Origin of the sequence: Enterobacillus tribolii (assembly GCF_003363015.1) — a bacterium.
GTDB lineage: Bacteria > Pseudomonadota > Gammaproteobacteria > Enterobacterales > Enterobacteriaceae > Enterobacillus > Enterobacillus tribolii.
Genome location: NZ_QRAP01000003.1, coordinates 286,988 through 343,549, shown reverse-complemented (window position 1 = coordinate 343,549; position 56,562 = coordinate 286,988). Strand labels below are relative to the sequence as shown.

At 57.3% G+C, this 56,562-nt stretch carries 53 protein-coding genes (1 of these 53 running past the window's edge); 23 read left to right on the top strand and 30 right to left on the bottom strand.

Annotated elements, in window-relative coordinates; all coding sequences use genetic code 11:
- Positions 1-75: 75 nt before the first annotated feature.
- On the bottom strand, positions 76-1,803 hold the full coding sequence (locus C8D90_RS08965) for an AsmA family protein (RefSeq protein WP_196238493.1): 1,728 nt from the start codon (positions 1,801-1,803) through the stop codon (positions 76-78).
- A 162-nt stretch (positions 1,804-1,965) separates the two neighbouring features.
- On the bottom strand, positions 1,966-3,366 hold the full coding sequence (locus C8D90_RS08960; protein WP_115458094.1) for a nucleobase:cation symporter-2 family protein: 1,401 nt from the start codon (positions 3,364-3,366) through the stop codon (positions 1,966-1,968).
- A gap of 254 nt (positions 3,367-3,620) precedes the next feature.
- Between C8D90_RS08960 and gltS the strand changes: the two genes are divergently transcribed.
- Positions 3,621-4,826, top strand: a complete 1,206-nt coding sequence (gene gltS / locus C8D90_RS08955; RefSeq protein ID WP_115458093.1) for a sodium/glutamate symporter — start codon at positions 3,621-3,623, stop codon at positions 4,824-4,826.
- Here the strand turns inward: gltS and recG are convergent, their stop codons facing one another.
- The 6 genes from recG to C8D90_RS08925 form a co-directional block, all read right to left on the bottom strand.
- Positions 4,827-6,908, bottom strand: coding sequence for an ATP-dependent DNA helicase RecG (recG, locus tag C8D90_RS08950; protein WP_115458092.1), 2,082 nt, complete (start codon positions 6,906-6,908; stop codon positions 4,827-4,829).
- Positions 6,908-7,603: a tRNA (guanosine(18)-2'-O)-methyltransferase TrmH gene (gene trmH / locus C8D90_RS08945; protein WP_115458091.1), complete on the bottom strand. Its 696-nt coding sequence runs from the start codon at positions 7,601-7,603 to the stop codon at positions 6,908-6,910. The genes recG and trmH overlap by 1 nt, the downstream gene beginning before the upstream one ends.
- A gap of 9 nt (positions 7,604-7,612) precedes the next feature.
- The gene (gene spoT / locus C8D90_RS08940; protein ID WP_115458090.1) at positions 7,613-9,712 is read right to left on the bottom strand and encodes a bifunctional GTP diphosphokinase/guanosine-3',5'-bis pyrophosphate 3'-pyrophosphohydrolase; all 2,100 of its coding nucleotides are present in this window, start codon (positions 9,710-9,712) and stop codon (positions 7,613-7,615) included.
- A gap of 18 nt (positions 9,713-9,730) precedes the next feature.
- Positions 9,731-10,006, bottom strand: coding sequence for a DNA-directed RNA polymerase subunit omega (rpoZ, locus tag C8D90_RS08935; protein WP_115458089.1), 276 nt, complete (start codon positions 10,004-10,006; stop codon positions 9,731-9,733).
- Positions 10,007-10,060: 54 nt separating this feature from the next.
- On the bottom strand, positions 10,061-10,684 hold the full coding sequence (gmk, locus tag C8D90_RS08930) for a guanylate kinase (RefSeq protein WP_115458088.1): 624 nt from the start codon (positions 10,682-10,684) through the stop codon (positions 10,061-10,063).
- A 170-nt stretch (positions 10,685-10,854) separates the two neighbouring features.
- A complete protein-coding gene (locus C8D90_RS08925) occupies positions 10,855-11,781 on the bottom strand; it encodes an HNH endonuclease (RefSeq protein WP_115458087.1) in 927 nt (308 codons plus the stop codon).
- A gap of 214 nt (positions 11,782-11,995) precedes the next feature.
- Here C8D90_RS08925 and C8D90_RS08920 point away from each other — a divergent pair, with 214 nt between their 5' ends.
- The 5 genes from C8D90_RS08920 to C8D90_RS08900 all read left to right on the top strand — a co-directional run bounded on the left by C8D90_RS08920 (position 11,996) and on the right by C8D90_RS08900 (position 17,739).
- A complete protein-coding gene (locus tag C8D90_RS08920) occupies positions 11,996-12,499 on the top strand; it encodes a MarR family winged helix-turn-helix transcriptional regulator (RefSeq protein WP_115458086.1) in 504 nt (167 codons plus the stop codon).
- Entirely contained in the window at positions 12,496-13,869 is a 1,374-nt protein-coding gene (locus tag C8D90_RS08915) for a c-type cytochrome (RefSeq protein ID WP_230472988.1), read from the top strand. Before C8D90_RS08920 ends, C8D90_RS08915 begins: the two co-directional genes overlap by 4 nt.
- Positions 13,870-13,873: 4 nt before the next feature.
- Positions 13,874-14,344 carry a (2Fe-2S)-binding protein gene (locus tag C8D90_RS08910; RefSeq protein WP_196238492.1) on the top strand — a complete coding sequence of 157 codons (471 nt, stop codon included), beginning with the start codon at positions 13,874-13,876 and terminating at the stop codon, positions 14,342-14,344.
- 2 nt (positions 14,345-14,346) lie between these two features.
- Entirely contained in the window at positions 14,347-16,596 is a 2,250-nt protein-coding gene (locus C8D90_RS08905) for a xanthine dehydrogenase family protein molybdopterin-binding subunit (RefSeq protein WP_115458085.1), read from the top strand.
- A gap of 105 nt (positions 16,597-16,701) precedes the next feature.
- Entirely contained in the window at positions 16,702-17,739 is a 1,038-nt protein-coding gene (locus C8D90_RS08900; RefSeq protein ID WP_115458084.1) for an XdhC family protein, read from the top strand.
- Positions 17,740-17,771: 32 nt separating this feature from the next.
- On the opposite strand, the gene C8D90_RS08895 is transcribed toward C8D90_RS08900, so the two are convergent.
- Positions 17,772-18,608 (bottom strand): aldo/keto reductase, encoded by an 837-nt coding sequence (locus C8D90_RS08895; protein WP_115458194.1) that lies wholly within the window; start codon positions 18,606-18,608, stop codon positions 17,772-17,774.
- A gap of 113 nt (positions 18,609-18,721) precedes the next feature.
- On the bottom strand, positions 18,722-19,582 hold the full coding sequence (locus C8D90_RS08890; protein ID WP_115458083.1) for a helix-turn-helix transcriptional regulator: 861 nt from the start codon (positions 19,580-19,582) through the stop codon (positions 18,722-18,724).
- 179 nt (positions 19,583-19,761) lie between these two features.
- Here C8D90_RS08890 and C8D90_RS08885 point away from each other — a divergent pair, with 179 nt between their 5' ends.
- The 8 genes from C8D90_RS08885 (at position 19,762) to C8D90_RS08850 (ending at position 28,929) form a co-directional block, all read left to right on the top strand.
- Entirely contained in the window at positions 19,762-21,474 is a 1,713-nt protein-coding gene (locus C8D90_RS08885; protein ID WP_115458082.1) for a solute:sodium symporter family transporter, read from the top strand.
- Complete coding sequence (locus C8D90_RS08880) at positions 21,474-22,973, top strand: sulfatase-like hydrolase/transferase (protein WP_115458081.1); 1,500 nt, start codon at positions 21,474-21,476, stop codon at positions 22,971-22,973. Before C8D90_RS08885 ends, C8D90_RS08880 begins: the two co-directional genes overlap by 1 nt.
- 16 nt (positions 22,974-22,989) lie before the next feature.
- Positions 22,990-23,337 carry a YidH family protein gene (locus C8D90_RS08875; protein WP_115458080.1) on the top strand — a complete coding sequence of 116 codons (348 nt, stop codon included), beginning with the start codon at positions 22,990-22,992 and terminating at the stop codon, positions 23,335-23,337.
- Entirely contained in the window at positions 23,327-23,689 is a 363-nt protein-coding gene (locus C8D90_RS08870) for a DUF202 domain-containing protein (protein ID WP_115458079.1), read from the top strand. Before C8D90_RS08875 ends, C8D90_RS08870 begins: the two co-directional genes overlap by 11 nt.
- A complete protein-coding gene (locus C8D90_RS08865; RefSeq protein WP_162844382.1) occupies positions 23,686-24,798 on the top strand; it encodes an anaerobic sulfatase maturase in 1,113 nt (370 codons plus the stop codon). The genes C8D90_RS08870 and C8D90_RS08865 overlap by 4 nt, the downstream gene beginning before the upstream one ends.
- A gap of 345 nt (positions 24,799-25,143) precedes the next feature.
- The gene (locus C8D90_RS08860) at positions 25,144-25,413 is read left to right on the top strand and encodes a hypothetical protein (RefSeq protein ID WP_115458078.1); all 270 of its coding nucleotides are present in this window, start codon (positions 25,144-25,146) and stop codon (positions 25,411-25,413) included.
- Between the two features lie 101 nt (positions 25,414-25,514).
- Positions 25,515-26,807, top strand: coding sequence for an HlyD family secretion protein (locus tag C8D90_RS08855; RefSeq protein WP_115458077.1), 1,293 nt, complete (start codon positions 25,515-25,517; stop codon positions 26,805-26,807).
- Positions 26,800-28,929, top strand: coding sequence for a peptidase domain-containing ABC transporter (locus tag C8D90_RS08850; RefSeq protein WP_115458076.1), 2,130 nt, complete (start codon positions 26,800-26,802; stop codon positions 28,927-28,929). Before C8D90_RS08855 ends, C8D90_RS08850 begins: the two co-directional genes overlap by 8 nt.
- A gap of 59 nt (positions 28,930-28,988) precedes the next feature.
- On the opposite strand, the gene C8D90_RS08845 is transcribed toward C8D90_RS08850, so the two are convergent.
- Positions 28,989-29,648: a hypothetical protein gene (locus tag C8D90_RS08845; RefSeq protein ID WP_115458075.1), complete on the bottom strand. Its 660-nt coding sequence runs from the start codon at positions 29,646-29,648 to the stop codon at positions 28,989-28,991.
- A 203-nt stretch (positions 29,649-29,851) separates the two neighbouring features.
- Complete coding sequence (locus C8D90_RS08840; protein ID WP_115458074.1) at positions 29,852-30,715, bottom strand: YicC/YloC family endoribonuclease; 864 nt, start codon at positions 30,713-30,715, stop codon at positions 29,852-29,854.
- 133 nt (positions 30,716-30,848) lie between these two features.
- Here C8D90_RS08840 and rph point away from each other — a divergent pair, with 133 nt between their 5' ends.
- Both rph and pyrE read left to right on the top strand, forming a co-directional pair.
- Positions 30,849-31,565 carry a ribonuclease PH gene (gene rph, locus C8D90_RS08835; RefSeq protein WP_115458073.1) on the top strand — a complete coding sequence of 239 codons (717 nt, stop codon included), beginning with the start codon at positions 30,849-30,851 and terminating at the stop codon, positions 31,563-31,565.
- 72 nt (positions 31,566-31,637) lie between these two features.
- A complete protein-coding gene (gene pyrE / locus C8D90_RS08830; RefSeq protein WP_115458072.1) occupies positions 31,638-32,279 on the top strand; it encodes an orotate phosphoribosyltransferase in 642 nt (213 codons plus the stop codon).
- Positions 32,280-32,318: 39 nt separating this feature from the next.
- On the opposite strand, the gene slmA is transcribed toward pyrE, so the two are convergent.
- The 3 genes from slmA to coaBC all read right to left on the bottom strand — a co-directional run bounded on the left by slmA (position 32,319) and on the right by coaBC (position 34,659).
- A complete protein-coding gene (slmA, locus tag C8D90_RS08825) occupies positions 32,319-32,915 on the bottom strand; it encodes a nucleoid occlusion factor SlmA (protein WP_115458071.1) in 597 nt (198 codons plus the stop codon).
- A 93-nt stretch (positions 32,916-33,008) separates the two neighbouring features.
- Positions 33,009-33,467 (bottom strand): dUTP diphosphatase, encoded by a 459-nt coding sequence (dut, locus tag C8D90_RS08820; RefSeq protein ID WP_115458070.1) that lies wholly within the window; start codon positions 33,465-33,467, stop codon positions 33,009-33,011.
- The gene (gene coaBC / locus C8D90_RS08815) at positions 33,445-34,659 is read right to left on the bottom strand and encodes a bifunctional phosphopantothenoylcysteine decarboxylase/phosphopantothenate--cysteine ligase CoaBC (protein ID WP_115458069.1); all 1,215 of its coding nucleotides are present in this window, start codon (positions 34,657-34,659) and stop codon (positions 33,445-33,447) included. The genes dut and coaBC overlap by 23 nt, the downstream gene beginning before the upstream one ends.
- 177 nt (positions 34,660-34,836) lie before the next feature.
- Here coaBC and radC point away from each other — a divergent pair, with 177 nt between their 5' ends.
- The 4 genes from radC (at position 34,837) to mutM (ending at position 37,143) form a co-directional block, all read left to right on the top strand.
- Positions 34,837-35,517: a RadC family protein gene (radC, locus tag C8D90_RS08810; RefSeq protein WP_115458191.1), complete on the top strand. Its 681-nt coding sequence runs from the start codon at positions 34,837-34,839 to the stop codon at positions 35,515-35,517.
- Positions 35,518-35,757: 240 nt separating this feature from the next.
- A complete protein-coding gene (gene rpmB / locus C8D90_RS08800) occupies positions 35,758-35,994 on the top strand; it encodes a 50S ribosomal protein L28 (protein ID WP_115458068.1) in 237 nt (78 codons plus the stop codon).
- 11 nt (positions 35,995-36,005) lie between these two features.
- Entirely contained in the window at positions 36,006-36,173 is a 168-nt protein-coding gene (gene rpmG / locus C8D90_RS08795; RefSeq protein ID WP_001051798.1) for a 50S ribosomal protein L33, read from the top strand.
- Positions 36,174-36,333: 160 nt separating this feature from the next.
- On the top strand, positions 36,334-37,143 hold the full coding sequence (gene mutM / locus C8D90_RS08790; protein ID WP_115458067.1) for a bifunctional DNA-formamidopyrimidine glycosylase/DNA-(apurinic or apyrimidinic site) lyase: 810 nt from the start codon (positions 36,334-36,336) through the stop codon (positions 37,141-37,143).
- 8 nt (positions 37,144-37,151) lie between these two features.
- Here mutM and coaD read toward each other — a convergent pair whose 3' ends face one another.
- From coaD to rfaQ, 7 genes are all read right to left on the bottom strand, one after another.
- Positions 37,152-37,631: a pantetheine-phosphate adenylyltransferase gene (coaD, locus tag C8D90_RS08785; protein WP_115458066.1), complete on the bottom strand. Its 480-nt coding sequence runs from the start codon at positions 37,629-37,631 to the stop codon at positions 37,152-37,154.
- On the bottom strand, positions 37,597-38,403 hold the full coding sequence (locus C8D90_RS08780) for a glycosyltransferase family 2 protein (protein ID WP_115458065.1): 807 nt from the start codon (positions 38,401-38,403) through the stop codon (positions 37,597-37,599). The genes coaD and C8D90_RS08780 overlap by 35 nt, the downstream gene beginning before the upstream one ends.
- 2 nt (positions 38,404-38,405) lie before the next feature.
- Positions 38,406-39,683, bottom strand: coding sequence for a lipid IV(A) 3-deoxy-D-manno-octulosonic acid transferase (gene waaA / locus C8D90_RS08775; RefSeq protein ID WP_115458064.1), 1,278 nt, complete (start codon positions 39,681-39,683; stop codon positions 38,406-38,408).
- A gap of 73 nt (positions 39,684-39,756) precedes the next feature.
- Positions 39,757-40,743 (bottom strand): glycosyltransferase, encoded by a 987-nt coding sequence (locus tag C8D90_RS08770; protein ID WP_115458063.1) that lies wholly within the window; start codon positions 40,741-40,743, stop codon positions 39,757-39,759.
- A gap of 60 nt (positions 40,744-40,803) precedes the next feature.
- Positions 40,804-41,889: a glycosyltransferase gene (locus tag C8D90_RS08765; RefSeq protein ID WP_115458062.1), complete on the bottom strand. Its 1,086-nt coding sequence runs from the start codon at positions 41,887-41,889 to the stop codon at positions 40,804-40,806.
- Between the two features lie 3 nt (positions 41,890-41,892).
- Positions 41,893-43,020, bottom strand: coding sequence for a glycosyltransferase family 4 protein (locus C8D90_RS08760; RefSeq protein ID WP_115458061.1), 1,128 nt, complete (start codon positions 43,018-43,020; stop codon positions 41,893-41,895).
- Positions 43,017-44,099, bottom strand: coding sequence for a putative lipopolysaccharide heptosyltransferase III (rfaQ, locus tag C8D90_RS08755; protein ID WP_115458060.1), 1,083 nt, complete (start codon positions 44,097-44,099; stop codon positions 43,017-43,019). Before rfaQ ends, C8D90_RS08760 begins: the two co-directional genes overlap by 4 nt.
- A gap of 124 nt (positions 44,100-44,223) precedes the next feature.
- Between rfaQ and C8D90_RS08750 the strand changes: the two genes are divergently transcribed.
- Positions 44,224-45,180 (top strand): polysaccharide deacetylase family protein, encoded by a 957-nt coding sequence (locus tag C8D90_RS08750; RefSeq protein ID WP_115458059.1) that lies wholly within the window; start codon positions 44,224-44,226, stop codon positions 45,178-45,180.
- On the opposite strand, the gene C8D90_RS08745 is transcribed toward C8D90_RS08750, so the two are convergent.
- The 6 genes from C8D90_RS08745 to rfaD all read right to left on the bottom strand — a co-directional run bounded on the left by C8D90_RS08745 (position 45,181) and on the right by rfaD (position 51,790).
- Complete coding sequence (locus C8D90_RS08745) at positions 45,181-46,161, bottom strand: glycosyltransferase family 2 protein (RefSeq protein WP_115458058.1); 981 nt, start codon at positions 46,159-46,161, stop codon at positions 45,181-45,183.
- Positions 46,162-46,427: 266 nt separating this feature from the next.
- A complete protein-coding gene (locus C8D90_RS08740; RefSeq protein ID WP_162844381.1) occupies positions 46,428-47,645 on the bottom strand; it encodes an O-antigen ligase family protein in 1,218 nt (405 codons plus the stop codon).
- 25 nt (positions 47,646-47,670) lie between these two features.
- Positions 47,671-48,834: a glycosyltransferase gene (locus C8D90_RS08735; RefSeq protein ID WP_115458056.1), complete on the bottom strand. Its 1,164-nt coding sequence runs from the start codon at positions 48,832-48,834 to the stop codon at positions 47,671-47,673.
- Positions 48,835-48,836: 2 nt separating this feature from the next.
- On the bottom strand, positions 48,837-49,796 hold the full coding sequence (gene rfaC / locus C8D90_RS08730) for a lipopolysaccharide heptosyltransferase RfaC (RefSeq protein ID WP_115458055.1): 960 nt from the start codon (positions 49,794-49,796) through the stop codon (positions 48,837-48,839).
- Positions 49,796-50,845 carry an ADP-heptose--LPS heptosyltransferase RfaF gene (rfaF, locus tag C8D90_RS08725; RefSeq protein WP_115458054.1) on the bottom strand — a complete coding sequence of 350 codons (1,050 nt, stop codon included), beginning with the start codon at positions 50,843-50,845 and terminating at the stop codon, positions 49,796-49,798. The genes rfaC and rfaF overlap by 1 nt, the downstream gene beginning before the upstream one ends.
- 15 nt (positions 50,846-50,860) lie before the next feature.
- The gene (gene rfaD / locus C8D90_RS08720) at positions 50,861-51,790 is read right to left on the bottom strand and encodes an ADP-glyceromanno-heptose 6-epimerase (protein ID WP_115458053.1); all 930 of its coding nucleotides are present in this window, start codon (positions 51,788-51,790) and stop codon (positions 50,861-50,863) included.
- A gap of 241 nt (positions 51,791-52,031) precedes the next feature.
- Here rfaD and kbl point away from each other — a divergent pair, with 241 nt between their 5' ends.
- Together kbl and tdh are read left to right on the top strand one after the other, a co-directional pair.
- Positions 52,032-53,228, top strand: a complete 1,197-nt coding sequence (kbl, locus tag C8D90_RS08715) for a glycine C-acetyltransferase (protein WP_115458052.1) — start codon at positions 52,032-52,034, stop codon at positions 53,226-53,228.
- A 9-nt stretch (positions 53,229-53,237) separates the two neighbouring features.
- A complete protein-coding gene (tdh, locus tag C8D90_RS08710; protein ID WP_115458051.1) occupies positions 53,238-54,263 on the top strand; it encodes an L-threonine 3-dehydrogenase in 1,026 nt (341 codons plus the stop codon).
- A gap of 85 nt (positions 54,264-54,348) precedes the next feature.
- Here tdh and C8D90_RS08705 read toward each other — a convergent pair whose 3' ends face one another.
- Both C8D90_RS08705 and envC read right to left on the bottom strand, forming a co-directional pair.
- On the bottom strand, positions 54,349-55,269 hold the full coding sequence (locus tag C8D90_RS08705; protein WP_115458050.1) for a divergent polysaccharide deacetylase family protein: 921 nt from the start codon (positions 55,267-55,269) through the stop codon (positions 54,349-54,351).
- 17 nt (positions 55,270-55,286) lie between these two features.
- Positions 55,287-56,562, bottom strand: the 3' portion of a protein-coding gene (gene envC, locus C8D90_RS08700; protein ID WP_115458049.1) for a murein hydrolase activator EnvC. The gene runs 35 nt beyond the window's last position; the window shows 1,276 of its 1,311 coding nt (coding positions 36-1,311); its start codon lies off the right edge, out of view — the gene reads right to left on this strand; the stop codon is at positions 55,287-55,289.

Below are 56,562 nucleotides of genomic sequence, written 5' to 3'. Positions count from 1 at the left end.
TCCGGGCGGGTTTCCCCGCCGCTTTCCAGAATGCAAAAAGAGCGGGATAACCCGCTCTTTTTTTGTGCTTTTATCTCATTCCCCCGCAGGCTGCTGCGCTTCCGGTATTTGCGCTTGGGGCATCGCCGCCTGTAACTCCCCACCCGCCAATGTTTGTGTGACCTGCTGCCCGTTGCCATCCTGTGCGTGTAGGGTAGCGCCGATCGTCGGTTTCATCGGCGTTCCGGCCTGCAGGCGACCTGCAGCGGAAAGTTGCAGGTTAACGTCGCCGCTGAGCGGAATCGCCGGCCAACCCCACTGCGCCAGCACGGTGGAAGGGACTGCGCGGCCGTTAAGCGTCAGCGCGAACGGGCGGCTCTCCTGCTGACCGACCGTGGCGGTGCCTTCCAGCAGGCCCTTGCCAGCGAAAGCGCTGAGTTCGGTAACGGTGATCTGCCCGTCATCGGCCTTCAGGGTGATGGAGGGGCGGCGGATGTCGGTTTTGTTGAGCGTCGCTTCGCTGCCGTTAAGCGTGAAGCCGCCGCGCCAGATGCCCCAGCGCCCGTTCTTCACCAGCATCAGGTTGTTGCCGAAGCCGTCCACGGCGGTGAACTGGAAAGGGTAGTCCGGATTGATGTCGACGATCAGATTACGGCTGCCGCTGAACTTGGTCAGGATCAGCTCATTCAGCCACGACGGCAGCGGCTGCTGCCACAGCTCCCGCCAGTTTTGCGGCAGGGTGTACTCCAGCCCGACCACCGCGGCGTCGTTGATGGTCAGCCGGCGATCCGCACGCTGCCAGTTACCGTCGGCGCGCAGCAGGCCGCCTTCCCAGCGGGCGGTCGCCTGCCTGATATCAATGCCCGCCGGAGAGAGGGCGGTGCTGACGATCGGGTCGATAAAGTGCAGGTTGCCCACGACGATATCGCTGGCGTTAAAGGCCAGTGAGCCATCCTCGCTTTGCCAGTCGCCGTTATGCAGCGTGACCTGTTGCAGGGTGATGTCCAGATCGCTCAGCGCCCACGCCGGCCCCACCAGCTTCGCGCCCGTGACGTCCATACGCCCCAGGGTCACATCGGGCAGATGTTGAATGCGATCTTTCAGTTGCTCCAGCGTTTGCGCGGTTTGCCACTGCACGCCGCTCAGGCGCAGGTTATTGACCAGCCAACTGCCGTTCTCCTGCTGCTCCGCGTCTGCGGTGAGCTGGCCGCGCGCCACATCGGCGCCCAGGTTGTTTAAACGCAGCCGGTTATTTTCGACGGCGCCCTGAATAAGCGCGTTTTGCGCCGGAATATCATTCAGGGTGAGCGTGCCGGCGCTGAACTGGAAGCGGGCATTGCTGCCCAGTGCGTGGTCGCGCGTCGGCTGCCATGGCGTGACGCCGCCGTCGACCTGGGTCGCACGCAGGTTCCAGTCGCCGTTATCAGCGGCAATCAGCATATTTTGCAGGCGCAGGGTGTCTGCCTGAACCGGCAGGGGGCTGCGGCGGTTATGGGTGTTCAGGGCACCGTCGCGCAGCAGCAGGCCGCTGAAATGACGGGGAGCGGTAAGTTGTTGTACGCCGAAGTCCAGCACCATTTCTCTGGCGCTGAGTACCGGTTGCTGGCCCTTGGGCGCCAGGCTGACGTTTTGCAGCGTTACTCGTGACGGCGTACTCAGTGAATGGTCAATGCCGTCCAGCGTCATCGTCCAGGACGAGTTTTCTGTTACCCAGTTGCTGATGCGTGCAGCACCCCAGCGTGTCTGCGCTGCGATATAAAGCGCAACGATGAGCAGAATTAGCAGTACTAACAGCGTCAATAACGCTTTTCCAATAAATTTCACGGCGGGGTCCTTTAAAGCGGTGCTCAGGTAAGTTTATGCCGCAATTGGGAAAGGGTCTCAAGACCTTAACGTGTAAAAAAAGGTGAATACGGAGAGATCCGAGAGGAAAATAACAGAAAGGGCGCTCATCTGAACGCCCTTTCTTTGCCCGTGCGGAGAGGATTATTTTTCCGGAGGGAAAATCAGGTTCAGCACGATAGCCGTGATACCGCCGGCGGCAATGCCCGAAGACAGCAGCGTTTTCAGCCATTCAGGCGCAAATTGCAGGATCAGCGGCTGCTGGGAAACCCCCATACCGACCGCCAGCGACAGCGCGATAATCATGATCGCGCGGCGGTTGAGCGGTTCACGCGAGACGATACGCACGCCGGAGGCCGCGATGGTGCCGAACATTACGATGGTGGCGCCGCCCAGCACCGGCTCGGGAATGTGCTGTACGAAACCGGCAACGGCGGGGAACAGCCCCAGCACGATGAGCATCAGGGCTACCACGAAACCGACGTAACGGCTGGCGACGCCGGTCAGCTGAATCACCCCGTTATTCTGGCCGAAGCAGGAGTTGGGGAAGGTGTTGAACACCGCAGACAGCATGGAGTTCAGCCCGTTTGCCAGCACGCCGCCCTTCAGGCGCTTCATATACAGCGGGCCGGACACCGGCTGTTCCGAAACGTCGGAGGTGGCGGTGATGTCGCCGATGGTTTCCAGCGACGTCACCATAAAGATCAACATCAGCGGAATCAGCAGGTTCCAGTCAAAACCCAGCCCGTAATAGAGCGGCGTGGGAACGATCAGCAGGGCGTCGGTGCCTTTTTCCGCGACGGACGCGGGCAGCATGTCCAGCGCCCAGGCCAGCAGATAGCCGACGGCCATGGCGATCACCAGCGAAGCCACGCGCAGGTAGGGGTTGCGCTGGCGGTTAAGCAGGATGATGACGAGCAGCACCGCGCCGGCCAGCATCAGGTTTTTCGGCGCGCCGAAGGTATGATCGTTCATTGCGCCGTAGCCGCCGCCGATGGAAACCAGCCCCACCTGAATCAGCGACAGGCCGATAATCATCACCACGATGCCGGAGACCAGCGGCGTGATGATGCGCCGCGCCAGATGCAGCACGCGTGACAGCAGAATCTCGGTACAGGAGGCGACCATCAGGGTGCCAAACAGCGCCGCCATCATGGTGGGTACGTCCGCGCCGCCGTTTTTCAGCGCCATACCACCCATGATCAGCGGCGTAACGAAGTTAAAGCTGGTGCCCTGAATCGACAGCAAGCCGGAACCGATCGGCCCCCAGGTTTTGATCTGCAGGATTGAGGCCAACCCCGACGCGAACAGCGACATACTGATGATGTGCTGGGTGTCCTGCGCCGGTAATCCCAGCGCCTGGCAAATCAGCAGCGCCGGCGTGATTACGGCGACAAACATCGCCAGCAAGTGCTGGCAGGCGGCGAACAGCGTTTGCGGCAGCGGCGGCCGGTCTTCAAGGCGATAAATTAATTCACTGCGCGGGGCGGACGGAGTCGCATTTGTGCCGGTTTGTTCAGTGGCTGACGGGGATGGCGTGGTCATGTTGGGGTTTTTCCTGAGACAACAATTTTCCAGAGAAAACAATGTGCGCATTTTAATGATCGTTGGCACAAAAGCAATCGTTTGCTTCTTTGGGCTTAAGCGCCAGAAATTCTGGCAGGGGGGATTTTTTATGTCGTTTTGCTTGCCTGAATGACAAGTTTTACTTTTTAATGTGCCGCGAATAATGAGTCGATGCTTAACATAAATAAATATAACTGATTGTAGTTAATTGGTTTTTTGTATAGGACGAATGAATGTTTCATCTTGATACCTATGGGACGTTGGTTGCCGCAACGTTCGTACTTCTTCTTGGCCGTCAGCTAGTTCATAAGGTTCCCTTTCTCGTTAAATACACCATCCCCAGTCCGGTCGCCGGTGGTCTGCTGGTCGCACTCGGTCTTTTATTGCTGAAAACGTCAACGGGCTGGGAAATCAGCTTTGATATGTCGCTGAAAGATCCCCTGATGCTGGCGTTTTTCGCCACCATCGGCCTGAACGCCAACCTCTCGAGCCTGCGGGCCGGCGGAAAAGCGCTGGGTATCTTTATTTTTGTGGTGGTTGGTTTGCTGTTGGTGCAGAACGCCATCGGTATTGGTATGGCGAAAATGCTGGGCCTGGACCCGTTGATGGGCCTGCTGGCCGGCTCGATCACCCTGTCCGGCGGTCACGGCACCGGCGCGGCATGGAGCAAGCTGTTCGTTGAGCGTTATGGCTTCCAGAACGCGACCGAAGTGGCGATGGCCTGTGCGACGTTCGGCCTGGTGCTGGGCGGCCTGATCGGCGGCCCGGTGGCGCGTTATCTGGTGAAACACTCCTCCACGCCGAACGGCACGCCGGACGACAGCGAGGTGCCTACCACGTTCGAAAAGCCGGACGCCGGGCGCGTTATCACATCGCTGGTGCTGATTGAAACACTGGCGATGATCGCTATTTGCCTGAGTGCGGGCCAGTTTATCGCCGGGCTGCTGCGCGGATCGGCGCTGGAGCTGCCAACCTTTGTTTGCGTGCTGTTCGTTGGGGTGATCCTGAGCAACACGTTGTCCGCCGTCGGTTTTTACCGGGTGTTTGAACGGGCGGTGTCGGTGCTGGGCAACGTCAGCCTGTCGCTGTTTCTGGCGATGGCGCTGATGAGCCTGAAACTGTGGGAGCTGGCGTCGCTGGCGCTGCCGATGCTGGCGATTCTGGTGGTGCAGACGCTGGTGATGGCCACGTATGCTATTTTCGTCACCTACCGGGTCATGGGTAAGAACTATGATGCCGCGGTGCTGGCCGCCGGCCATTGTGGCTTCGGCCTGGGGGCGACGCCGACGGCGATTGCCAATATGCAGGCGATTACCGAGCGATTCGGTCCGTCCCATCTGGCGTTCCTGGTGGTGCCGATGGTCGGCGCGTTTTTCATCGATATCGTGAATGCGATCGTGATTAAGCTTTACCTGTTGCTGCCGATGTTCGCGGCGTAATCAGGCGTTGCTGTAACGGCTGCGTTCGGGCAGCCAGCGTTCGATCAGCGCCCGGGCGTGCTCCGGGTAATTTTGGTGAAGATGGCGCGCAATGCGCTGAACTTCGGGGATCAGGGCCTGATCGCGCAGCAGATCGGCAACGCGGAATTCAGCGCTGCCGGTCTGGCGGGTACCGAGCAGCTCGCCGGGGCCGCGGATTTCCAAATCCCGCTGGGCGATGACGAAGCCGTCATTGCTGTCGCGCAAGACCTGCAGGCGCTTCTGTGCGGTCTGGCTGAGCGGGGCCTTATACAGCAGAACGCAGTGTGAGGCGACGGCGCCGCGCCCCACGCGTCCGCGCAGCTGATGAAGCTGCGCCAGCCCCAGCCGCTCCGGGTTTTCGATAATCATCAGGCTGGCGTTGGGCACGTCAACCCCGACTTCGATCACCGTCGTCGCAACCAGCAACTGCAGTTCGCCCTGCTTGAAAGCCTCCATGACGCCCTGCTTTTCCGCCGCCTTCATCCGCCCGTGCACCAGGCCGATCTTCAGCTCCGGCAGCAACAGCTTCAGCTCTTCCGCTGTGGCTTCCGCCGCCTGCGCTTCCAGCAGGTCCGACTCTTCGATCAGGGTACACACCCAATATGCCTGCCGTCCTTCGTTCAGGCAGGCGCTTTTTACCCGCTCAATCACGTCGCTGCGGCGGGTGTCGGGAATGGCGACGGTGGTGACCGGGGTTCTGCCGGGCGGCAGTTCGTCGATCACCGAGGTGTCCAGATCGGCGTAAGCGGTCATCGCCAGGGTGCGCGGGATTGGCGTGGCGGTCATGATGAGCTGATGGGCATGAAATCCCTGTTCTTCCCCCTTTTCCCACAGCGCCAGCCGCTGATGAACGCCGAAACGGTGCTGTTCGTCGATGATCACCAGCGCCAGGCCGGAAAAACGCACCTGCTCCTGAAACATGGCGTGCGTGCCGACAATCATGTCCACTTCGCCGCCGGCGATGGCGTCCATCTGCGTTTGACGCGCCTTGCCTTTCTGTTTGCCGGCCAGCCAGCCGACGGTCAGCCCCAGCGGCTCAAACCAGCGGCGGAAGTTGGCAGCGTGCTGCTCCGCCAGCAGTTCGGTCGGCGCCATCAGGGCCACCTGTTTACCGTGAGCGATAACGCGCAGCGCGGCAAGCGCAGCGACCAGCGTTTTGCCTGAACCGACGTCGCCCTGTACCAGGCGCATCATCGGTACGGGTTTGTTCATGTCGGCTTCGATATCTGCCACCACGCGTTGCTGGGCGTTGGTCGGGCTGAAGGGCAGGGCGGCGAGGAAACGGTTTTTCAGCGCATCGTCGGCGGCGAGCGCCAGCGCTTTATGCCTTTGCGTGCCGGCGCGCACCGCCAGCATGCTGAGATTGTGCGCCAGCAGTTCTTCCAGGATCAGGCGGCGCTGGGCCGGGTGCTTGCCCTGCTCGAGATCGCTGAGCTGGATGTCCGGCGGCGGACGATGCAGCGTGTGCAGTGCCTGCGGCAGATCCATCAGGCCGTGGCGCAGTTCTTCCGGCAACAGTTCGGCGATGGGCACGGTGTCCAGCAGCGCCAGCGCCTGATCGGTCAGCTTGCGCAGCGTGGCCTGACGCACGCCTTCGGTGGTCGGGTAAACCGGCGTCAATGCTTCCTGCAACTCCACGTCGCCGCTCTCGCCCTGCACGCGATATTCCGGATGAATGATCTCCGCCCCGCGCTGGCCGCGCTTGATTTCACCGTAGGCGACGACATGCCGGCCTTCGGCCAGGCTGTTTTTCATCGCGGCGTTGAAATTGAAGAAGCGCAGCGTCAGTACGCCGGTGCCGTCGCTGATTTGGCTGGTCAGCATGCGGCGGCGGCCGAATGCGATGTCGGTGCGCAGCACGTTGCCTTCCACCGTGGCGTAAATGCCCGGCAGCAGGTCGTTGATAGGGTAGAGTTTGGTGCGATCTTCGTAACGCAGCGGCAGGTGCAGCAACAGATCCTGAATGTTTTCCAGACCTATCTTCGCCAGCTTGCCGGCCTGGCTGGCGCCGACGCCTGACAGCGAGGTCAGCGGAATGGCATCCAGCAGCCGGCCTTTCATTACCGGATCTCCGTGGCTTGCATCGCCGCCCACCACGCGGCATCGGCAACGATCTGTCCCTGGCCGTCAATGACCGGACGGGGCAGTTTCTTGCGTTTGGCGACGTTGGCCATAACCGGATAGCCGCCTTCCCACAGCAGGCGCTGTTGCTCATCGGCGGAAAGTAAGCTGTTTTCGCGCCGGTACATGCCGGCGTTCTGCCGCTGGCGCTGCGCTTCGTACAGGATCAGCGCCGAGGCGACGGAGACGTTAAGCGACTGCACCATGCCGATCATCGGAATAATGATGTCCTGATCGGCCAGCGCCAGCGCTTCGGCGGTGATGCCGGTTTTTTCCTGCCCCATCAGGATGCAGGTCGGGCGGGTGTAATCCACTTCGCGGAAATCGATGGCGCTGCCGGAGAGGTTGGTCGCCAGGATTTGCATGCCCTGCGCCTTCAGATCCGCAGCGGCGGATGCGATATCAGGGTGCGTTTTTACCTGTACCCAGCTGTTGCTGCCAGCGGCGGTGGAAACCAGGGTACGCATTTTTTTGCCCGGCCAAACGGCGTGGACCTGATGGACGCCTACGGCGTCGGCGGTGCGGATGATGGCGGAAACGTTATGCGGTTTGTGAACCTGCTCCATGCAGACGGTGAGATCCGGCTGCCTGGCCGCCAGCATCTGACAAATCCGCGCGTAGCGTTGAGGTGTCATAATGGCTAATCAGTTACGGTTACGGGTGACTTTAATCACATCCGGCATAATACGGATTTTACGCATGATATTCGCCAAATGGACGCGATCGTGTGTGGTCAGGCGGATAAACGCGCTGTATACGCGGCCGTCCTTCTCTTCGGTGTTCATGCTCTGAATGTTGGACGCACAGGTATTGATGGCGGCCGTCAGGTTCGCCAGCGCGCCCTGATGGTTGAACATGTCCACTTTGATTTCGGCGATGAATTCCTGATCCGGGTTGGTGTCCCATTCCACGGCCATGAATTTTTCCGGCTCTTTCTGGTAGCCGCGGATGTTGCGGCAGGACTCATGGTGGATCACCAGCCCTTTGCCCGGGCTGACGTGGGCGATGATCGGATCGCCGGGAATCGGGCGGCAGCATTTCGCGAAGGTCAGCAGCACGCCGTCAGCGCCTTTGATCGGCAGCTTGCGCATGCCGCCGGCGGTGATTGACTGGCCGTCGTCCAGCAGGTTTTTCGCTACCACCACGCTCATGGCGTTGCCCAGGCCGATTTCCGCCAGCAGGTCGTCCATGGCATGCAGCTTCATACGCTCCAGCTCGCGCTGAATGTTCGCTTCGGGAATATCCTTCAGCTTGAGGCCGTTACCCAGGGCGTGATTCAACAGGCGACGACCGAGGCTGATGGAGTCATCGCGCTTGAGGTTCTTCAGCATCTGGCGGATTTTGGCGCGGGCTTTGGAACTGACGACGAAGTTCAGCCAGGCGGCGTTAGGCCGTGCGCCCGGCGCGGTGATGATCTCCACCGTCTGGCCGCTGCTCAGCGACTGAGAAAGCGGGAAGGGCTGGCGGTCAACGCGTGCGCCGACGCAGGCGTGGCCGATGTCGGTGTGCACCGCATAGGCGAAATCGACCGGCGTGGCGCCGGCCGGCAGTTCGACGATGCGCCCTTCCGGAGTGAAAACGTAAATCTCATCCGGGAACAGATCGGATTTGACGCTCTCGATAAATTCAAACGAGCTGCCCGCGCTTTGCTGCAGCTCCAGCAGGCTTTGCATCCAGCGCTGGGCGCGGATTTGCGCGGTGGTGCTGGATTCGCCTTCTTTATAGGCCCAGTGCGCGGCAACGCCCATTTCGGCCATCTGGTCCATATCTTCGGTACGGATCTGCACTTCCACCGGCACGCCGTGCGGGCCGATTAACGAAGTGTGCAGCGACTGGTAGCCGTTGGCCTTGGGAATGGCGATGTAATCTTTCACCCGACCGGGGCGCGGCTTATACAGGCTGTGCGCCTGGCCGAGCACGCGGTAGCAGGTGTCCACGTCTTTCACGATGACGCGGAAGGCATAAATGTCCATGATCGAGTGAAAACGCTGCTCTTTCAGGTGCATTTTGCGGTAGATCGAGTACAGATGTTTTTCGCGACCGTTCACCCGGCAGACGATGCCGGCTTCCGTCAGGCGGCCTTCGATTTCGGAGAGGATCTTCTGAATCATCTCCTTACGGTTGCCGCGCGCGGCTTTCACCACTTCTTTGATCACCCGGTAGCGGTTGGGATACAGGGCTTCGAAGCCCAGCTCTTCCAGCTCGGTTTTCAGGTGGTGAATACCCAGACGGTGCGCCAGCGGGCTGTAGATTTCCAGCGTTTCACGCGCAATACGGCGGCGTTTGTCCGGGCGCAGCGACCCAAGGGTGCGCATGTTGTGGGTGCGGTCGGCGAGCTTGATCAGAACGACGCGGATGTCCTGCACCATCGCCATGATCATCTTGCGGAAGTTTTCCGCCTGCGCCTCTTTTTTATCGCGGAATTTCAGCTTGTCCAGCTTGGACACGCCTTCAACCAGTTCGGCGACGCTCTTGCCGAACAGTTGTTCCATATCCTGATACGTGGCGGGCGTATCCTCGATGACGTCGTGCAACAGAGCCGCCATCAGGGTTTCGTAATCCAGCCGCATTTCCGCCAGAATGCAGGCGACGGCGACCGGATGGGTGATATAAGGCTCGCCGCTGGAGCGTGTCTGCCCCTCGTGCGCATCGCGCGCGACGAGGTAAGCCTGTTTCAGGCGTTTGATCTGCTCTTCAGGCAGGTATTTCTGAATCAGCAGATTCAGGCTTTCAAACAGGTACAAAGGCAGCCCTTGCGAGAATTAACGACGACCTTCAGCGATCGCAGTTACCGCCTGCAGTTCCGCGGCTTCCTGCTCCTGTTGTTCCTGACGTTCACGCACGTCGAGGATCTGGTTGTTGATCAGACCTTCTTCGATTTCACGCAGGGCGATAACGGTGTACTTATCGTTTTCTTCCGGAACCAACGGTTCTTTACCGCCGGCCTGCATCTGACGTGCGCGGCGGGCAGCGACCAATACCAGGTCAAAACGGTTACCAATTTTCTCTACAGCGTCTTGAACAGTTACGCGTGCCATAAGTGTGCTACTCCACAGATGAAGAAATGACTGGGCATGATACTGAAACTGAAGTCAGTCTGCCAACAATTTGCTGATTAAAGCATCGTGACGAAGCTTTTGACGCCCGGTTCGCAGACGTTCGGCACGGATGATGGTGCGCAGATCCTGCAGGGCGGTTTCAAAATCATCGTTAATGATCAGATAGTTATACTCATCATAGTGCGACATTTCCGAAACGGCTTTCATCATACGCTGGGCGATCACCTCATCGCTGTCCTGACCGCGCCCGTGCAGGCGGCGTTTCAGTTCTTCGTGCGACGGCGGCAAAATGAAGATGCTGCGCGCCTGCGGCATCTTTTCCCGCACCTGACGCGCGCCCTGCCAGTCGATGTCGAGGAACACATCGATGCCCTGCGCCAGCACTTTTTCGATAGCCGGGCGGGAGGTGCCGTAATAGTTGCCGAAGACTTCGGCGTGTTCCAGGAAGGCATCTTCTTTGATCATCTGACGGAATTCATCCGCCGGAATGAAATAGTAGTGCTCGCCGTGGTTTTCGCCGGGACGTGCGCCGCGCGTTGTGTGGGAAACGGAAACCCGGATGTCGTACGCGGGCTGCGTTTTCAATAGTGCCTGAATCAGGCTGGATTTTCCCGCTCCGCTGGGGGCGGAGACGATATACAGCGTACCTTGGACCATAGCGCGATTATCTGAAAGTAGGTTGGCGAGTTAGGGACAAAAATAGCAGAGGGTCTGCGTTATCTTTGCGCGCTGCGGCGAACGCGCATGGGGGATGACGGAATATACCCTGCGTATTCCGTAGTATACACGGCATTGGGGGTGGATGCAGTACGTGGTGTCTTTCCTCATTAACGGTCTTTGTTCAAGCACCACTCTCGATGAGCCAGAATCGCTTTCAGCGAAGGGGCTGAAGAAGGACTGAGCGTGGGGGCGAGAGGCCTGTTTGCAAGTACCTGATATTCGCTATTTTTTAATGTGGGGTGCAGCTGTACGCGCAGTTCTTCATCCAAATGGAGTAACCCTTGATCCCATAAGGTATGGAGATCGCTGCGTAGTAACAGCCCATTGTCGATGGCGTTTGTAGTTGGGCCTCGGAAAGGGGTGATGTGCGCGGCTTCCAACACGGCTTTAATGCTGCAGCCTGAAATGGCGCATTTTCCCTGGTAAGCCAAGAGCAAGCCGCTACGAAAAGCGGATTGTCCTTGACGCACGGCTATACTGCGTAAGGCTTTTTTCCTTTCATCTGCGATGCGGGCCGGATCAAATTCTGCAAGCGGAGGCGGGGTTTCTCTGCTGACGTCCTCTTCATCAGGTTCGTCTGTTAATGGCAGCGTGGTGCTTTTCAACGTGAAAAATCCGTCTTTCCAATCCGTGACATACGCTAATCCCATTACCCGATAGCTTACATGGGGCTTAGGGCTGAGCTGATGTAATACGGCGATAGGTACGTCATCGAGCATGCACTTCTGCAAGCTACGGTTGCCTGATAATTGTTCAGCAGGTTTAGTGGCGGATTCTTCTTGCGCGTATAAATATGTCCAACTGCCATCCTGTTGATAAACAGGTTCTTTATCGCTGTACTTACTATTCAGTCCTTGTCGTATAGAAAGCGCATAGTCGGCGCCTTTCGGCTTATAAATTCCCTTGGCGCGCGTTGTTAGGAGGCAAGGTGTGCGATCGTTTGTCAGTTCATCGTATGTCACGGCTTGACCACTTCGATCTTCAAACCAACGGAGGGCGGCAAGGTGTAAGCGAGGGAGTGATAAAAGTGGCATAACGTTTTCACCTAATTAGATAAACACGTAACAGTATTTGGTCATTAGGAATGAATGCCTCCCAGAATGCAAACGTCTTCTCAGATTGTAGGTAAATGGATCTTCGTTCATCTCAGAATCTTTGATCCGCCTCATAATGTTGTTTAAGTTTTGTTGCAAAAATGTTTTCCAAGATCTAATTTGTTTGCAAATGCAAATAAATTAGGACCTCGCCATGACGAAACCCACCAACCGCCCCTGCCCGCTCGGCATTCACCTGGACGTCACCAACCGCCTGTGGCAAGCGGCCATGGAAAAGTCGGTTCCGTTTACGTACCTCAACCGTCCGCACTGGCTGGCGCTCAGCGCCATCGCGGAATTAGGGGACGGCTGCAACCTGAAGATGATCGTCAGCCACCTCCACAGCGAAGTTTCCACTATTTCCCGCGCGCTCAAATTTCTTGAAGAGAACGACCTCATCACCAAAAGCGTGGATATCGAAGACAAGCGCGCCAAGGGCGTTTCGATGACGCCGGCCGGGCACAAGGTGCTGGCGCAGTTGGACATCGCCGCGCAAAGCGTGCGTACCAGGCTGTTGGCGAACGTGAGTGAGGAGCAACTGGTCGGATTCATTGAGACGCTGGCCGCTATTCGCACGGAAGCCGTCAAGATTCTGTATGGCGATGCGACACCGGAAAGCCTTCCGGCGTCGGAAGATACCTGCGGAGACATAAAATGATAACGTCACCCCGTGTTGTTTCGTTTGTCGCTGCCAGCATGATTTTGCTCGCATTTGCGGCCAGCAGCGCCCCACTGCCTCAGGGCGTCGATCGGGCCACGATGCTGCGGGGCGAGTACCTGGCGACGGCGGCGGACTGTAATGCCTGCCACCGCAGCCCTCAGGCCGGCGGGCCGGACTACGCCGGCGGCCTGCCGTTGGCGTCGCCGATGGGAGAAATCATCGGCCCCAATATTACGCCGGCGGTTAAATACGGCATCGGGCAATACAGCGAAGCCGACTTCAAACGCGCGCTGGTTGACGGCGTGCGCCGCGACGGCAGCTACCTTTATCCGGCCATGCCTTACACCGCCTACCGCGGCATGACTGAGTCCGATCTGCACGCGCTGTACGTTTACTTCATGAACGGCGTAGCACCGGTTGAACAGCCGGTTGCGGCAACCAAACTGGCTTTCCCGTTCTCCGTTCGCCAAACGATGTGGTTCTGGAACATGCTTTACCGCGAGCAACCGCAGCCCGTTACGGCGCTCAACAGCGACGCACTGAAAAATGGTTACTACCTGGTGGATGTACTGGGGCACTGCTCCGTTTGCCACAGCCCGCGTAATTTCCTGATGGCGGAAGACAGCGATCAACGCTTCACCGGCGGCAGCCTCGGCGGCTGGTTCGCGCCCAACATCACCCAGGACAAAATCAGCGGCCTCGGCGGCTGGAGCGACGCCGAGCTGACCCAGTACCTCAAAACGGGCCACGTGCAGGGCAAAGGCGCGGCGGCCGGCGGCATGGGGGAGGCCGTGGAATACAGCCTCTCCTCAATGTCTGACAAAGATTTACAGGACATGGTGACCTACCTGCGCCAGATCCCACCGGTACGTAACGCCGCGGAAGAACGCGCCGCCTGGCAGCACGGCCCCGGCGATCGGGCTGAGAGCGCCGCGAATCTCGATGCCGGCCAAAAGCTGTATGCCAGCGCCTGCGCGACCTGCCACCGCCTGCAGGGCGAAGGGGCGTACGCCGATCACTTCCCGTCGCTGACCCATAACAGCACCACCGGCAGCCTGCGCGCCGACAACATGGTGATGGTCATCCTCGACGGCGTGAACCGTCAGGGCCCGTTCACGCCCATCACGATGCCCGGCTTCCGCCACACGCTGAATGACGGACAAATTGCGGATTTAACTAACTACATCGCCCAGCGCTTCGGAAATCCGGCGCTGAACGTAACGGAAGCGTTCGTCGCTTCGCAGCGCAACGGCGGGGAAGCGCCGCTGATTATCCGCCTGCTGCCCTGGGCATACGGTATTGCGATCGTCATCGTGCTGGGCGGACTGGCGCTCTGGCTAAGAAAACGCCCGGCAAGAAATAAGTGAGGCCATGATGAAATTTAACCTGAACGGAAAACCCGCCAGTTTTGACGGCGAGCCGGATACCCCGCTGCTTTGGGTTATCCGGGAAAACTTCGGCCTTACCGGCACTAAGTTTAGCTGCGGTATCGGCGCCTGCGGAGCCTGCACGGTGCACGTCGACGGCGAGGCGGTGCGCTCGTGCAGCTACCCCCTCAAGCTGGTTGAGGGGCGCAGCGTCACCACCATTGAAGGATTGGCGGAAGAACGCCGTCATCCGGTACAGCAGGCGTGGATCGACGAGGACGTGCCGCAGTGCGGCTACTGCCAGTCAGGCATGATCATGACGGTCAGCGCCGTACTGGCGCAAAACCCGCGCCCGGACGAACAGCAGATTTTCAGGCAAATCACCAACCTGTGTCGCTGTGCCACCTATCACCGCATTAAGGGCGCAATTCGCCGCGCCAGTCAGACGATGACGCCGGAACAGGAGAGGAGTTAACCATGCCGCTTTCCAGAAGACGTTTTTTACAGGGCAGCGCCGTGGCGGTGGTTTCCCTGCTGCTGCCGCTGGCGTCGAAAAGCTACGCGGCGATTGTGTCGCAGTCATTTACCCCGCCGGACGATCAGTATGAGCTGAACGACTGGATTTGGATCGGCCCGCAGGGGGACATCGTTATCGGCGTGTCGCAATGCGAGGTTGGGCAGGGCATTTATACCGGTCTGGCCGAAGTGGTCGCCGCAGAGATGGATGCGGACTGGGAAAAGGTCAGCGTGAAATTCGTGACCGGCCGCGACGCCTACCGTCAGGTTGCCGGCGGCGAGGACTTCGCCCAGTTCGTAGCGGCATCGACCTCCATGACCAAGTTTTACGAACGTACCCGGCTGGCCGGGGCGCAGGCCAGGGTCTTTTTCCTTCAGGCCGCAGCAGCGGAGTGGGATATCCCGCTGGCGCGCTGCACCACTGAGCGCGGCTTCGTCATTGACAGCCAGACGGGGAAAAAGCTGGCCTACCATGAGCTGCTGCATTACGCGAAGCAAATCCCGCTTTCCTTATCTCCGGTGCTGAAAACGGCAGCGGAGGAGAAGAAACAAGGCTTAATCGGCGCGGAAGTGGCGCGTATCGATACGCCGCTGAAGGTGGATGGCCGGGCTATTTTCGGCATTGACGTTACCGTACCTGACATGCTCATCGGCGTGCCCTGGATGGTGCCGTGTCAGAATGGCAAGGTGATCCGCATCCGTAACGAAGCGCAGATCCGCGCGTTGCCCGGTATCGTGGATCTGGTGATAACCCGCCAGTGGTCGATGCTGAACATGATGAAGCACGATCATGACATGTCGCCCAATACCGTTATCGTGGTGGCGCACCATTATTGGCAGGCGAAAAAAGCTGCCGACCTGCTGGACGTTGAGTTTCAGAAAGGGCCGAAGGATACCTTCTCCACGGCGTCGATCGACAATGACAACCGGGCCATGCTGACCGACGGCGACATGGTGACGGCCACCACGCGCGGCGATGCGCCTGCGCTGATTCAGGCCGGTAAGGAAACACCGGCTTACCATGACGCGACGTACAAAATCGGCTACCTCGCCCACGCCACCATGGAGCCCTGCAACGGCACCTGTTTCGTGGAGGACGACAAGATTACCGCCTGGGGGCCGTTCCAGGGGCAGGATCTGGTGCGCGTGGTGCTGGGGGCGATGTTCAAACGCAAGCCGGAGGACGTCATCGTTCACACCACGTTCCTGGGCGGCAGCTTCGGGCGTAAGTACCTGCCTGATCCGGTAATGCATGCCGCGCTGGCCTCTAAGGCGACCGGTAAGCCGGTAAAGGTGATTTATCCGCGCGAAATCGATATCCAGCACGAATATTACCGCCCCGGCGAGATGGGGCACTACCGGGCGGTGCTGGGCGATGACGGCTATCCACAGGCGCTCTGGGCGCGTTATGCCGGCCAGGGGTTGTTCAGCCAGATGCGCCCGGAACGGGTGGAGAAAAACGGCGGCTGGGATGAAACCATGGCCGAGTGCGTTTACAACACGCGCTATGAAGTGCCGGCGCTGAAGGTGGAGTGCGGCGATGTCGTACAGCCGCTTTCCCTGAGCTTCCTGCGCGGTGTCGGCAGCGTAGCCAGCCTGTTCTGTATGGAAAGTTTTATTAACGAACTCAGTCATAAAGCCGGGATCGACGCCTGGGAATACCGTCGCAACCTGATGAAAGACACGCCGGAAATGGTGAGGGTGCTGGACGCGACGGCGAAAGCGGCGCGTTGGTCCGAACCGCTGCCGGCGAACCATTACCGGGGAATGGCGGTGAATATCTGGATCGGGCGTGATGATGCGTTTACCACCTACATGGCGCTGGTGATTGAAATCGAAGTGACCGGCGACACGTTCCGCGTCACGCGCGCAGTGTGCGGCATTGACTGCGGCAAGGTGGTGAACCCGAACCTGGTGCGCCTGAACACGGAAGGCGGGATCGGCTTTGCGCTGAGCGGCGCGCTGCACAGCCAGCTGCATTTTAAAGAGGGTCACGTGGTGGAAGGCAACTTCGACGTTTACGGCATGCTGCGGCTGGACGAAATGCCGGAGGTCGAGGTGGTGTTCGTGGAAAGCGACCGCCCGCCCCAGGGCTGTGGCGAAACCGCAACGGCGGTGGTAGCGCCGGCGCTGGCGGGGGCGTTGCTGAAGGCGACCGGGAAAGCGTACCGGGAGATTCCGTTCCCGGGAAAACTGGAGTTTGAGGCGTAAAGCGATTGCGGGGCGGCGTTCATTCCCGCCCTGCGCGTTCAGGGCTGCGGATTAAGGACGGGCAGCCGTCGCGGGCAGTTCTGCGGGGTTTATTCCGGGGGGATTATGGCTTTTTCTGCGCAGTCACTGGATATTCAGGTGCTTTCCAGCGCGAAGCAATGGGCGGAGTTTCAGCCGGTTTGGCTGTGTACCGTGTTGAAAACATGGGGATCTTCGCCGCGTTCGCCGGGCGCTTTGCTCGCCGCCACGCAGGACGGCAACTATTGCGGATCGCTCTCCGGTGGTTGTGTGGAAGAGAGCTTCCTGCGCCAGATTACGCAGGGGATGTGGCTGGCGCCAAGTCAGGTCGTGCGTTATGGCGACGGCGGTTTCGAGCCGGATATGCGCCTGCCCTGCGGCGGCGTGCTGGATATTTTGGTGGAGTACTTGCCCGCGGGCAGGGCGACCCTGGACTATCTGAATACGTTGCTGGACGGGTTTATCGGCCACCGGGCGTTGCTCAAGGAAATCACGCTGCCCGGCGCCTGCCGCGCGCTCAGCACCATCCCGTTCTTCTCGCTTAATCAGATTGACTGCCGCTATCCTGACATTGCGATAAAAATCGCGGCCTCTCCGTGCCTGTTCGTCGCCGGCTATTCTCCCGTGGCGCAGTATTGCATGCAGTTTGCCAGCGCGATGGGGTTTGAGGTCATCTTATGCGAACCGCGCGAAGAGGTGCGGCGGCAGATGGTCGTGGCGGAAAATGTCCGCGTTATCCCTGCGTTCCCGGCCGACTACCTGGAAAAGGAAGGCTGCCACAACCGCACCGCCATCGTCGCCCTGACCCATGACGCCCGCATGGATGATCTGACCCTGATGGAAGCCGTACACACTCCGGCGTTTTACATCGGTGCGATGGGGTCCGAATCCAACAGCGCCCGCCGGCGCGAACGGTTGGTGCGCATCGCGGAATTCGGTGAGGAAGAACTGACCCGCATCCATGCGCCGATCGGCCTGGATATCGGCAGCAAAACGCCGGCGGAAATCGCGTTATCCGTAATGGCTGACATCATCAAACACAAAAACAGACCGGCCACGCATGCGGAAATGCGCTGGTCAGCGATCGGGGGGGATCGCTACGCTATGCAGCATCCGGCTGCCTGAGAATTTGCGCGGCGGAAACCCGTCCCGCCTCCTCACAGGATATCCAGCGGCATCTTTCTCGCCGGGGCCGGAAATGCCCGGTCAATCTGCGCCAGCATCTGCTCGTCCAGCGTCAACCGGCAGGCCGCCGCGTTCGCCAGCGTATGCTTCACGTCTCCGGATTCCGGAATCGCAATCACCTCTCCCTGCCTGCGAATCGCCCAGGCCAGCGCCACCGTTGCCGCGGAAACGCCGCAGGCATCGCCGATTTCCGTCAGCAGCGGATGTTTCAGCAACCGGTTACCGCTGCCCAGCGGCGCATAGGCCATCACCGGCATGTGATGGCGCCGGCAGGCCGGCAGCAAATCGTATTCGATTCCCCGGCTGGCGGGGTGATAGAGCACCTGATTGGTGGCGCATTGCTCGCCACCCTTCAGCGCCAGCACCGTTTCCATTTCGTCGGTGTCGAAGTTGGAAATTCCCCAGGCGCGGATTTTTCCCGCGGATTGCAGCCGTTCGAAGCCGGCCAGCGTCTCTTCCAGCGGAACGGAGCCCGGCCAGTGCAACAGGTAGAGATCCAGGTATTCCACGCCCAGACGGGCCAGCGAAGCATTGCAGGCTTGCTCCAGCGCTTTCCCGCCGGCGTGGAACGGATAGACTTTAGACACCAGAAACACCGCATCGCGCCGCCTGCGGATAGCCTGACCGATCAACGTTTCGGAGGTGCCGTCGCCGTACATTTCCGCCGTGTCGATCAGCTTCAGCCCGGCATCCAGCCCGGCCTGTAATGCCGCGATTTCCTCCTGCCCGGAGCGGCGCCCCACTCCGAGATGCCAGCTTCCCATGCCGATTGCCGGTACTTCCTGCCCTGCCAGCGTGACGGTTTGCATAAATGATTCTCCCGTAATAATGCCCTGCCGCATTATGAAGCGAAGAAACGGACGGGCGCTACGGTCCGTTGCACAGACCTGGGCGCGATTTTTCCGTCATTGCAACAAATGCGCTACCGCTTCGTGATTAATGATGAGGGTGAATAGCCGAATTTCTGCTTGAACGCTTTACTGAAATGGAAAATATCGAAAAAATTCAGCATATCGGCAACCTGGCTGACGCTGTGGCGCTCCTGTCGCAGCAGCGACTGCGCCAGCTCCAGGCGGGCGTCCAGGTAATATTCCTTCGGTGACTTTCCGGTATAACGCAAAAACAGGCGGCGCAGATACTGCTCGCTGCACTGCATCTGTTGCGCCATTTCCGCGACGGTCCAGCGGCGTTGCAGATCGGCGTGAATGGCGGAAAGCAGCTTTTCAATCTGAATCAGCTGCCGTGCCCTGGAGCCATTTTGTCCGATGAGACAGATCCACTGATAAATCATCTTTGCCAGAAACGCCACCGCCAGATTATTTTCCAGTGGCTCTTTACTGCAAATCAGCGTTTCTACGTCAGCCAGCTCTTTATTGAAAAGATCGCCGTTGTGAATAACCGCCATCTGGGATAACGGAATTTCCATCGCGCCGGTGGGAATAAACTCCATCCAATATTGTTCCCAAATCAATCCCTCACAATGATAAGAAACAATATCCGTTGGTTTTAAAAATATGACGCAATTCCCGTTCAGGGTAATTTCGGACTTATCCTTTAATAACATTTTACCGCCGCCCTGAACGGTATAAACCACTACCCAGGAACTGGCGATCAGCGGTTTCTTTTTATCCCGGGGCCAGAATACCCGATAGCTTTCATCCGCCAGCGTGTGCCACAGCGAGATTAGCGTGATGCCGCTTGAGATCACATTTTCGTCAAGAACCAGCGGAATATTGTAGGTAGTTTCGTTTTTTACATGCGAAATAACACTTTTTCCATTCATTTACTTTCCCCGGCGGAGAATGATGCAGCTGTCCCGGAAAAGAGACGTTACCAGAAATTTATCTCACCGGGAAAACGACACGTGCATTTTGGGATTTCAAACAAGCCTGCGCTCCATTCCGGATTAATACCTTCTGTACCCCTATTGCCGCGGAGCATAATGATAAAAAGGGCAATGAGATGAATATTCAACAAATAGTGAGCTTTTTTGCTTTCACGCTGTTGGTGGCGGTTATTACCTGGTGGAAGCTGCGTAAAACGGACACGCAATCGCAACAGGGATACTTTCTGGCAGGGCGTTCGTTAAAGGCGCCGGTGATTGCTGCGTCGCTGATGTTAACCAACCTGTCCACCGAACAACTGGTGGGCTTAAGCGGGCAGGCCTACCGCAGCGGGATGTCGGTTATGGCCTGGGAAGTGATTTCGGCGATCCCGTTGATCTTTCTGGCATTGATTTTCCTGCCGAAATATCTGCAACGCGGCATCGCCACCATTCCCGATTTCATTGAAGAACGCTACGACAAAACGACGCGCATCGTGGTGGACTGCTGCTTCCTGATCGCCACCGGCATCTGTTTTCTGCCTATCGTGCTTTACTCCGGCGCGCTGGCGCTCAACAGCCTGTTCCACGTCGGCGAATCGCTGGGCATTTCGCAGGGAACGGCGATGTGGGTGATGGTGATCCTGCTGGGGTTCGCCGGCATGATGTATGCGGTGCTGGGCGGGCTGAAGGCGATCGCCGTCGCCGACGTGATTAATGGCATCGGCCTGGTGATTGGCGGGCTGATGGTGCCGGTTTTCGGCCTGATGGCGATGGGCGGCGGCAACTTCCTGCGCGGCGTTGAGCAACTCACCACCGTGCATGCCGATAAGCTGAACTCCATCGGCGGCAGCAGCGATCCGGTGCCGATCGGCGCGGCGCTGACCGGGCTGATTCTGGTGAATACGTTCTACTGGTGCACCAACCAGGGCATCGTGCAGCGTACGCTGGCGTCGAAAAGCCTGTCTGAAGGGCAGAAGGGCGCGTTGCTGACCGCCGTGCTGAAGATGCTGGACCCGCTGATTCTGGTGTTGCCGGGCCTGATTGCCTTCCACCTGTTCCAGGATTTGCCGAAGGCCGACATGGCTTACCCGACGCTGGTGAACACCGTGATGCCTACGCCGCTGGTCGGCTTCTTCGGCGCGGTACTGTTCGGGGCCATCATCAGTACCTTTAATGGCTTCCTGAACAGCGCCAGTACTTTGTTCAGCCTCGGGATTTACAACCGTCTGATTAACCAAAAGGCGGACTCACAGAAGCTGGTGCGCGTGGGGCGTTGGTTCGGGCTGGGGCTGGCATTGATCTCCGTGCTGGTGGCGCCGTGGATCGCCAACGCGCCGCAGGGGCTTTATTCCTGGATGAAACAGTTGAACGGTATTTACAACGTTCCGCTGGTGACCATCGTTATTATGGGCTTCTTCTTCCCGCGCATTCCGGCGATGGCGGCCAAAGCGGCGCTGCTGTTCGGCATTTGCAGCTACATCGTGATCAACTACCTGGTGGATTTCGACTTCCATTTTCTCTACGTCCTGTTCTTCACGTTCTGCATCAACGTGGTCGTGATGCTGACCATCGGCTGGCTGAAACCGCGTGAGACGCCGTTCCGCTTCCAGGACGCCTTCGCCGTGGATATGAACCCCTGGCGTAACGCGAAAATCGCGTCCGTCGGCGTGCTGTTCGCCATGATCGGCGTGTATGCCGGGCTGGCGCAGTTCGGTGGTTACGCTACCGGCCTGGTGGCGGCGGTGTGTTACCTGATCGTGGCCGCCGTGGTGATTTACCTGATTTACAGCGGCTGGCGCGAGCGCCGCGCCGCATCGGTTACCTATGCTTCCGACGTTGAGGAGAGATAATGACACGTCCTAACTTTCTGCTGATCATGACCGACACCCAGGCGACGAATATGGTGGGGTGTTACAGCGGGAAACCGCTGAATACCCGCCATATTGACGAACTGGCCGGGGAAGGGGTGCGTTTTAACTCCGCTTATACCTGTGCGCCGGTCTGTACGCCGGCGCGGGCCGGGTTGTTTACCGGCATCTATTCCAACCAGTCCGGCCCCTGGACCAATAACGTAGCGCCGGGCAAAAACATCTCCACCATGGGGCGTTACTTCCGCGATGCCGGTTATCACACCTGCTATATCGGGAAGTGGCACCTTGACGGACATGACTACTTCGGCACCGGCGTCTGCCCGCCGGAGTGGGATGCGGAGTTCTGGTATGACGGCGCCAACTATCTGGCGGAGCTGGATGAGAGTGAGATCGGCCTGTGGCGCAATGGCCTGAACAGCGTAGAGGATTTGCGCGCAAACCAGATCGACGAAACCTTTACCTGGGCGCACCGGATCAGTAACCGGGCCATCGACTTCCTGCATCGTCCGGAGCGGGCGCAAGAGCCTTTCCTGATGGTGGTGTCGTATGACGAGCCGCACCATCCTTTTACCTGTCCGCCGGAGTATCTTGAAAAGTATCAGGATTTTTATTACGACCTGGGCGCGAAGGCGCATGATGATCTGAGCGGTAAGCCGGTTCATCACCGCCTGTGGGCGGAGGCGATGCCCTCGCCGGTTGGGGAGGACGGGCTTTATCACCATCCGCTCTATTTTGCCTGCAATGACTTCGTCGATGACCAGATTGGCCGGGTGGTTGCGGCGTTAACGCCGGAACAGCAGGCGAATACCTGGGTGATTTATACCTCCGATCACGGTGAAATGATGGGCGCGCACCGGTTGATCAGCAAGGGGGCGGCAATGTATGACGACATTACCCGCATTCCGCTGATTTTCCGCCCGCCGCTCGGTCAGGCGAAGCCTGAGCAGGTTGACGCGCCGGTCAGTCATGTTGACGTGCTGCCGACCATGATGAAGCTGGCCGGTATTCATCAGCCGGATATTTTGCCGGGCGGGGATATCCTCAGCGCCTCAGACGATCGCGGCGTGATGGTGGAGTTCAACCGTTATGAAATCGAGCATGACAGTTTTGGCGGCTTTATTCCGGTACGTTGTTGGGTGACGGATCGCTTTAAGCTGGTGCTTAACCTGTTTACCAGCGACGAGCTTTATGACCGCCATGAAGATCCGGCTGAGCTGCGCAATCTGATTGACGACCCGCGCTACGCCGCCGAACGTGACGCGATGCATGATGCGCTGCTGGACTACATGGACCATATCCGCGATCCTTTCCGTACGTATCAGTGGTCGTGCCGCCCGTGGCGTCCGCAGGCGCAGCCCCGCTGGATGGGGGCATTCCGCCCGCGTCCGGAGGACGACTATTCGCCGGTGGTGCGTGACTATGACACCGGTTTGCCGACCCACGGCGTGAAGGTTGAAGAGAAAAAGCAGAAGTTCTGATGGTCAGAGAAAAATAATGAAAATATCCCGTGTAGGGGAAGCCCCCGATTACCGCTTCTCGTTGGCGAATGAGCGCACGTTTTTGGCCTGGATCCGCACCGCGCTGGGCTTTCTGGCGGCCGGCGTCGGGCTGGATCAGCTGGCGCCGAATCTGGCGACGCCGGTTATCCGCGAGGTGCTGGCCCTGCTGTTGTGCCTGTTGGCGGGTCTGCTGGCGCTGGGGGGTTATCTGCGCTGGCTGCGTAACGAGCGGGCGATGCGACTGAAGCAAGACCTGCCCTATACGCGCGGATTATTGTTCATCAGCCTGACAATGGCGTTGGTCGCGGCGGCGGTTATCGGGATGGTGTTGTATGCCGGATAGCCGCCGGGCGCGTCGTATGGCCGACCCCGGCCTGCAACCGGAACGGACCTCGTTGGCCTGGTTGCGGACGTTGCTGGGGTATGGAACGCTGCTGGCGTTTGCGTCGCGCCATGCCTGGGACCGGGCGGGCGAGTTGCTGTTGCCGTCGCTGGCGGTAGTTGCGTTGATTGCCGGCGTCACGCTGAGCTATGTGCGCCGGCGTAACCTGATGGATATCGCCGTCAGCGACTTTTCCCTGCCGCGCTCAGTGGTGAGCAAGCTGCTGATCGCGCTGGCGGTTTGTACGCTGGCGGCGCTGTTCGCCGCTTCGCACTTTTGGCGTTTGTTGCAGCTTACGGGAAACGCATCATGACCGGCTGCCATGTGATGGCCAAGCCTGCCGGTTCACGCTGCAATTTGGCATGCCGCTACTGTTTTTATCTGGAAAAACCCCGCCATACCCTGATGGATGACGCGACGCTGGAAGCGTTCGTGCGCCAGCACATCGCCGCCCAACCGGGCGACGTGGTGGAGTTTGCCTGGCAGGGCGGCGAACCGACGCTGGCCGGGCTGGCCTTCTTTCGCCGCGCAATACAGTTCCAGCAGCGCCATGCGGCCGGGAAACGCATTCAGAACACATTGCAAACCAACGGCACGCTGCTTGACGATGCGTGGTGTGACTTTCTGCAACAGCATGGCTGGTTGGTCGGTCTCTCGCTGGATGGCCCGGCGGCTGCGCACGATCACTACCGTGTGACGCGCAGCGGTAAGCCGACCCATCACCGGGTTGTCGGAGCGATCGCGCGCCTGAAGGCGCAGCGTATCGATTTCAACCTGCTGGTGGTGGTCAACGCGCATAATTGCCGGGAGCCGGAGGCGCTTTATGATTACCTGAAGCGTCTCGGCACGCCGTTCATTCAGTTCATTCCGCTGGTGGAACAAGACGACCGGGGGCAACTGCGTATTGATTCCGTGACGGGAGAGGCCTGGGGGGCGTTTCTTTGCCGCGTGTTTCAACGCTGGGTTCGGCAGGATGTCGGCCGGGTTTTCGTGCAAATTTTCGATTCGGTACTCGGGGTATGGTGCGGCTACCCGGCGCAGATGTGCGTCTTCAGTGAAACGTGCGGTCATGCTTTTGCACTTGAAGCCAATGGTGATCTGTATCAGTGCGATCACTATGTGTACCCGCAATATTTATTGGGCAACGTGCATCAAACGACAATTTCTGCGCTGAACCGCTCGGCGGCGGTATCGGCGTTTGCCGAACATAAACGCGCGGCGCTCCCGCTTTCCTGCCAGGGGTGTTCCGTGCTGCGTTTTTGCCATGGCGACTGCCCGAAGCACCGGACGCCGGATGGCAAAAGCGTGCTGTGTGCCGGGTATCGCGACTTCTTTACCCACTGCGCGCCTTATATGAAAACAATGCGGAATTTATTGAAAAACCAGCGTTCGCCAGCGGAAATCATGGCGATGTTTGGTTGAGTGACTTACCTGAATTAAGAAACATCCCTCCTTCAGTTTCAGTGGTTACTTAGATAAATAAAAATATTGCTTAATAAATAGTGAGGCTTTTAAATATTTATTTAGTTATTTCTTCTTATTATTTCCGGACATTTTTGCGCTAAAAAAACTCCTTTTATTTCATTGCCCTAGAATTTTTCGGCGGATTGTCTGATTATGACCCTATTTCATTGACGCTGTCATTCCAAATTATTAGCATATTTACCGAAATTGACAGCGATGCAGCGGCGTTTACTCCTATTCTAAGTATCTGCTGCTGGTTGGTCTTTTTCTTTATCGTCTTCTATTTTTATAAGGATTCTTAATATGCGTGAACTAAACCGTCACGAGGTAGAAGAAGTATCTGGTGCTGGCATTATTGCTGACGCAGGTGCTGCTCTGGGATTAGGTATCGGTAAGATTGTTGATGCATGCAACGATTCCGGCACTAAAGCAACTGAAGCTGGTACTGCCCTGGGTCAGGGTATCGGCCAGGTTATCGAAGCCAGCCTGAACACCGTTTCCAATGCGGCTAACTCACTGGGTGGCCTGCTGGGCGGCTTCCTGGGTGGTCTGTTCGGTTTCGGTCGTCGTTAATATACAGCAACCTAATTTAATGGGAGGCACGCCTCCCATTTTTCCTTTTTTCGCTCGAAAAATAATGGTCCGTCAGAAGACTAACAGGATATTACCCGGAGATGGAAAACCGTCCTCTTTTCCGCCAGGAGGCGATTGATCACCAAAAAGCGAAATGGGCAGGTTCCGCGTTGCTGCTCAGAGGGTATCCGTCGTGGTTTGTTGCGGGTGCCTGTGCGTTCTTTTTCGCTATTTTGATGATTGCCGTCATTTTTGGCAGTTATACTCGCCGGATTAGCGTAGAGGGTGAAGTCGTCACCCAGCCGCGAGCCATCAATATTTTCTCCCCTCAGCAAGGCTTTATCGCCAAAACCTTAGTGCAAACCGGCGCCGAAGTGACGAAAGGCACGCCGCTGTATCAGCTGGACGTCAGCCGCGTGGCGCGTTCGGGCAACGTGACGGCCACGGCCACGGAGGCGATTGACCGGCAGATCACGCAGGTGGAAGGCATCATCGCCAAGCTGGAGAGAAACAAATACGAAACACAGCAAAATATTAAACGGCAGATTGCGCAGTCCGAAGAAGCGAACAAGAAGTCCCGGGTGCTGATTGATAATGCGGCGAAAGGTCTGGAAGAGATGCGCCGCAGTATGAAGAACTATGAAGACTATCAGCGCCAGGGGTTGGTGAACAAAGAACAGTTCAACAACCAGCGTTATCTTTACTACCAGCAGCAAAACTCCTACCAGTCCCTTAATGCACAGGTCATTCAGGAAAGCCTTAAAATCAATCAGTTGCACAGCGAACTGACGACCAGCGCCGCGGATTTCGACAACCAGATTTCGCAATACCAGTATCAGCTCAGCGATCTGGAACATCAGTTGGCTGAAGTGGACGCCGGCGGCATGTTGATTATCAGCGCGCCCGGTGACGGGCGGGTGGAGTCGCTGAGCGTGACGGAAGGGCAGATGGTGAATCCGGGCGACAGCCTGGCCCAGCTGACGCCGACCGGCATCAATGCCTATTACCTGGTGCTCTGGCTGCCTAACAGCAGCATGCCATACGTTGCTCCGGGCGATCGGGTCAATATCCGTTATGAAGCCTTCCCTTATCAGAAGTTCGGCCAGTTTTCCGGCAAGATCAGCTCCATTTCTTCGGTGCCGGCCTCCGCGCAGGAGATGTCGACCTACGGTAGCGCGCCGAGGGCGCCGGGAGGCGGGGTCGATCAGGCCTATTACAAAGTGATGATTACGCCGGACACCACGGCTTTCTTGCTTTCCAACCGGGAACTGCACCTGACCAGCGGCATGAAGGCGCAAAGCACGCTGTTTTTGGAAGAACGCCCGCTGTATCAGTGGATTCTTTCGCCCTATTACGACATTAAGAAAAGCATAACGGGACCCGTAGATGGATAAAGCGACGTTCACGCACCTGCTGGAAAGCCTGAACTTCGGTTGGCGCAAGCGGGTACCGCAAATATTACAAACCGAGGCCGCCGAATGCGGGCTGGCTTGTCTGGCGATGATTTGCCGCTATTTCGGCATGAATATCGATTTATTCAACCTGCGCCGCCGTTTCGGTATTTCTTCCCACGGCGCCACGCTGGGCGTGCTGATTGATATCGCTGCAGCGGTGAACCTGAAGAGCCGGGCGCTGACGCTGGATTTGAATGAGATCGGCCAGCTCAAAACGCCGTGCCTGCTGCACTGGGATTTGAACCATTTCGTCGTGCTGGTGGCGGTCCGGCGTAATAAGTTCGTTTTGCACGATCCCGCTTTCGGGCGCCGCGTGGTCAGCGAGCAGGAGATGTCGCAGCATTTCACCGGCGTTGCCCTGGAACTGTGGCCGGGCAGCGAGTTTACCCGCTCCGGTGAACGCAGCCGCCTGAGCCTGCTGGGCATGATGCGCCATGTGGACGGGCTGAAGGGTTTTCTGCTGAAGGTGTTTTCCCTGTCGCTGGTGATTGAGGCGGTTAATCTGCTGTTGCCGGTAGGCACCCAACTGGTTATGGACCACGTCATTCTGGCGGAGGATCATGACCTGCTGGGGCTGATATGCATTGGGCTGCTGTTCTTCATTCTGTTCCGTACCTTCGTCAGTATGCTGCGCGCCTGGCTGACGCTGGTGATGAATTCACTGGTGGACGTGCAGTGGAAGGCCGGGCTGTTTGATCACCTGATGCGCTTGCCGCTCGCTTACTTTGAAAAACGTAAGCTGGGTGACATCCAGTCCCGTTTCTCTTCGCTCGAGACGATCCGTACCACCCTGACCAGCAGCCTGGTCAACAGCATCATCGACGGGCTGATGGTGATCGGTGTGTTTGTCATGATGATGCTGTACGGCGGATGGTTGGTCTGGGTTGTACTCGGCTTTACCCTGTTGTACATGGGGCTGCGCATTTTCACCTACCGGCATTACCGTCAGGCGTCGGAAGAGCAGATTATTAAGGGCGCCAAGGCCAACTCGCACTTCATGGAGACCCTGTACGGCATCAGTACCCTCAAAGCGCTGGGGTTGGCGCCGACCCGTGCGCAGCAATGGCTGAACCTGAACATCGACACCACCAACGCCACGATTCGCCTGACCAAACTGGACATGGTGTTTGGCGGGATGAACACGCTGATCGGCATGGTCGATCAGATCGTGATTCTGTGGCTGGGGGCCTCGATGGTAATCGACGGGCAGATGACGCTGGGGATGTTTGTTGCCTTTAACGCCTACCGCGGGCAGTTTTCCGACCGGGCGGCAAACCTGATCAACATGGCGCTGGGCCTGAAAATGCTGGCACTGCACAGCGACCGTCTGACGGACATCGTGTTTACCGAACCGGAAAGCGCGGCGGTAGACAGCCGTGTGCTGCCGGAAGGCGATGCGCTGGCGTTTGAAGTCCGCGATGTGGCATTTCGCTACGATAACCTTTCCGCGCCCGTGTTCTCCGGCCTGAATATGAAAGTCGAACCCGGAGAAAGCGTGGCGATCGTCGGGCCGTCCGGGATCGGAAAAACCACCCTGATGAAGGTAATGGCGGGGCTGCTAAGCCCGGCGCAGGGCGAGGTGCTGGTTAACGGTATGGATATCAGCAGCATCGGCGTTAACAACTACCGCCGCAGCATCGCCTGCGTATTGCAGGATGACAAGTTGTTCGCCGGTTCCATTGCGGAGAATATCGCAGGCTTTGATGCGCAGAAGGATCAGGAATGGATTATTGCCTGCGCCAAACACAGCAGCATTCACGATGAAATCATGCGTATGCCGATGGGTTATGAGACGCTGATCAGCGAACTGGGCGGCAGCCTGTCCGGCGGACAAAAGCAGCGCCTGTTGATTGCCCGTGCGCTGTACCGGCGTCCCAGCCTGTTGTTTCTGGATGAAGCGACCAGCCATCTGGATACGGTCAACGAGTCCAACATTAATGCGGCCATCGCCGGGATGAAAATAACGCGTATTTTTATTGCGCACCGGCTGTCGACCATTGAAAGCGCCGATCGGATCGTGGATTTGTCGCCACCGGTACGTGAGGCGCCGGTGACGGGTTAAGGCATGATAAAAAAGCGGCCTCCGGATGGAGGCCGCTTTTTTTAATGAGTCACAACGGATTACAACGACTCACGCCTGAAGACATTATAGGGGGAGGGGCGTTTGGAATAATTCACCAGATCGATGCCTAACTCCTGTGCCGCGCCGTTAGCCAGCACCATCTTCTCCCGGATATGTTTTTCTCCTAACCCCTGACGCATTGGATCGGGAGTTCCGTGACCATAAAAGAAATCCGGCTCATAACCCTGGAAAAAATTATCCGACCATTCTTTAATCGTGCTCTCGCTTTTTTTATTAAAGCCATTGTGAATGCCCGGACACTCCGCTTTTATCCATTTTTCTGTTTTTTGTGGATTATAGTCATGATCAAATCCCAATAAGCCAATTTTTGTCGGTTTAAGGTCCATCATGATCCAATATAACCCCTGAAAGAAAGAGGTATAGCCAATATGATGTTCCGGGAATTTAACGTTCCAGTTCAGCTTTTTACATGCTTCTGCTGCGGTGCGTTGGTATTCCGTGTAGGTAATGTCGAGGTAGAAACGCGCTCTTGGCGGATAATTCTCAAACGGGAAATCACCGGGATGGATCCAAATATCAAACTTTTTATCTTCAAAAATACGCCAGGCGTTATTGAGGCAAATGATGAGATGATCGCTGTAGTCTTCGGTTTTTGCCTGTAAGGCGGAAAGGCCGCTGCCAATATAAAGAACTTTCATTATTTTATTAACTCTACTCCATGTTAAGTTTCAATGGACTATATCGCTTTCTCTTTTTTCTTAACAGGCAGACAGGGGGGATAAATGGGGGATCGTACCGGGCATCAGAACGGGGAAATAAGTTAGAGAGATAAAGTTGCAATGAAAAAAACCCGCAATTATGCGGGCTTATGTCAGGGGACTAATCCACTTCGGAATAATGATTACTCAATATTCTGAATCTGTTCCCGCATCTGCTCAATCAACACCTTCAGCTCAATTGCCGAAGCCGTAACGTCCGCATTGATCGATTTCGATGCCAGCGTGTTCGATTCGCGGTTGAACTCCTGCATCATAAAGTCCAGACGGCGGCCGACCGCTTCCTGTTTTTTCAGGATCGCGTACGTTTCTTTCACGTGCGCTTCCAGGCGATCCAGCTCTTCCGCCACATCGATGCGTTGAGCCAGTAAAATCAGCTCCTGCTCCAGGCGATTGTTATCTACCTGGATTTGCGCTTCTTCCAGCTTGCTTTGCAGACGTTCGCGCTGCCATTGCAGAATGTCGGGCATCTGCTGGCGAACTTTAACGACTTCGGCGGAAACGCCGGCCAGACGCTGTTCGATCAGCGCCTTCAGCGCGTTGCCTTCGCGTTCGCGGGCTTCGATAAAGTCGTCGATGGTTTTTTCCAGCCCGGCCATCAGTTCGGCGCCGATGGTATCCAGATCCTGTTCTGCGGCGGACATCACGCCCGGCCAGCGCAGGATTTCCAGCGGGTTGATTTCGCCTTCGTCACTCTGCATTTTTACCCAGTTAGCGGCTTCAACCAGCTGTTTCGCCAGCTTCTCATTAAGGATGAGCGAGCTTTGGGCGCTGGGATCCAGCTCAAAACGCAGGTTGCATTCGATTTTACCGCGGGTCAGGCGGGTGCGCAGGCGCTCCCGAATCATCGGTTCGAGGCTGCGGAACTGCTCCGGCTGGCGGATATACGTTTCCAGATAACGCTGGTTTACGGAACGCAGCTCCCAGGCTGCGCTGCCCCATTCCCCTTTTATCTCACGCCGGGCGTAAGCTGTCATGCTGCGTATCATCGTTGCGTTCCTGTAGAAATGAGGAAAAGATGCCGCGATTATAGCCCCGCATCGTCCTCCATGATAGGCATAAGCCAATGAAGGCCGTATAATGCGCAGCCAATTAACCATTTTGTGAAGCCGGAGACAAGCTATGCGTCCAGCAGACCGGGCTGCCGGGCAGGTACGTCCGTTGCGACTGACCCGCCATTACACCAAACATGCGGAAGGGTCCGTACTGGTTGAGTTTGGTGAAACCAAAGTATTGTGTACCGCCACGGTTGAAGAGGGCGTGCCGCGCTTCCTGAAAGGTCAGGGGCAGGGCTGGATTACGGCCGAATATGGCATGCTGCCGCGCTCCACGCACAGCCGTATGGCGCGCGAAGCGGCAAAAGGGAAGCAGGGCGGGCGCACCATGGAGATTCAGCGCCTGATTGCCCGTTCGCTGCGTGCGGCGGTCGATTTGGCCAAGCTGGGCGAGTACACCGTGACCCTGGACTGCGATGTCATCCAGGCGGACGGCGGCACCCGCACCGCGTCTATTACGGGCGCCTGCGTGGCGCTGGCGGATGCGCTGAACGCGCTGGTGGCCGGTGGCAAGCTGAAAGAGAGCCCGCTGAAGGGGATGGTGGCTGCGGTTTCCGTCGGGATCGTCAACGGAGAAGCGGTGTGCGATCTGGAGTACGTCGAGGATTCTGCGGCCGAAACCGACATGAACGTCGTGATGACGGAAGATGGCCGGATGATTGAGGTCCAGGGCACCGCGGAAGGCGAGCCGTTTACCCACGAAGAATTACTGACCTTGCTGGCGTTGGCCAGAGGGGGAATAGAAGAAATTGTCCGGGCGCAGAAAGCGGCGCTGGAGAGTTAATGATCATCTGAGGCGACGATAAGTCGCCTTTTTTATGTCTGTCATTCCACTTTGATTCGGAGAAAAAGTTGCATGAAAGCCTATCAGCGCCAGTTCATTGAGTTCGCGCTCAGCAAGCAGGTTTTGAAATTCGGTGAGTTCACGTTGAAATCCGGGCGCACCAGCCCCTATTTCTTCAACGCCGGATTGTTCAATACCGGACGCGACCTGGCCCTGCTGGGGCGTTTCTACGCCGAAGCGCTGGTCGACAGCGGTATTGCTTTCGACCTGCTGTTCGGCCCGGCGTACAAAGGCATCCCGATCGCCACCACCACGGCGGTAGCGCTGGCGGAACATCATGACCGCGACGTCCCTTATTGTTTCAACCGCAAGGAAGCCAAGGATCACGGCGAAGGCGGCACGCTGGTGGGCAGCCCGTTGCAGGGAAAAGTGATGCTGGTGGACGATGTGATTACCGCCGGTACGGCGATCCGTGAGTCGATGGAGATTATCCGGGCGAACAATGCCACGTTGGCCGGCGTGCTGATTTCTCTCGATCGTCAGGAGCGGGGGCGCGGTGATGTTTCCGCCATTCAGGAAGTCGAGCGTGATTACGGCTGTAAGGTGATTTCCATCATTACGCTCAAAGAGCTGATTGGTTATCTGGAAGAGAAGCCGGAGATGGCACAGCATCTGGCGGCGGTGAAAGCATACCGGGAACAGTACGGCGTATAATGCTGCCTAAGGCCGGCCGCGGAGTGCGGCCGGTACAGACTATTGCAGTTGGCTGATCAGCAGCGGCCAGCGGGCGTCGAATTCCTGAGTAGGACGATAGCGGAATTCGGAGCGGACAAAGCGTGACAGCATCCCTTCGCAAAACGCCAGCAACTGGCTGGCAAGCAGGGTTTCATCGGTAACGAATCCCTGGCCTTCGCGGATTTTCTTTTCCTTGAGCACCTGACGGATCTGGGACTCAATACGTTCAAACAGTTGGTTAATACGGCCTTGCAGGCGATCCTGTTCAAACATCAGCGCGTGACCGGTCATAATGCGGGTCAGTCCCGGATTGCGTTCAGCGAAGCCCAGCACCAGCACCAGAATCAGACGAATCCGGTTAAATGTATCCTTCTCATCCTGCAGGATAAGATTGATACGTGAGGTCAGACTGTCCTCGATAAACTCGATAAGACTGTCAAACATCCGCGTTTTGCTGGGAAAATGACGGTAAAGCGCGGCTTCGGAAACTCCGACGTTCGCAGCAAGTTTTGCCGTGGTTATCCGCTGGCTGCCGTCGCTGGACTCCAGCATCTGGGCCAGTGCCTGCAAAATTTCCTCGCGACGATTCCTTTTCGTGTTTTCTTTTTCTGCCATGCCTGAGTGAACCTTTGCTAAAACAGCAACACTAAAAAATTACTGCCGCTGACGTGTTTCCAGCGGCTTATTGCTTTTATATCCTGCCGGGCCTTAGTGGCGGCCGGAGTGGCCGAATCCGCCCGCGCCACGCTCGCTGCTGTCGAAATCATCAACCAGGTTGAAGTCCGCCTGTACGACGGGAACCAGCACCATCTGCGCGACGCGTTCGCCCGGCTCAATGGTAAACGTGGTTTGCCCGCGGTTCCAGACGGAGATCATCAGTTCGCCCTGATAATCAGAGTCAATCAACCCGACCAGGTTGCCCAACACGATACCATGTTTATGGCCGAGACCTGAGCGGGGCAGGATCATCGCGGCCAGGCTGGGATCGGCGATGTGTACCGCCATACCGGTGGGCAGCAGGGCGCTCTGACCCGGCTCCAGTACTACCGGCGCGTTCAGGCAGGCCCGGATATCCAGCCCTGCGGAACCCTGAGTGGCGTAAGCCGGCAGGGGGAACTCTTTCCCGATGCGCGGATCGAGAATCTTAACGTCGATTTTTTTCTTCATAACGGCTGACAATCTCGTCAATCAAGTGATGGCCCAGTTGGGATTTGTCGCTCAGCGGCAACGTTTTGTCCCCCTGCGACCAGAAAAGATGCAATGCGTTGGTATCGCTGTTAAACCCGTGTCCGCTCAGGGATACGTTGTTGGCGCAGATCATATCAAGATGCTTACGCGCCAGTTTCTGACGGGCGTATTCTTCCACATTCTGGGTTTCGGCGGCAAATCCTACCACGAACGGCCGGTTTGTTTTCATTGCGCCGACGCCCGCGACGATGTCGGGATTCTTAACCAGCTTCAGCAGGATTTCATCACCCTGCTTTTTAATTTTTTCGTCGGCGATATGCCCGGCGCGATAGTCCGCCACCGCCGCGCAGGAGATGAAAATCTGATGCCCCCCGGCATGTTGCTGTACAGCCTGCTGCATCTCAAGCGCGCTTTCCACGTCGATGCGCGCCACGCCGGCGGGCGTAGGCAGGTTAACCGGACCGGCGATGAGCGTCACGGCTGCGCCGCGTTGCGCCGCCGCCGCCGCGATGGCGAATCCCATTTTGCCGGAGCTGTGGTTGCTGATGAAACGTACCGGGTCCAGCGCTTCCCGCGTCGGGCCGGCGGTGATCAGGAAGGTGCGTCCGGCCAGATCCCGGGTTTTGCTAACGTGTTGTTCAATTTCGGCGATCAGGGCCATCGGGTCGGACATCCGGCCGGGGCCGATGTCGCCGCAGGCCTGGCTGCCGCTGTCCGGCCCCCAGATAAGCAGGCCGCGCTGTTGCAGAGTATGCAGATTCGCCTGGGTTGCGGCGGCGCGGTACATCTGCTGATTCATCGCCGGCGCAACGGCGATGGGCGCCGGCGTCGCCAGGCACACGGTGGTCAGCAGATCGTTCGCCATGCCGGCGGCAAGGCGGGCGATGAGATCGGCGGTGGCCGGCGCCAGCAAAACCAGATCCGCCCATTTACCCAGCTCGATGTGCCCCATGGCGGCTTCCGCCGCGGGATCGAGCAGATCCTCCGCAACCGGGTAACCGGAAACGGCCTGCAGCGTCAGCGGCGTAATGAAAGCCTTTGCCCCTGCGGTCATGACGACGCGCACTTCGGCGCCGCGCTCCCGCAGACGACGGACGATTTCCGGGCATTTATAAGCAGCGATGCCGCCGCTGATGCCCAAAACAATGCGTTTGCCAGAGAGTGTTGTCATCGTTTGTCGTCCAAACCGGAATCAGAATAGGGAGGATTCTACCATAAGCCGGAATGATGGCATGCACTGCACGTGTGGGCCGTTTTGCGTAAGGTTTCGCAAGATTATAAACGGGCCGTCGCAAGGCCGTTTCATCCGGTGCATTATTCCCGCCGTGTTCAGAAGCGGGAGGCGGGTATGGCTCAGAAGGGAGATATTTGGCAATTTTCAGAAGCGCCGCGTGAAAAGCTGCTGCGACAGGGCGCGGCGGCGTTGTCCGATCAGGAGCTGTTGGCGCTTTTTCTGCGTACGGGAACGAAAACCATGAACGTCATGGCGTTGTCAGGGCATCTGTTGCGGGAATTCGGCTCGGTACATACGCTGATGACTGCAGACTATGAGACTTTTTGCGCCGGGCCGGGGCTTGGCATATCGAAATATACGCAGTTCCAGGCCGTGATGGAGTTGGCCAAGCGCTTTCTCAGCCGTCAGGTTGCCTGTGAAAATGCCGTCACCAGCCCGCAGGTTACCACGCTGTACTTACAAAATATTTTTTCCGGACGCGAACGCGAAATTTTTGTCGTACTGTTTTTAGATTCTCAGTACCGGGTTATTCGCGCCGAGGAGATGTTTTCCGGCACGATCAACTACGTGAACGTCTATCCGCGCGAGATTGTGCGTGAAGCGATGAAGGCCAATGCGGCGGCCCTGATTTTGGCGCATAATCACCCCTCCGGCATGGCTGAGCCGAGTATGGCCGACCGCCAACTGACGGAAAAGGTCGTTCAAGCCTGCGCGCTGCTTGAGATCCGGGTGCTTGACCATATCGTCGTGGGGCAGGGGCAGAGCGTTTCCTTTGCCGAGCGAGGGTGGATTTAGCCGTTTTTTTTCACGATCCAGCGGGATCTTTGGGTGTTCGGGACTTGAGCGCATCCGCTTCAAAGCGTATACTACGCCACCTTTGAGAATCTCGGGTGTGGCACCATGGGCCTATCTCAGCAGGTTTCGGCCTGTCGCAGAGTCTGCCGGCGGAATTTGCTGAGATGGGCTCTAAATGCCTGACGAGGCGGCCACATCCTCTACGAAGCTCGAGCTGATTTGATTTTTGGAGAATAAGACATGTCCCGAGTCTGCCAAGTTACTGGCAAGCGTCCGGTGACCGGTAATAACCGTTCCCACGCACTGAATGCGACCAAACGCCGTTTTCTGCCGAACCTGCATTCGCACCGTTTCTGGGTTGAAAGCGAAAAGCGCTTTGTTACTCTGCGCGTATCTGCTAAAGGTATGCGTGTAATTGATAAGAAGGGTATTGAGACGGTTCTGGCCGATCTTCGTGCCCGCGGTGAGAAGTATTAAGGAACTGAATCATGGCTAAAGGTATTCGCGAGAAGATCAAGCTGGTTTCATCTGCTGGTACTGGTCACTTCTACACCACGACCAAGAACAAGCGTACCAAGCCGGAAAAACTGGAACTGAAAAAGTTTGATCCGGTTGTGCGCCAGCACGTGATCTACAAAGAAGCTAAAATTAAATAATTTTAGTCTTTTATTGAAAAAACCCGGCCTGGCCGGGTTTTTTTATGCCGGTTTTGCCCCCATCTTGCCACAGAGAGCACTTCACAAAGCACTGTCTACAAAGAACCGTCCACAAAGGACAATCACGGGATCCCGAACGGGTTTGCCAGGGGAAGCGATCATGCCTGAATTACCGGAAGTCGAAACCAGTCGCCGCGGAATTGAGCCTTATCTCAAGGGGCAAACCGTGCAATGCATCATCGTGCGTCAGCCCCGGCTGCGCTGGCCGGTGCCGGATGTTCTTTCCTCATTGTCTGACGTGTCCGTGCTCAGCGTGCAGCGTCGCGCCAAATATCTGCTGATTGAGCTGGAGACGGGATGGATTGTCGTGCATCTCGGGATGTCGGGCAGCGTCCGCATTCTGCCTGCGTTTGAACCGGCTCAGAAGCATGACCATGTCGATATGGTCATGGAAAACGGCATGATGCTGCGGTATACCGATCCGCGCCGTTTCGGCGCCTGGCTGTGGTATAAGGATTTGGCCTCGGCGGACGTGCTGGCGCATCTGGGGCCGGAGCCGCTGGATGACGCTTTCAGCGGGGAATATCTGTTCCAGAAGTCGCGCAACAAAAAAAGCGCCCTGAAGCCCTGGCTGATGGACAATAAGCTGGTGGTCGGCGTGGGGAACATTTATGCCAGCGAATCGTTGTTTATGGCGCGGATCCATCCCGATCGTAGCGTGGGATCGCTCAGCAAAACGGAAGCGCAGCTTTTGGTGGATGCGATCAAGAAGGTATTACAGCGATCTATCGAACAAGGTGGAACCACGCTGCGGGATTTCCTGCAATCGGACGGCAAACCCGGCTATTTTGCACAAGAGCTTCAGGTTTACGGCCGCGCCGGAGAACCGTGCCGGGTGTGCGGCAGCGTGGTGAAAAGCACCAAGCATGGGCAGCGCACGACGTTTTACTGCCCGGGGTGCCAGCACTGACGACCGCGTTATGCCAGCTTCTTCAGCAAAGCGGCGGTGACCGGCGCAGGCAGGAAAGGCGAAATATCGCCGCCGTGGCGGGCCACTTCTTTGACCAACGAAGAAGAAATAAATGACCACTCTTCCGCCGGCATCAGAAAAACGCTTTCCAGCGCCGGCATCAGGTGCCGGTTCATGTTGGCGAGCTGCAGCTCGTATTCAAAGTCGGACACCGCACGCAGGCCGCGCACCAGAATATTGGCATTCTGACGTTGGGCGAAATGCGCCATTAACTCACTGAACCCTACGACTTCCACATTAGGAAGGTGCGCGACGACCTCCGTTGCCAGCGCCACCCGCTCTTCCAGGGTAAACATCGGTTTTTTACTGGAGCTGGCGGCAATAGCCAGAATGACGTGATCGAACATGCGTGCGGCACGGGTCACCAGATCAAGGTGACCGTTGGTCATCGGGTCAAAGGTGCCCGGATAGATGGCTTTCGTCGTCATGATGCTTCGCTTTTTGTTGCCGGGCTAATGCCCAGAGGGCGGCATACTTGTTGAACGTGTACTGGGCGTTGACGAAGGCGAGCAGCAGTCCCGGCTTGCCGTCCAGAAAGCCGGCGCGCAGCACCCAGGTTTTGAGAAACGCACCCAGTCCGTGCGCTGTGGCGGAAAACAGCCCGCAACGTTTACCAGCCTGAAACCGCTGACGGGACCACTCTTCCGCGTAACCGAGCTGCTTGCGCTGAAACACGAAGAAATCGCGGCAGGTGAGGTGAAGTAAGTCGCCGTCCAGCCTGCAGACCGTGGCGTCGCGGTAATCCAGCGACTCATGCACCAGATTATCGTTGTAATGGTAGCCGGCGTTGGCGTACAGCCGGATTACCCGGTCGGGATACCAGCCGCTGTGGCGCATGAAGCGGGTCAGGAACAGATTACGCCGGGCGCAACTATAAACCCGGTGCGGCTGCGGGTTTTCCAGCACCGACTCAATCGCTTGGCGCAGCGGCGGGGTTATCCGCTCGTCGGCGTCGATCATGAAAATATAGTCGCCGCTGGCATAGCGTTGCGCTTGCTGGCGCTGTTTGCCGAATCCTTCCCACTGGGTATGCGTGAAGACTTTGGCGCCGTGCCGTTCAGCAATGGCGACGGTATCGTCCGTGCTGCCTGAATCCAACACGATGATTTCGTCTGCCCAGTCGGCGGAGCGCAGGCAGTCGGCGATCAGCTCAGCTTCGTTTTTGGCGATCATGACCACAGACAGACGCGCGCGTTCCATGATTAGTGACTCCGCTGGGGCAGGTAGGGTTCCAAAAGCTGCAGCAGCCGCTGCAGGGCGCCCTGATTCTGATGCAGAACCTCTACCGCGTGGCGGCCGTAATAGCGGCGGTAATCTTCATCGGTCAGCAGGGTGGTGATCTCTTTGACCAGGTCGTCTTCGCCGGTAACGGTGATAAGCCCGTCAGAAGCCTCAAGCTTGGCGCAAATATCCTTGAAGTTAAGGGTGTGCGGCCCCATCAGCACCGGAATGGCATGCGCCGCCGGCTCCAGCGGGTTGTGCCCGCCGCGCTCTACCAGGCTGCCGCCGACGAAGGCCAGATCGGCAATGCCGTACAACACCATCAGTTCGCCCATGGTATCGCCGATGACGACCTGCGTTTCGGCGGCGGGAATTTCGCCGCTGCTGCGTAAAATGTAGCTGAGCCCCGCTTTTTCCGTCAGCGCTTGCGCCACCGGAAACCGTTCGGGGTGACGGGGCACCAGGATGAGCAGCAGATCGGGAAACTGCTGCAACAGGCGTCGGTGGGCTTCCAGCAGCAGGCCGTCTTCGCCGTCGTGCGTGCTGGCGGCTATCCACACCGGGCGCCGCGACGCCCATTGCCGGCGCAGGGTAACCGCCCTGGCGGCCAGCTCCGGAGTGACCGAAATGTCGAACTTGAGGCTGCCGGTGACGGCAAGCTGCTGGCGCTTCAGGCCGAGCGAAATGAAGCGTTCGCCGTCCTCGCGGTTCTGGGCGGCGATCAGCGTAATCTTTTGCAGAACGTCACGGATAAACCCTCCCAGCCGGCTGTATCCCTTGGCCGAGCGGGCGGAGAGGCGTGCGTTGGCGATGATCAGGGGAATATTGCGTTTGTGCAGCGCCTGAATCAGGTTAGGCCATAGCTCGGTTTCCATGACGATAACCAGCTTGGGCCTGACCTCATTCAGGAAACGGTTCAGAGAACCGGGAAGATCGTAGGGAAGATAGACGTGATGAACGTCGTTGCCGAAGGCGGAAATTGCCCGCTCCGAACCGGTCGGCGTCATGGTGGTGACGGTGATGGGCAGGCTCGGATAGCGATGGCGCAAGGCCCGTACCAGCGGAATAGCCGCCAGCGTTTCCCCCACGGAGACGGAGTGCAGCATAATGCCGTCGGGCGCGACTTTGCCCGCGCAGAAACCGTAACGTTCGGCCCAGCGTTTCCGGTACGCGGGCGCTTTGCGACCACGCATCCAAAGACGGATCCAGATCAAAGGCTGGATAAGATAGAGCAAAACGGTATACAGCGTTTGTAACATGATATCCGCAGGGTCGTTTGTTAAAGGTCGAATTCTAAGTACTTAGCGTAGCTAAAGCCATTACTTTTGGCTTTCAGACGCCGGCCAGCTTTTTCAGTTTCGGGTAACGGCGGGCCAGGCGCCAGCGCAGGCGGAAACCCCGGGCATTATCCCAAATCAGTCGCCAGGTGCCGTTCTCAAAAAGCTCTTTGACCAGCGCCTTCTTTTTATCCTGATCGACGATATTGTTGATGGTGTGCAGGATACCCAGCCCCTCCTTGGCGATTTGCCAGTGGCAGGCGGGGATTTGCTTCACTTTATCAGGATAGCGCCGGTTGATGTCGTCCAGCATGCGCAGGATTTTCATGTAGTGATGCGCAGAACGGATTTCCGTTTCATCGCCACCCTGCTTATGTGAGACGGATTCGGCGTGAATCAGGTAATCGTAGAACATCTTGTCGGTATACTGCACGCGTCTGGCTGCCAGCAGCACCTCGGTGGTCCAGGGAATGTCCTGATGACGCAGGCCCGGCTCAAAGGTGAAGCCGTGTTCGGTAATAAAGGCGTGACGATAGATGTTCAGCCAGGTGACGTGCAGGAACTTGCGCGAGTCTAACGCCTTTTTCAGCCACTGATAACCGGGCAGCACCGGCGTGGAGGACAGGCGCTCGGGCGGGAATATCGGATGGCTGTCGCGCGCGTAGTCGTAAACGTAGCGCCCGTTACAGGTGGCGACGTCCAGCTGATTTTCCTCCGCCATGGTAAGCAGGGTGCGGTACATGTCGGGATAGATCACGTCGTCAATATCTGGAAAGGTCACGTACTTGCCGCTGGCGCGTGCCAGGCCGCTGTTACGGGCGACGGAAACCCCCTGATTTTCCTGATTAATCACGATGACCTGCGGGAATTTGTCTTTCCACGCGTCGATGATGCCGGCGCTGCGGTCGGTAGAGCCGTCGTTCACCAGAATGAGTTCGTAACTGTCGAGCGCCTGTTGCCGGATATAATCGAAAAAGGGCGCCAGGAATTTTTCACCGTTGTAGATGGCGACGATGATACTGAGCAGCGGTGTCTGAAGCATAAACAATCCCGAAGATAGAGATGGCGCGGACAATAGCGCGGAAGCCATCATATTTTGTACTTATAATGTGCGGTACTGCTGACAAATATTCTCCGTGCCGTAGCGGCAGAGCTGAGATTCGTCGATAACCGGTGGCCGATCATAGATGTTACGCATCGTTTCGGCCAGTGCATGGCTGTTTAAATCGGCCAGGCCGCGCGCCAGCTCGCCGGTCAGGATCTCTGCCGGGCCGCCGGGGCAGCGGGTGCTGGCGACCGGCGTGCCGAGCAGCAGCGCCTCCACCAGAACGTTGCCGAAGCCCTCGCTGTCTGAACTGAGCACCAGCATGCGGGCATGGCGGATCCAGGCGTAGGGGTTTTCCTGAAAGCCTTTGAACAGCACCCGGTCGCCCACGCCTAACGTTTGCGCTAAATCCTTCAGACGCGTTTCCTGCTCCGGCTTACCGTGCCCGAGCAGCACCAGCGGCGCCTGAATGCCGCTTTCCGCATAGGCTTCAATCAGCCTGTCGTGGCGCTTGGTCACGTGGAAGCGCCCCACGTGAACCAGGTAATCCTGCCCTGCCATTTCACACGTTTCTTCTCCGGCCTGACGAATAGCGTTGATGTCAAACGGGTTATTAATGGTTTGCAGCCTGGCGGGCGTAATGGCGAACTGTTCGGTGAGATCGCGTCCGACGGCGTCGGATACCGTCACAATATTGCGCCCCTGGTAAACCCGGCGGATTTTCTGCTGCTTCAGCCAGCGGCTGAGGCCGGTACGGTGGCCGAGGTAAGAAGAAGAAAACACGCCGTGCAGGCAAAACCAGAGATTATGGTCGGCCAGCGCCTTGCTGCGGGCCACGATGCGATCGGTTTTGTGCAGGTTGGATAAGACCAGATCAAAGCGCCCCGCTTTCTCCGCTTCAATAACGGCCTGATCGAGCTGGGCCGCACGGCGGGACAGTTCGGTCAGCTTACGCCAGGGGGAACGGCATTTATCGGCAATGACGCGGTAATCCAGGCCGGAAGGCAGCGGATACTGGCAAACGTCCCTCAGGGAGAACAGGGAAACGCGATCGCCCTGCTGAAGAAAAGCCTGCGCCAGAGTTAACACCACTTTCTCCGCGCCGCCGCCGGGCAGGCCGTCAATAACGATCAGAATGCGCATAAATCAGTCCACCAGTTGCCGATACAGTGAAATAAGCTGGGACGACAATTGCTCTGCGTTACAGCCGAGGATCCGCTCCCGTGCGTGCCGCCCTTCGGCGGAGCCGAGCGCCCTGGGCGGCAGCGCCATGACGGCCTGTTGCAGAGCTGCCACATCCAGCGCGTCGCAAACAAAGCCGTTGTGTCCGTTGGTAATAAATTCCGCGCCGCCGCAGGTCGGCGTGGTGATGACCGGCAGTCCGCAGGCCATGGCTTCCAGAATGACGTTGGGGAACGGGTCGTATAGCGTCGGTAGCAAAAGGCCGTCGGCCATTTGATAAAAAGGGAGCGTATCGGACTGCATGCCGCAGAAGTGGATGCGATCTTCGCAATGCAGCGTTTTAGCCAGCCCGTGGTAGCGCTTCTCGTCTTTATCTTTACCGACCACCAATAAGTGCCGGTCGGTGCCCGCGACGGCCCTGATTGCGGCGTCCAGCCCTTTGCGTTCAAAGCCTGAACCGACGTAAATCAGGCAGGTTGCCTGCACGGGGAGGTTTCTGTGCTGGCGTAATTGTGCGAGCTGTTGCGGGTCCGGCGGGCAAAAGCGCTGGCTATTCACTGCGTTATAAATGACGTGAATCTTCTCTGCCGGTACGCCGAAGTCTTCAATGATTTCCCGCTTGATCATCTCTGCATTGCAAATGACGCCTTTCAGCTCAGGCGCGGCGTACATTTCCCGTTCGGCTCCCATGACGTAACGGTGGTAGCGATCGGCGAATAACAGTTTGGCTTTCCAGTCCGGCAACACCCTGGCCCGCTGCGTCAGCCAGCGTCGGTGAACGCCGTCCCCGGCGCGATAGAGGGTGCAGCCGGGAATGCGCTCATGGCTCTGCACCAGGTCGAAGTTTTCTTGTTGCCACAGCTTTCTGGCCGCGCGGGCGAAGCCGCGTTCACGACTGATACGGCCGAATTTCCAGGGATCGCAGATGTGAACGTTCCATTCCGGCTTCACCGGCCCCAGCCACTGGCGGGTAATCACGTTCAGCTCAAGATCGTGCTGGTCGAGCGCTTCCAGCGCGCCGGCGACGAAGCGCTCGGCGCCGCCGTCGGGGCGGTACTTCTGCCGGACCAGCGCCAGCCTGAATTTTTTCATGGCAGAATTCTCTTTGCCGCGGCAATGACGGCTTCGGTGGGAATCAAATCCAGATAACGCTCATCGGTGTTGGTATTGATATCATCTGGGTCAGGCAATGAGCCGAAATCGCCCGCCCAGATGACTTCGCCTTTGGCCTGCCAGGGGCGCCAGAACGTCAGCTTTGACGGCCCGAACAGCGCGATGAGCGGCGTTTCCAGCGCGGCGGCCATGTGCATGGGAACCGAATCGACGCCGATAAACAGCGCTGCATGATCGATTAAGGCCGCGAGCTGGCGCAGCGTCAGTTTTCCCGCCAGCGAGGTGACGTTGGCTTGCGGGCAGCCCGCCAGAATATCTTCCACCATCTGCAATTCGCGCGCGTCCGGGCCGGAGGTGATGACGATGCGCCGGCCGGCAGCGGAGAGCGCATTGATCACTTCGCTCATCCGGGCTTCCCGCCAGCATTTGAAAAACCAGCGGGAGGTGGGCTGAATGACGACGTAACCTTCCCCGGTATCTTCACCGAGCAGTGCGCGGCAGGCATCCCAGTCTTCCCGGGCGTAGCTCATGGTGACGCTGCCCTGTCCGGGAGGGAGGGAAAGCCCCAACGGCTGAAGAATCTCCAGGTTTTGTTCTACGGTGTGCTGGGTGGCGTGACTGTCGGTCAGGGCCAGTACGGTGTGGCACAAGCGCCAGAGCGGATGGCGGCGCTTGGGAAAGTCAAAGCCGATTCTGACCGGCGCGCGGGTAAAAGCGGTGATAATGGCGCTGCGCCACTGGTCGGCAAGATTCAGAACCAGATCATAGTGCTGCCGGCGCAGATCCCTCATTAATGCCCATTCCATTCCCAGCTGGTGGCGCGTGCCCTGCTGTTTCCAGCGGCGATCGATAGCAAAAATCCGATGAATTTCCGGGTTTGCCGCGAGCATATCCCGCGTTTCTTCATAGAGCAGCACGTCAATCGTTGCGTCGGCATAGTGCTGTTTCAACGCGCTGATCACGGGAGTAATAAGCAACATATCGCCGTGATGCCGCAGCTTGATCACCAGAATGCGTTTCGGCGTGAATGAGCCGGAAAGAATCGGATTAAGCGTCATTAATTATTTCTTTGCCAGGAACCATACCTGATTTTAGGGGATTCATGACGGCGAGAGAAGCATTGTGGCGGTTTTTCACCAATTGCACTAACATGGCCGGGTGCCTGGCTTTGGGATATTTTCAATGAGTAAACCTGCATTTCTTATCACAATCGATACCGAAGGCGATAACCTGTGGCAGAACCATGACGTTATTTCCACGGAAAATGCCCGTTATTTGCCGCGTTTTCAGCAATTGTGTGAGAAATACGGCTTTAAGCCGGTCTACCTGACTAATTACGAGATGGCGGTGGACCCTGTTTATATCGAGTTTGCCCGTGACGTGATTGCACGCGGTACGGGTGAGGTCGGGATGCATCTGCACGCATGGAACAGCCCGCCGTTGGCGCCGCTGACGGCCGATGATTGGCGCCACAAGCCTTACCTGATTGAATACCCGCAGGAAATGATCCGTCAGAAAGTGGACTTTATGACCGATCTGCTCGAAGAGACGTTCCAGACGAAGATGGTAAGTCATCGTGCCGGACGTTGGGCGTTCAATGCGTTTTATGCGCGCCTGCTGGTGGAAAGAGGCTATCGGGTGGACTGCTCGGTCACGCCCCGCGTGAACTGGCGCACGGCCAAGGGCGATCCGGCCGGTCAGGGCGGAACGGACTACCGTAATTTCCCGGCGCAGGCCTATTTTCTTGATGAAAATGATATCAGCCGGCCCGGAAATTCCGCGTTGCTTGAAGTTCCCATGAGCATCCAATACAAACATTCCGCGCTGATGAACGCGTTTAAACAAGGGTATGACAGACTGCGCGGTAAAGTGCGCTCGCCCTCCGTGCATTGGCTGCGTCCGATGGGCGGGAACGTGGAAAATATGAAACGGGTCGTTGAACAAACCCTGGCGCAGGGGAATGACTATGTGGAATATATGCTGCATTCATCGGAGTATATGCCCGGCGGCAGCCCGACGTTTAAAACTGAAGCGGATATCGAACGTTTGTATGCGGATTTAGAACAGCTGTTCCAGTGGTTGCAACCCCGTGTCAGCGGGATGACGCTGGCGGAGTATTACGAAACGAAGCGTGGGTGATTACTTCCTGATTTTCGCCCGGACCTGGGAAAGCTTTTTCCAAAGCAAGGGGTTGGACAGGTGAAGCTTATTTTTGAGCGTCATCTTGCTGTAGGGAACGAACTTGCTTGATTCAACGAAGATATGGGCAATTCTGGGGTTATAGTTGTAGAAACCATATATTTTATTGTGTAAGTGCCGTATTTCGTTAAAGCAATTGATCAGCATGAGCGGCGTCAGCGACGCGTTGATTTCCGGCGTAGCCTTGTTTTTCGCGTAGTTCAGAATGCACTCCATCGCATAGACGATATCGTCGATATCCGACAGACGGATATTGCGCGTGATCCCGTTCGGGTTGTCACGGTAAAAATAGAGCGTGGCGTTAATCCGGGTAACCCGCTTGGCCTTCATGTAGCAGTAAGGCGTAAACATCATGTCTTCATAACGTCTGCCTTCAATAAAGGTATGTCCTGCGATCAAGTTCCGCTGGTAGACCCGGCTCCAGACGTGCCAGTGCGAAAGGGCGAAAACATCGTACAACAGCTCGGGCTGTGACGGGTCGACGTTAATGCAGGCCGGAGAGCGGATCTCCTGATGCTCACCGACGGGAACATCGGTAAATTTCTGATAATAAAACTCAATGAGATCGCTGGGGTTGCCCAGCAGCAGCGGCTTGATGGTCTGCCAAAAATAGGGCGACCACAGATCGTCGCCGTCGACAAAGGCGATGTATTCTCCCACGGCATGGGCAAGGCCGATATTTCGGCTCGCGGAGACGCCGCGGTTGGTCTGGGTGAGGTAGGTTGTCGTACCGGTATTCGGGCAATTATCCAGGATGTCCCTGATGATCGTATCGGTATCATCCGTCGAGCCATCATTAATAATAATGACTTCAACACAGGCATCTATTTGCTGAAAAATTGAGCGGAGCGTTTTCCCGATGAAGGTGGCGTTATTGAACACGGGGACGATCACACTGAGTAAATAGCCTTGCTTACTCATCGCTGCTATCCTGACTGATAAGCGCAGTACTGTTATCCACTAATGTCATCGTCAGCATAATTACCCGTGTAATCATAAATGATGCTTTCCTGAGCGAGATAGCATTGCATCGCTCAGTTTACCGTGAAGCCGTAGTCAATAATAGCAGATTTTTTATGATGCAGATACTCTCCGCACGGGAACGGGTCATATGAATAAGTTTGATGCACGGCTTCAGTATTTAGCTTAAGCCGTGATTCCCGTTCGAAAAAAATGGCCCGAATACATTAATTATTCTTAATTAAATTATGTTCTGGCTTTTCCAGGATAACGGCCAGAATAACAGCCAGTGAGACAATAATAGTGCCTTCCCGGCTGAAAAACAGAACGTCACTCAGCCCGTAAACCATCACGCTCAGCGTGATGACAAATAGCAGGGTATTTTTATCGCGCCAGGCGGTGAACAGCAGGGCGCAATAAAAAAACAGCAATGCAGCCGCTCCCCAGATACCGCGCAGAGAGAAGTTATCAATCAGCTCATTATGCATGTGGACGTCAAGATACTCTGCCGCGCCGGATAGTGCCGGCGTTGTCGCAATTTGCTGTTTTATATGCTCAGATCTGGTTTCGGCGGACTCTCCCTGCGGGGCTTGCAGGCCAGCATGCAGACCGGTTTCAAACATAACGAGGCGGGCACCGACGGAGGAGTTGCTGTTCTGTTCCTCATACAGCCTGATATCGTTATTCAGTTCATTAAGCCTTTGATTTAACTCAGCATGAAAAATGACGATGGTGATCGCGATAATGGCGACGCAGATACCGGAAAACGCAAAAATAAGCTTTTTGTTTATGCCCCTGTGAAAGCAAAGCTGCAGAAACACAAGTATGGGGTATGCCAGGATCGCCGCGCGCGTCTCGGTGTACACAATGCCCCCGAAGCTGATCAACACCGCCGGCGCAAGGAGAATCAGGCTCCATTTTTTTGGCAGTTGCAGGACGGCATAGATCAAAAAGAGATCGATCAGCGTCATGATGTAAGCCGCCATAGTGGCTCTGTCGAAGGCCAGCTCTACGCGCGGGCGGGAGGTCATGGCGCCCTGATAAATGGCATAAGCGTTGACGCAAAACCCGCCTGCGATCAGCAGCAGATAGAATGGTTTTGCGGGTAAATAAAATTTAAAGTTTGAAAGCGCAAACAGGATCAACGAAGAAAAGAGTAAAATTCTGCCGGATGCCTCATATGAGTAATAGACGTCTTTAAATGCGCCGTGATTTTTATAAAACAAACTCCAGACAAGGATGCTCAGGGCAAAAAGCGCAACGGAAGATGCCAGTATCTTATTTTCTTTTGGCGCTTCCATCTTTTTAAAAAAGACAATCATCAGCAGGACAACAAAATATCCTGTCGTATAGAAGACTTTTCTGACCTGCTCCGGGTAGAATGCCAACGCGTAAAAGCTAAGTGCGAATAACGTAAAAGAAGCCAGCAATGCCCCGCTGATCATTCCCTGAGGGCCAACATTTTTTATATTAGTCATTCACAATACCAATAATTGCGTTATTAAAATCACCCACAAAATTTCTATAATCAAAATTACGTCTTACATGCTCAAACGCGTTGTTCCTGAATGTTTGGTAATCATCGCCGGCAATGGTCTGGATAGCATCCGCGCAGGCCTCATGGGACATCAGCATCGGCGGCACCAGGGTATCCTGCGTCGGCGAGTATACATGATAAGGAAAATTAACGTTGACCCCGCTTAACCCGAAATGTGTTTCGGGGGAAACGGTTGGGATGATGCCCAGACCGCAATAGCCGTCCCTGACGACCTCCGGCTGGCCGTCGATCAGGGGAAACACGACCGGCACGCCGTAGAAAAGCGCTTCCATACAGGAAAGACCGAACGGTTCTGTGACCGGCGTACTGAGGTAAATATGTATCCGGTTAAAGAAGGAACTCAGATTGCTCTGAAAACCGAGAAAGGTCACGCAGTCGGCAATTCCCAGCTTCACGGCAAGGGCTTTGAAATTCTCTTCATCGGGGCCTTTGCCCGCAATCTCCAGCTCAACGTCAACGTTTCGCTCCCGCAGCGTTTTGACGGCCAGTAAGGCCACGCTGATGCCTTTCAGGCCGACCAGGCGTGCCGCCACGCCCAGGCGCAGCGGCGTACGGGGCGCTTTTTCGCCGCTGTTGATGTCAGGAGGCGGAAGAATGCGGTTGATAACGACGTTGACAGGGCAGGGCAATTGAAAGCGCAATTCCATAACGCGTTTGGACGCATGCGCCGCAGAAATACACCCTGACAACATGGCGAAGAACGCGAGCGTCTTCTGATTATGGGGATAGCGCCAGGAACAGCCGTGGTCGTAGTAGATGACCTTTCCGCGCGAAGGCGCATGGGCAAAGACGGGGACCAGATCCCAGACGATGATGGCGTCAGGGCGTGCGCGCCACGTTTTAAACTGTAAAGCATATTTGCGCAGGAAAGAGGGAAATTTGAGCGCCAGCGCGTTGAATATACGGTTTACGAACGTGATTTTTTTGTCCGTCAGATACTGGGCGATCTCCGGGCCGACCTGATTGCTGATACAGAAAATGGCATCGTTTTGTGCGGACTCATGGCGGATGTATTGCAGAAAAAGACGTTCAACGCCGCCCATCTTCTCCAGATTGATTATGTGCAATTTTCTCATCATCACTCTCCGTTGAGCAATTTCCACACCGTCGCCGCGTCAATATCCGCCATCGCTCCGGTAGGTGAGCGCAGGGCGGTCTGATGCTTGCCGTATCCGCCGATCAATCCCGGATCGGTAGGGCCGTATAACGTGATGTTCGGCTTATCCAGCGCCGCCGTCAGGTGGCTCAGCCCGGTATCGACGGAGACGACCGCTTTGGCGCCGGCCAGCGTCGTCGCGACCTGCTCCAGCGTCATACGCGGCAGAACCTCCACATGGGAGAAACCTTCAGCCAGCCTCTGGGCGCGGCGGTGCTCGTGCTCGGCTCCCCACGGCAGTTTGATTTTCAGGCCGCTTGGTTCCGCCAGCGCAATGAGTTCGCGCCAGTGCGACTCCGGCCAATGTTTTTCATCGCGGGTCGTGGCGTGCAGAAACACCAGGTAGCTGGCGTGATCGGGCGGCAGGTGCCCGAGGAAGCGTGCGGCAATGGCGTAATCGCCCTGGCCGCCGGGTTTCTCATACCCCAGGCTGCAGGCGAATAATTCCCGGATGCGCTCCACGGCATGCTGTTGTTTATCAATAGAATAGCGGTGGTTATAAAACCAGCTGGCGAAAGGTTCACGGGCGGTTTTGCAATCCATCCCGTGCTTCGGGCCGCGGGCGGAACGGGTTATGAGCGCAGCGCTTTTCATCAGCCCCTGCGCATCAATTACGGCGTCGTAGGCGGTGCGCTGCAGCTCTCTTTTGAAATCACTGCGTTGCTGGCGCGTTTCGTTACCGAACCAGTTCTTGCGCCAGCGCCGGATGGCGACGGGAATCACCCGATCCACGGCGGAGTGCCAGCCCGGTATCTGGGCGAAATTCTCTTCCACCACCCAGTCAAAGCGGATGCCGGGTATGCATTGCATTGCATCGGTCAGCGCTGGCAATGTGTGCAACACATCCCCCATGGAGGACGTTTTAACAATCAATACATGCATTACCGGGGGTAATCCTCTGGCAATAATTCCGTCAGGGCGTCCATCACGAGGGAGGGCTGGATATCAATAAGACTCTGGTGATAACCCTCGGCCGCATCCCCTTTGCGCACCTTGTGGTAGCCGGTAATCAGGCGGATGACTTTAGCCTGATGCGACAGCGGCGGGGTAAAGTCCGGGCTGCTGGGGCCATAAAGCGCCACCAGGGGCTTATTCAGCGCCGCGGCGACGTGCATCAGGCCGGAGTCGTTGGTGACGATGGCATGGCAGGAGGCGATGAGTACCACGGCCTGATCCAGGTTGGTTTGCCCGGCGAGGTTAAGGCAATGCTCTCTGGCCTCTTCCGTCAGCAGGGCGAGAATTTCTTCGCCGGCGGCGTGATCTTTTTGCGAGCCGAACAGGGCGATTTGATATCCGTCGTCAATCAGCCGCTGCGCCAGCCCGGCGTAGTGATAGTGCGGCCAGCGCTTGGCGGGGCCGAACTCTGCGCCGGGGCAGAAGCCGATGGTCGGGCGGTTATCCGTCAGGTTAAAGGCGGCAGTGATTTCGGCAATCTCCTCGTCCCGCACCTGCAACGCAGGCCACAGCAGCGGCTGCGGCAGATCGGCGGCACAAGCGATACGCGCTTTGTCGTAGGCCAGCGCAACATAGCGCTCCACCATCAGCGGGAAGGCGGTTTTATCCAGAATGCGCAGGTCGGTCAGCAGGCCGTAGCGCATTTCGCCTTTCCAGCCGGTACGCACCGGTATTCCGGCGAAGAACGGCACCAGCGCCGACTTAAAGGAATTCGGCAGGATATAGGCGCGGTCGTAGCGTTTGGCGCGCAACTGTTTTCCCAGCCGGTAACGCTCTCCCAGCGCCAGCGAACCGTGCCCCAGTGGCATCACGACGGCCTCGCTGACCTCCGGCATCCTTGCCAGAAGCGGACGGCACCAGTCGGGCGCCATCACGTCAATGTCGGCGTCGGGGTATTCGGCCTTCAAGGTACGGTACAGGCTTTGTGACATCATCATGTCACCGACCCATGAAGGCCCGATAACCAGTATTTTCATGCCGCGCGGTGTCCTTTACTGTTTACGGTTCAGCCATTCCATATATTCACGCACGCCTTCAGCCACGGTTTTAAACGGCTTATCGTAGCCTGCGGCGCGCAGTTTGGTCATATCCGCCTGAGTGAAAGCCTGATAACGGCCTTTCAGCTTCTCGGGGAACGGAATGATCTGAATGGCGCCTTTCTGATGGTAGGCCACCACGGCGTCTGCGACTTCCTGGAAAGATTCCGCCCGTCCGGTGCCGCAGTTGAAGATGCCGGAAACGCCTTTCTGCCAGAACCACAGGTTAACGGCGGCGACGTCGCCGACGTAGATAAAGTCGCGGCGGAAGTTTTCGCTGCCTTCAAACAGCTTCGGATCTTCACCGTTGTTAATCTGGTTATTCAGGTGGAAAGCGACGCTGGCCATGCTGCCTTTGTGGCCTTCGCGCGGGCCGTAGACGTTGAAATAGCGGAATCCGCAGATTTGCGAATCCGCCTGCGGCAGGATCTGGCGCACGTACTCATCAAACAGGAATTTGGAGTAGCCGTAAACGTTCAGCGGGCCTTCGTACTGACGTTCTTCGGTGAATTGCTCGGTCATGCCGTAGGTGGCGGCGGAAGAGGCGTACAGGAACGGGATCTGACGCTCCAGGCAGTAATGCAGCACCTCTTTGGAATACTGATAGTTATTGTCCATCATGTATTTGCCGTCCCACTCGGTGGTGGACGAGCAGGCACCTTCGTGGAAAATGGCGTCGATGTCGCCCAGATCGTCCCCGGCGACGATGCTGGCGATGAAGTCTTCTTTGTCCATGTAGTCGGTGATGTTCAGATCAACCAGGTTGACGAACTTGGTGCCGTCCTTCAGGTTATCAACAACCAAAATGTCGGTATAACCGATATCATTCAGTGACTTAACGATATTGCTGCCAATAAATCCAGCACCACCGGTGACAATAATCATGGGTTTCACCCTTACTAATCCGAACGGCGGGACACAATGCCCCACGCTATATGATTGCCATCATAGCATTTCATGCCGACGCATTCAGCGTATAGGTAACCAATCCGAATGAGTATGATACGGAAACGTTATATACGTGATATATGCTGTATTATTATGATCAGATATATAGCAAACTCGTCACACTGCGAAACACGCAGTAATATGTTCCACGAACTAGCCTATATCTGGAGATAACAACATGTCTGCGGCTTTTTATCAGCAGCTGGAACAACAGCTGGAAACCACCCGCGCGGAAGGTCTGTACAAAGAAGAACGCATTATTACCTCGGCACAACAGGCCGACGTCGCGGTCGCAGATGGACGTCACGTCATCAATTTCTGTGCAAATAACTATCTGGGACTGGCCAACCACCCCGCGCTGATTGAAGCTGCCAAACAGGGTATGGACAGCCATGGTTTCGGCATGGCGTCCGTACGCTTCATCTGCGGAACGCAGGACACCCATAAGCAGCTGGAACAGAACCTGGCCCGCTTCCTCGGCATGGAAGATGCCATTCTCTATTCTTCCTGCTTTGATGCGAACGGCGGTCTGTTTGAAACCCTGATGGGGCCGGAAGACGCGATTATCTCCGATGCGCTGAACCACGCTTCTATTATTGACGGCGTGCGTCTGTGCAAGGCGAAACGTTACCGCTATGCCAACAACGACATGACGGAGCTGAAAGCGCAGCTGGATCAGGCGAAAGCCGATGGCGCGCGCCATATCATGATCGCCACCGACGGCGTGTTCTCCATGGATGGCGTGATCGCCAACCTGAAAGCGGTTTGCGACCTGGCGGATGAATACGGCGCGCTGGTCATGGTGGACGATTCTCACGCGGTAGGTTTTGTCGGCGCGCACGGGCGCGGCACTCATGAATACTGCGACGTCATGGGCCGGGTGGATATCATTACCGGTACGCTGGGCAAAGCCTTGGGCGGCGCTTCCGGCGGCTATACCGCGGCGCGCAAAGAAGTGGTCGAATGGCTGCGTCAGCGCTCCCGCCCTTACCTGTTCTCCAACTCGCTGGCGCCGGCCATTGTCGCCGCATCGATCAAAGTGCTGGAGTTGCTGGAGCAGGGCGATGAGTTGCGCGATCGCCTGTGGAGCAACGCGCGCCTGTTCCGGGAGAAGATGTCTGCTGCGGGCTTCACGCTGGCCGGCGCGGATCACGCCATTATTCCGGTCATGCTGGGCGACGCCAAACTGGCGCAGGAATTTGCCGGCGAACTGCTGAAAGAAAATATCTATGTCACCGGATTCTTCTTCCCGGTGGTGCCGAAAGGCCAGGCCCGCATCCGCACCCAGATGTCCGCCGATCACACGCCGGAGCAGGTCGAGCGCGCGGTTGATGCATTTACGCGTATCGGTCGGAAACTGGGCGTCATTCGTTAAGGAGATATCATGAAAGCATTGTCAAAACTGAAGGCGGAAGAAGGGATCTGGATGACGGATGTGCCGAAGCCGGAGCTGGGGCACAATGATGTCATGATTAAAATCCGCAAAACGGCGATTTGCGGTACCGATGTGCATATTTATAACTGGGATGAATGGTCACAGAAAACCATTCCGGTGCCGATGGTTGTCGGGCATGAATACGTCGGCGAGATTGTTGCTATCGGCCAGGAAGTGAAAGGGTACAACATCGGCGATCGCGTTTCCGGCGAGGGGCACATTACCTGCGGTCACTGCCGTAACTGCCGCGGCGGCCGCACGCATCTGTGCCGCAATACGACCGGCGTCGGGGTTAACCGTCCGGGAGCTTTTGCTGAATACCTGGTGATACCGGCATTCAACGTGTTCAAAATTCCTGAGGGGATCTCCGACGAGCTGGCTTCCATTTTCGACCCGTTTGGCAACGCGGTGCATACGGCGCTGTCGTTTGATCTGGTGGGCGAGGACGTGCTGGTTTCCGGCGCCGGCCCGATCGGCATTATGGCCGCGGCGGTGTGCAGGCACGTTGGCGCACGCCATGTGGTGATCACCGACGTGAACGAATACCGCCTGGATCTGGCGCGGAAAATGGGCGTTACCCGTGCCGTCAACGTCAGTAAAGAGAGCCTCAAAGACGTCATGACGGAGCTGGGTATGACCGAAGGGTTTGACGTCGGGCTGGAGATGTCTGGCGCGCCGCCGGCGTTCAGGGCCATGCTGGATACCATGAACCACGGCGGCAGGATCGCCATGCTGGGTATTCCTCCGTCGGATATGGCTATCGACTGGAACCAGGTGATTTTCAAGGGGCTGTTCATCAAAGGCATTTACGGCCGCGAGATGTTCGAAACCTGGTACAAAATGGCAGCATTGCTGCAATCCGGCCTGGATCTGACGCCTATCATCACGCATCGCTACGGGATTGACGATTTCCAGAAAGGGTTCGACGCCATGCGTTCCGGGCAATCCGGAAAAGTGGTATTGAGCTGGGATTAACGCCCGCAAAAAAAAGGCGCCGTTTCAGGCGCCTTTTGTCCACTGAGCATGAATAACCGGGCTTGCCCGGTTGTTTTTTTATGGGCTACTCGCCCGCTTTACCAAACCAGAACTGCCAGCGGTCGATCAGTAAACGTACCGGCGCCGATTGCTTCAGGCTGCTGCCGATAACGCTGAACATGGCGTCCGCCCGGACGGGTTGCGGAGGATGCTTGCTGACGCACTGACCAATACCGCGGAACGGCTTTTTGCCCGGCGTAACGGGGCGCGGATCCGGCGAATGGGCTTCGTTCAGCAGAGAACTGGGACGAACCAGGGTGATGTCGGCGGGCAGGCCGGGCAGCATCTGCTGCAACACCTTAACCGTGGCCGGGCGCGGATGGCCGATGGCGATGGCGGAACCGGTTTTGCGCGCGACGTCGATCGCGCGGTTGAACTGGCGGCGAATCTCCGCTTCATTGGCGCTGTCATCAAGAAACACTTTGCGCCGGATCACCTTCACGCCGGTGCCCGCCGCGGCGCGCGTGGCCTGGGTGTTGCCGATGGTGACGCTGTCGAGGAAATAAAGCTGGTACTGCTCCAGCGCCGTCATAACGTTTTGCATGCCGGACAGGCTGGACGTCATGGCGCTGCCCATATGGTTGTTCATGCCGACGGCATACGGAACATCGGCGACGGCTTTCTGAATGATACGCCGGACCTCATCCCCGCTCATCGACGGTTGCAGGGTGTTTTTTTCCAGCGGCTGTTTGCTGAGCGGCGCCATCGGCATGTGGATCAGGATTTCCCGGCCCTGGGCGTGCGCTTCCAGCGCCATTTCACGGGCGTGCGGAGCGTTGGGCAAAATAGCGACGCTGATCGGCAGCGGCATACGCAGCACCTGCCGATCGTAATGCAACTGATAGCCGACATCGTCAATGACGATGGAAAGCTTGCCCGCCAGCGCCCCGGCGCAATAGCTGCCGGAAAGAAGGAGCGCGGCGGTGATGGACGCGGACAGTCTCAATACGGTATCCCGGATAGTTAACGTCCCAGCCAGGGCTGCGGGTTCACAGCCTGGCCCTGACGACGGATTTCAAAGTAAAGCGCGGGCTGTCCCTGACCTCCGCTGTTGCCCACCAGGGCGACGGGCTGTCCTGCCCTGACCTGAGCGCCGACGTTAACCAATGCGCTCTGGTTATAGCCGTACAGGCTCATGTCCCCTTTGCCGTGTTCGATGACCACGACCAGTCCGTAACCTTGCAGCCAGTCGGCCAGCAGAACGCGGCCATCGGCAATGGCTTTCACTTCGCTGCCTTCGCGTGCGGCGATCACCATGCCTTTCCAGCGCAGCTCCCCTTGCAGGGTTTCGCCAAAGCGGTGGATGATTTGCCCGTGTACCGGCCACAGTGCCTGACCGCTCGCCCGGCCAAGTCCGCCGGTACGCGCCATCAGGGAGCGTTCGCTTTCCGTCGGCGTATAGGTGGTGCCTTTCTGACGGGCCTGCTGTTCTTTCTGTTTGACCTGAGCGCGCAGTTTCGCTGCTTCGCGGGCTTCTTTCTCCGCGCGGGCGCGGGCCTCGCGTTCGGCGCGGGCGATTTGGTCGCGCAGGCGGCCTTCGTTCCGCTTCAGTTCGTTCAGGCGTTGCTGATCTTTCGCCAACGAGCTTTCCAGGCTGGAGAGCGTTTTCTTACGCGCCTCTTGCGCGCTCTGTAATTGTTCTCTGGCTTTCTGCTGGGTGCTCAGCACGTTTTTCTGTGTTTTACGGGTGGCTTCAAGATCGCGTTTTTGTTCGCTGAGCTTGGTTTGCGTCAGTTTCAGCGCATTGATGCTTTTTTGCCGGGATTCGTTGAGATAGCCGAAATAGGCCAGAATACGGTCGCTGCGCTGGCTTTCTTCATTGCTCAGCAGCGCCTGCAGGCCGGTATGCTGACCGAGACGAAATGCCATATCCAGCTGTTCGGAAAGTAGCTCCTGCTGTTCTTTTTCCCAGCGCGAAAGTTTCTCAATAGAGGCCGTCAGGGTGGAAACTTTCTGCCCGAGGGCGCTCAGCGTGGTTTGTGTTTCGCGCAGCGCCCGGCTGGCCTGGGCGATATTTTTTTCCTGCGCCTTAAGCTGATCCTGCAATTTGCCGCGCTGCTGCTGTTGCAGCTTCACGCTTTTCTCTTTTTCGGCAATGTCTTGCTGGATAGATTTAAGCTGCTGCTTGTTGTCGTCAGCGGCCAGGGCGGGAGCGGAAGAAAAGAGCATGCCGGCGTACAGGACACCGGCACAGAGTAGCGACAACACCCCCGGCTGCGCGATGCGCAACGCCGGGAGG

What these genes read in the sequence shown, in the direction of transcription:
- C8D90_RS08960 (WP_115458094.1), bottom strand. Translation starts at nt 3,366, where the DNA reads ATGACCACGCCATCCCCGTCAGCCACTGAACAAACCGGCACAAATGCG.
- gltS (WP_115458093.1), top strand. Translation starts at nt 3,621, where the DNA reads ATGTTTCATCTTGATACCTATGGGACGTTGGTTGCCGCAACGTTCGTA.
- recG (WP_115458092.1), bottom strand. Translation starts at nt 6,908, where the DNA reads ATGAAAGGCCGGCTGCTGGATGCCATTCCGCTGACCTCGCTGTCAGGC.
- trmH (WP_115458091.1), bottom strand. Translation starts at nt 7,603, where the DNA reads ATGACACCTCAACGCTACGCGCGGATTTGTCAGATGCTGGCGGCCAGG.
- rpoZ (WP_115458089.1), bottom strand. Translation starts at nt 10,006, where the DNA reads ATGGCACGCGTAACTGTTCAAGACGCTGTAGAGAAAATTGGTAACCGT.
- gmk (WP_115458088.1), bottom strand. Translation starts at nt 10,684, where the DNA reads ATGGTCCAAGGTACGCTGTATATCGTCTCCGCCCCCAGCGGAGCGGGA.
- C8D90_RS08925 (WP_115458087.1), bottom strand. Translation starts at nt 11,781, where the DNA reads ATGCCACTTTTATCACTCCCTCGCTTACACCTTGCCGCCCTCCGTTGG.
- C8D90_RS08920 (WP_115458086.1), top strand. Translation starts at nt 11,996, where the DNA reads ATGACGAAACCCACCAACCGCCCCTGCCCGCTCGGCATTCACCTGGAC.
- C8D90_RS08915 (WP_230472988.1), top strand. Translation starts at nt 12,496, where the DNA reads ATGATAACGTCACCCCGTGTTGTTTCGTTTGTCGCTGCCAGCATGATT.
- C8D90_RS08910 (WP_196238492.1), top strand. Translation starts at nt 13,874, where the DNA reads ATGATGAAATTTAACCTGAACGGAAAACCCGCCAGTTTTGACGGCGAG.
- C8D90_RS08905 (WP_115458085.1), top strand. Translation starts at nt 14,347, where the DNA reads ATGCCGCTTTCCAGAAGACGTTTTTTACAGGGCAGCGCCGTGGCGGTG.
- C8D90_RS08900 (WP_115458084.1), top strand. Translation starts at nt 16,702, where the DNA reads ATGGCTTTTTCTGCGCAGTCACTGGATATTCAGGTGCTTTCCAGCGCG.
- C8D90_RS08895 (WP_115458194.1), bottom strand. Translation starts at nt 18,608, where the DNA reads ATGCAAACCGTCACGCTGGCAGGGCAGGAAGTACCGGCAATCGGCATG.
- C8D90_RS08890 (WP_115458083.1), bottom strand. Translation starts at nt 19,582, where the DNA reads ATGAATGGAAAAAGTGTTATTTCGCATGTAAAAAACGAAACTACCTAC.
- C8D90_RS08885 (WP_115458082.1), top strand. Translation starts at nt 19,762, where the DNA reads ATGAATATTCAACAAATAGTGAGCTTTTTTGCTTTCACGCTGTTGGTG.
- C8D90_RS08880 (WP_115458081.1), top strand. Translation starts at nt 21,474, where the DNA reads ATGACACGTCCTAACTTTCTGCTGATCATGACCGACACCCAGGCGACG.
- C8D90_RS08875 (WP_115458080.1), top strand. Translation starts at nt 22,990, where the DNA reads ATGAAAATATCCCGTGTAGGGGAAGCCCCCGATTACCGCTTCTCGTTG.
- C8D90_RS08870 (WP_115458079.1), top strand. Translation starts at nt 23,327, where the DNA reads ATGCCGGATAGCCGCCGGGCGCGTCGTATGGCCGACCCCGGCCTGCAA.
- C8D90_RS08865 (WP_162844382.1), top strand. Translation starts at nt 23,686, where the DNA reads ATGACCGGCTGCCATGTGATGGCCAAGCCTGCCGGTTCACGCTGCAAT.
- C8D90_RS08860 (WP_115458078.1), top strand. Translation starts at nt 25,144, where the DNA reads ATGCGTGAACTAAACCGTCACGAGGTAGAAGAAGTATCTGGTGCTGGC.
- C8D90_RS08855 (WP_115458077.1), top strand. Translation starts at nt 25,515, where the DNA reads ATGGAAAACCGTCCTCTTTTCCGCCAGGAGGCGATTGATCACCAAAAA.
- C8D90_RS08850 (WP_115458076.1), top strand. Translation starts at nt 26,800, where the DNA reads ATGGATAAAGCGACGTTCACGCACCTGCTGGAAAGCCTGAACTTCGGT.
- C8D90_RS08845 (WP_115458075.1), bottom strand. Translation starts at nt 29,648, where the DNA reads ATGAAAGTTCTTTATATTGGCAGCGGCCTTTCCGCCTTACAGGCAAAA.
- C8D90_RS08840 (WP_115458074.1), bottom strand. Translation starts at nt 30,715, where the DNA reads ATGATACGCAGCATGACAGCTTACGCCCGGCGTGAGATAAAAGGGGAA.
- rph (WP_115458073.1), top strand. Translation starts at nt 30,849, where the DNA reads ATGCGTCCAGCAGACCGGGCTGCCGGGCAGGTACGTCCGTTGCGACTG.
- pyrE (WP_115458072.1), top strand. Translation starts at nt 31,638, where the DNA reads ATGAAAGCCTATCAGCGCCAGTTCATTGAGTTCGCGCTCAGCAAGCAG.
- slmA (WP_115458071.1), bottom strand. Translation starts at nt 32,915, where the DNA reads ATGGCAGAAAAAGAAAACACGAAAAGGAATCGTCGCGAGGAAATTTTG.
- dut (WP_115458070.1), bottom strand. Translation starts at nt 33,467, where the DNA reads ATGAAGAAAAAAATCGACGTTAAGATTCTCGATCCGCGCATCGGGAAA.
- coaBC (WP_115458069.1), bottom strand. Translation starts at nt 34,659, where the DNA reads ATGACAACACTCTCTGGCAAACGCATTGTTTTGGGCATCAGCGGCGGC.
- radC (WP_115458191.1), top strand. Translation starts at nt 34,837, where the DNA reads ATGGCTCAGAAGGGAGATATTTGGCAATTTTCAGAAGCGCCGCGTGAA.
- rpmB (WP_115458068.1), top strand. Translation starts at nt 35,758, where the DNA reads ATGTCCCGAGTCTGCCAAGTTACTGGCAAGCGTCCGGTGACCGGTAAT.
- rpmG (WP_001051798.1), top strand. Translation starts at nt 36,006, where the DNA reads ATGGCTAAAGGTATTCGCGAGAAGATCAAGCTGGTTTCATCTGCTGGT.
- mutM (WP_115458067.1), top strand. Translation starts at nt 36,334, where the DNA reads ATGCCTGAATTACCGGAAGTCGAAACCAGTCGCCGCGGAATTGAGCCT.
- coaD (WP_115458066.1), bottom strand. Translation starts at nt 37,631, where the DNA reads ATGACGACGAAAGCCATCTATCCGGGCACCTTTGACCCGATGACCAAC.
- C8D90_RS08780 (WP_115458065.1), bottom strand. Translation starts at nt 38,403, where the DNA reads ATGGAACGCGCGCGTCTGTCTGTGGTCATGATCGCCAAAAACGAAGCT.
- waaA (WP_115458064.1), bottom strand. Translation starts at nt 39,683, where the DNA reads ATGTTACAAACGCTGTATACCGTTTTGCTCTATCTTATCCAGCCTTTG.
- C8D90_RS08770 (WP_115458063.1), bottom strand. Translation starts at nt 40,743, where the DNA reads ATGCTTCAGACACCGCTGCTCAGTATCATCGTCGCCATCTACAACGGT.
- C8D90_RS08765 (WP_115458062.1), bottom strand. Translation starts at nt 41,889, where the DNA reads ATGCGCATTCTGATCGTTATTGACGGCCTGCCCGGCGGCGGCGCGGAG.
- C8D90_RS08760 (WP_115458061.1), bottom strand. Translation starts at nt 43,020, where the DNA reads ATGAAAAAATTCAGGCTGGCGCTGGTCCGGCAGAAGTACCGCCCCGAC.
- rfaQ (WP_115458060.1), bottom strand. Translation starts at nt 44,099, where the DNA reads ATGACGCTTAATCCGATTCTTTCCGGCTCATTCACGCCGAAACGCATT.
- C8D90_RS08750 (WP_115458059.1), top strand. Translation starts at nt 44,224, where the DNA reads ATGAGTAAACCTGCATTTCTTATCACAATCGATACCGAAGGCGATAAC.
- C8D90_RS08745 (WP_115458058.1), bottom strand. Translation starts at nt 46,161, where the DNA reads ATGAGTAAGCAAGGCTATTTACTCAGTGTGATCGTCCCCGTGTTCAAT.
- C8D90_RS08740 (WP_162844381.1), bottom strand. Translation starts at nt 47,645, where the DNA reads ATGATCAGCGGGGCATTGCTGGCTTCTTTTACGTTATTCGCACTTAGC.
- C8D90_RS08735 (WP_115458056.1), bottom strand. Translation starts at nt 48,834, where the DNA reads ATGAGAAAATTGCACATAATCAATCTGGAGAAGATGGGCGGCGTTGAA.
- rfaC (WP_115458055.1), bottom strand. Translation starts at nt 49,796, where the DNA reads ATGCATGTATTGATTGTTAAAACGTCCTCCATGGGGGATGTGTTGCAC.
- rfaF (WP_115458054.1), bottom strand. Translation starts at nt 50,845, where the DNA reads ATGAAAATACTGGTTATCGGGCCTTCATGGGTCGGTGACATGATGATG.
- rfaD (WP_115458053.1), bottom strand. Translation starts at nt 51,790, where the DNA reads ATGATTATTGTCACCGGTGGTGCTGGATTTATTGGCAGCAATATCGTT.
- kbl (WP_115458052.1), top strand. Translation starts at nt 52,032, where the DNA reads ATGTCTGCGGCTTTTTATCAGCAGCTGGAACAACAGCTGGAAACCACC.
- tdh (WP_115458051.1), top strand. Translation starts at nt 53,238, where the DNA reads ATGAAAGCATTGTCAAAACTGAAGGCGGAAGAAGGGATCTGGATGACG.